Consider the following 57,671-nt stretch of genomic DNA (forward strand, 5'->3'; position numbering starts at 1 on the left):
TCTCGTGATCATGTGTCCCCGTCCCCCGCCCCGCCCCCCCGCGGCAATTTGTCGTCCAAACCGCCCCACCACCGCCTGTATGGGTGCCGGTTCAGCCACCGCAGCAACCGTCACCGCCTTCGCCGCCGAAGCTGCCACCGCCGCCGCCACCGAAACTGACTACACCCACGAAGCTGACACCGATACCGGCGCCACCTTCGCTGTGCCTGCCTCCGCACCACCTTGTGCAGGGCGTCTGCCAATGAGGTCCTCCCGCGGGGAGGGGCCGGGATTTGATCCCGGCCTCACCCGCTTTCCCGTCGGAGAGCTGGAATTTTCTCGTGCCATTTCACCCGCGTGCGCGCACACTTATTCGCAGCGCCGGTCCTTACAGAACCGGCACCGGCGCCTCATGGTTGGGGAAGCGACGTGACAACCGCACTGTCCAATTGGGACATCGTCAGCGATGCGGAGTTGGCCCGCGCGGCGGCGACGGGTGATCGAGGCGCGTTTGCCATGATTTATGACCGTTACGCCGACCGGCTCCACGACTTCTGCGTGGGCATGGTCCGCGACCGCGACGTGCTGCGGCTGCGAGGAGCCGCCTGACAGGGCGATGCCGAGCGCGGTGCCCGCACTGATCAGGCCGATCAGGCCGGCGGCCACCATTGTCTTGTTGATGGACTTCGGCTGGGGCTCGGGGGCGATCTGGTCGGGCGCAAGCGGAAACTCGTGCTCTGACGGAAGGTGTGAGGCCGAATCGGTCGGGTCGCCGAGCGGGCTCGACGCCCAGGCGTACGCCGCGGTGGGTTCTTCTCCGCGCGGTGCAAGTGCGGTTGGATCGAAGTCGTGGTCGGTTGTCATCAGGTGCTCCTTTGTGTAGGTCTCGGCCCCGGGTGGGCCGTTGTCATAGGTAGGAGGAAGCACCGGAGGGGACTCGGACCATTTTTTGAAGACGTTTTCGTAGCGGCCCGGGCGCGGATGGGGACACATGAATGAAACGGGCCTCACGGCCGGATCCGGAGTGCATATCTAGGCAGATCGTCCGCGAGACAACCTTGCGCGGATGCTCAGCCGGTCAACGTCAGCCAAATCAGCGCGATGTTGAGCGCGCTGATCATTACTCCGACCGTCCAGCCAATAGCCGTCGTGACGGGGTGGTTGGCGTCGGTACCCATCAGTGTGCGATTGCTGGTCAACCGGATGAGCGGAAGCACAGCGAACGGGATGCCGAAGGACAGCACGACCTGCGAGAGCACCAAGGTTCGCGTGGGATCGACACCGAACGCCAGGATCGCCACGGCCGGGCACAGCGTGATTAATCGCCGCGCCAGCATGGGGATCGAGCGGTGCAGCAATCCCTGCATGATCATGGCGCCGGCGTAGGCGCCCACCGATGCCGACGCCAACCCGGACGCCAGCAATCCGATGGCGAACAGCACCGCGATCGCGACGCCTAACGTGTTATGGACGGCGGAGTACGCACCCTCGATGGAGCCGGTGGTTTCGCGGCCCTGCAGGTTGATGGCGGCGACCAGCAGCATCGCCGCGTTCACCGTCCCGGCCACCGCCATGGCCAGCACGACGTCCACCCGGGTTACGCGGAGCAACCAGCGTCGGTGTTGGCCCGCCTCGGGATGCCCGTGCCGGTCCAGGGCCAGACCCGAGTGCAGGTACACCGCATGTGGCATCACGGTGGCACCCAAGATCGCCGCGGCCAACAGCACGCTTTCGGTGCCACGGAAACGAGGCACCAATCCGCTGATGACGGCTTCGGGCGGTGGCGTGGCCACGAAGAAACTGGCCGCGAATCCGACGGCGATGACGAGCAGCAAGCCCGTGATGACGCGTTCGAACAGAAGCTGCCCGCGGCGATCCCTGATCGTCAGCAGCAGCAGCGAAATGACCCCGGTGATCACCCCGCCGAGCGGTAGCGGCAAACCGAACAGGATGCGCAAGGCTATTGCGCCACCGATCACTTCGGCCACATCGGTTGCCATTGCCACGATTTCGGCTTGCGCCCAGAAAGTGAGCCGGAGCGGACGGCTCATCCGCGTGCCGATTGCCTCGGGCAGCGAATGTCCCGTCACCAGCCCGAGTTTCGCCGACAGATACTGCACCAGGCCGGCCATCACATTGGCCGCGACGATGACCCACAACAGGAGGTAGCCGAATTGGGTGCCGGCGCTGACGTTGGCCGCGACGTTTCCGGGATCGACGTAGGCGATGGCGGCGACGAATGCAGGACCGAGCAAATACCAGCTCGTCTTGAGCGAGGCCTGGGTGCCTTGCGCCAACGGATCGACCCTCACTTCACTTACCCGAATATAAAAGTGAGGTTAGCCGAACACTTACCTAATTGTTAATGCGGCTTCACCCCGGAACGTACAGGCCCCGGCCGGTGATCAGGGGCAGGTCGAGCGTCGTCACGATGCCGGGCGGCGCGGCCACCACCGCAGGGATCGCGTTGACTACCCGCATGGCGGTTGCGACCAGTCCGGCGTGGTTGTGATCGCCGTTGGGGCTGCTCAGGCAGATGTCCATGGCGTAGGACGGCTCGCCGGTGACCTCGATGCGGTAGGAACCGCCTTCCTGGGCCGGCTGTGGCCAGTCGGGGCACAAATCCTCTCGCAATCGGGTGACGTGTTCCACGACGACGACAGGGTCGCCGTTGACCATTCCGAACACCTCGAAGCGCAGCGCCGCAGCGCTGCCTTTGGGGATGTGGCCCGACGCGATGTCGAAGTCTTCGGGCGCCGGCTCGCGAATGTACGTCTGGGTGACCTCGTCGAGCGAAACACCCAGGCCCGCAGCCAATTGCCGGATTACCGATCCCCACGCCAAGCTCAGCACGCCGGGCTGCAGCAGCATAGGGATGTCGTCCATCGGCTTTCCGAACCCCATGACGTCGAACATGACCGCGGCGCTGTCGTAGGTGGCGTAGTCGACGATCTCCATGCAGCGAATCTGTTGAATGCTCTGACAGGTCCCGGCCAATGCCAGTGGCACCAGATCGTTCGCGAAACCCGGGTCGATCCCGTTGACGTACAGGCTCGAATTCCCTTCGCGCGCTGCGTCTTCCAAGGGTTTAATGAGATCCTCGGGGATCACCTGCCACGGGTATTGCAAAAACACTGGGCCGCTGCCGACGATGTTGATCCCGGCCGCCAGGACGCGCCGGTAGTCCTCCAGCGCCTCGGGCAGCCGGTTGTCGGCCAGCGCGTTGTACACCGCACATTGCGGCCCGGTGGCGAGGACGGCGTCCAGGTCGGTGCTGGCTAACACGCCGGTCGAATCCGCAAGCCCGGCAAGCTCTGCCGCGTCCTTGCCCGCCTTGGCATCCGATGAGACCCAGACACCCGTGAGCTCGAATTCGGGGTTGGTGATCAGGGCGCGCAGCGCGTGGATGCCTACGTTGCCGGTGCCCAGTTGAACGACGGGTATGGCCATCAGTGGCTCCTCACAGGTCCGGGACGGGGATGTCGAGGTTCGGGAAGGTGAGGCCGCCGTCGACCTCTAGCGTCTTGCCGGTCAGGAAGCTGCCGGCCGGGGAAGCCAAATACACTGCGGCAGCGGCAATGTCGACGGGATCGCCGAGGCGGCGCATCGGCGTTACCTTCTCCATCGGCTCGCGCAGCTCGTCGTTGGAGGCCACCACGTCCAGCGCGGAGGTCAGGATCGATCCCGGCGCGATGGCGTTGACCCGGATGCGCGGACACAGGTCCAGCGCGGCCAGCCGGGTGTAGTGCGACAGCGCCGCCTTGGCGGTGCCGTAGGCGGCGAAGCCGCGTCCGGCCAGCCGGCCCATGGTCGAGGTGATGTTGATGATGCTGCCGCCACCGGAGTGCTCCAGCATCAACGGCACCGCCGCGACCGTCAGGGCGTGGGCGGTGGCGACGTTGAAGGTGAACGCGTCCTTGAGGTCCTTGGTTGGAGTGGTCAGCAACGTGTTGGGCATGGTCCCGCCGACGTTGTTGACGACGATGTCGAGCTTCCCGAAGGCCTCGACGGCCTCACCGGCCAGCTGCGCGGTTGCCTCGGGATGGGCCAGATCGGCGGCCACTGTGTGCGCCCGCCGGCCGGTGGCACGGACCTGTTCTGCGACGGCATCTAGTTGAGATTGCGTACGCGAGGCGATGAGGACATCGGCGCCGGCTTCGGCAAAAGCCAGTGCCATGGCCGCGCCGAGGCCACGGCCGCCACCAGTGATGACGGCGACTTTGTCATCGAGACGGAACCTGTCAAGGATCATTGCGGCCTCTCTTTTTGAGTTATCGGATGAGACGGTAGCAAGCCGCGCCGTCTCGGTTAGCGGCATTTCTGAAACAGGTTCTAGTTTGACATACGGGCGCTGTGGGTGTGACGGCGGCCACGTCGGGCCTCAGCAGGCCGGCGGCTGTTGGCTTTAAATCGCTCGACCGGCGGGGCCAACGACGACGGCGAGCAAAGTTCGCCGAACGTTAACCTTGTTACTGTTAGCTTCATGGCTGCGAGGAAGACAGCAGGTCGGCTGCCCGCGGCTAAGAGGGGCGGCGACCGATACAACCGTTACTCTTCTGAAGGAACTGAATTGAAGCCCAATCGATTTGGCGCTGCGCTGAGCATCCTGACCGCCGGCGCGCTGATGTTGTCGGCGTGCGGCAGTGACAACAACGCCACCGGCGGAAGCGCAACGAGCGCCACGTCGTCGGCGAGTGTGGCCTGCGGCGGGAAGAAGACGCTGAAGGCCAGCGGGTCGACTGCCCAGGCCAATGCGATGACCCGCTTCGTCAACGCATTCGAACAAACCTGCCCGGGTCAGACGCTGAACTATACGGCCAATGGTTCGGGCGCGGGGATCAGCGAATTCACCGGCAATCAAACCGATTTCGGTGGGTCGGACTCACCGCTGGCGCCGAATGAATACGCCGCCGCGCAGCAGCGTTGTGGCTCACCGGCGTGGAACCTGCCGGTGGTGTTCGGCCCGATCGCGATCACCTACAACGTCAAGGGCCTGACTTCGCTGAGCCTGGACGGGCCGACGGCGGCGAGGATCTTCAACGGCGCGATCACCGCCTGGAACGATCCCGCGATCGCCGGTCTGAACGCCGGCGTCAACCTGCCCGCCGAGCCGATTCACGTCGTGTTCCGCAATGACCAGTCCGGGACCACCGACAACTTCCAGAAGTACCTCGATGCCGCGTCCAACGGCGCGTGGGGCAAGGGCGCCGGAAAGACGTTCAACGGCGGTATCGGCGAGGGTGCGAAGGGCAACGACGGCACCTCGGCGGCAATCAAGGCCACCGAAGGGTCGATCACGTACAACGAATGGTCCTTCGCCACGGCGCAAAAACTGAACATCGCAAAGATCGTCACGTCGGCCGGTCCAGATGCGGTAGCCATCAGCACCGACTCGGTGGGCAAGACGATCGCCGGGGCCACGATCAAAGGTCAGGGCAACGACCTGGTGCTCGACACACTCTCGTTCTACAAGCCGACGCAGCCCGGCTCCTATCCGATCGTGCTGGCGACCTATGAGATTGTCTGCTCCAAGTATCCCGACCCCCAGGTCGGTACGGCCGTAAAGGCGTTCCTGCAGAGCACCATCGGCGGCGGACAGAATGGCTTGGGGGACAACGGATATATTCCGATCCCGGACGCATTCAAGTCGAGGTTGTCGGCTTCGGTCAACGCCATCGCGTGATCGGGGATTGATGGCCCGAGAAACACTTGCCACCCCCCTCGGGGCGAAACCCGCGCTGACGGCGATCGATCCGCGCAAGGCGCGCCGCGGTGACCGGCTGTTCAAGTCCGTCGCCGCGGCCGCGGGCTCGACGATCGTCGCCGCGATCGCACTGATCGCGATATTCCTGTTGATTCGCGCCATCCCCTCGCTGCGCGCCAACCACGCGAACTTCTTCACCAGCGCAACTTTCGACACCGTCCACGCGCAGCACTTGGCGTTCGGTATCCGCGACTTGTTGATGGTCACGGTGCTTAGTTCGGTGTTCGCTCTGGTCTTGGCGGTGCCCGTCGCCGTCGGGATCGCAGTGTTTCTCACCCAATACGCGCCCAAACGGTTGTCGCGTCCGTTCGGGGCGATCGTCGACCTGCTGGCCGCGGTGCCGTCGATCATCTTCGGGTTATGGGGCATCTTCGTGCTGGCTCCCAAGCTCGAGCCCGTCGCGACCTATCTCAATCGCAACCTGGGCTGGTTGTTCCTGTTCAAGCACGGCAACGTTTCCCTGGCCGGCGGCGGCACCATTTTCACCGCCGGCATCGTGCTGTCGGTGATGATCCTGCCGATCGTCAGCTCGGTATCGCGAGAGGTGTTCCGGCAGACGCCACGGATCCAGATCGAGGCGGCGCAGGCGCTCGGGGCGACCAAGTGGGAGGTGGTACGGATGACCGTGCTGCCGTTCGGGCGTAGCGGTGTCATCGCGGCGTCGATGCTGGGCTTGGGTCGCGCCCTGGGTGAAACCGTGGCGGTGCTCATCATCTTGCGCTCGGCCGCGCGGCCGGGAAACTGGTCGCTGTTCGACGGTGGATACACGTTCGCTTCCAAGATCGCCTCCGCCGCATCCGAATTCAGCGAGCCGCTGCCGACGGGTGCCTACATCGCGGCCGGATTCGCGCTGTTCGTCCTGACGTTCGTGGTCAACGCGGCCGCCCGCGCGATCGCCGGCGGGAAGGTCAACGCATGACGGTGGAGACGCTCAACCGGCCGGTGAAGGCCGTGGTGTTTCGGCCGCTCAGCGCCAAACGGCGAATCAAAAACTATGCCGCGACAACGTTCTTCCTCGCCTCGTTCGCTATCGCGCTGGTACCGCTGGTGTGGCTGCTGTCGGTGGTGATCGCGCGGGGCTGGTACGCCGTAACACGGTCGGGCTGGTGGACGCACTCCCTGCACGGAGTGCAGCCGGAGGAGTTCACCGGAGGCGTCTACCACGCGCTGTATGGGACGTTGGCTCAGGCCGGGGTGGCGGCCGTGCTGGCCGTGCCGCTCGGCTTGATGACCGCGGTGTTTCTGGTGGAATACAGTTCCGGCTGGTTGGCACGGGTGACCACATTCATGGTCGACGTGCTTGCCGGTGTTCCCTCGATCGTGGCGGCACTGTTCATTTTCAGCCTGTGGATTGCCACGCTGGGATTCCCGCAGAGCGCGTTCGCCGTGTCGTTGGCGTTGGTGTTGTTGATGTTGCCGGTTGTGGTGCGTTCGACCGAGGAAATGCTGCGGTTGGTGCCCGATGAGCTGCGAGAAGCCAGCTACGCGTTGGGTGTTCCCAAGTGGAAAACCATTGTGCGGATTGTGTTTCCGATCGCGATGCCCGGAATTTTGTCCGGTGTTTTGCTCGCCGTCGCGCGGGTTATCGGCGAAACCGCGCCGGTGCTGGTGCTCGTCGGATACAGCCGCTCCATCAACGTGGACATCTTCAACGGCAATATGGCTTCGCTGCCGCTGTTGATCTACACCGAACTCACCAACCCGCAGCATTCCGGTTACCTGCGAATCTGGGGTGCGGCGCTGACGCTCATCATCATCGTGGCCGTCATCAACATCCTGGCCGCGGCGTTCCGCTTCGTCGCAACCTTGCGGCGCTAACGGTTCAGGACTTCGACCCCGCCTTTGAGGGGGTCTTCTTGGCGGTTGTCTTCTTCGCCGTCGTCTTTTTCGCCGGTGCCTTCTTCGCGCTCGTCTTCTTCGCCGGAGCCTTCTTGGCGGGCGCCTGGCCGTCCCCGGAACGCGCCTTCACACTGGCTTCCAGCTTGGCGAGCAGGTCGGAGACGTCTTCGGTCTCGTCCAGGTCCTTGGGCTGCTCCTCGGTGGTAAACGCCTCGCCGCCTTCGAGTTTCGCCTGGATCAGTTCGTGGAGCTGTTCCTGGTAGTCGTCATGGTAGCGGTCCGGGTTGAACTCCTCGGCCATCGACTCCACCACCTGCCCGGCCATCTTGAGTTCCGCGGGCTTGACGTCGACCTTCTTGTCCAGAACCGGGAAGTCGGGATCACGGATCTCGTCGGGCCACAGCAACGTGTGAATCACCATCACGTCGCGCTTGCCGAAGTCCTTGACGCGCAACGCCGCCAGGCGCGTCTTGTTGCGCAGCGTGAAGTGAACGATCGCCATCCGGTCAGTCTCGGCGAGCGTTTTTGCCAGCAGCACATACGATTTGGACGATTTCGAATCCGGCTCCAGGAAGTAGCTGCGGTCGAACAGCATGGGATCGACATCGCTGGCCGGGACGAACTCCAGCACTTCGATCTCGCGGCTGCGTTCTTCGGGCAAGGTGGAGAGGTCGTCGTCGGTGATGACCACCATTTGGCCGTCGTCGGACTCAAATGCTCGCGCGATGTCACGGTATTCCACGACCTCGCCGTCCAGCTCGCACACTCGTTGATACCGGATGCGGCCGTTGTCCTTTGCGTGCACTTGATGGAACTTGATGTCGTGGTCCTCGGTGGCGCTGTACACCTTCACCGGAACGTTCACCAGCCCGAACGCGATCGAACCCTTCCAGATGGAGCGCATGCAGTCAGTATGCCCATACCACCCGTAGCAAAACAGGGCGGCGGGCCCGCAGAGGCCGATTTCTAGGTGGAACGGCCAGGAGGGAAGGAGGATTGCGCCCGCAGGGCCGCCCTATCGGGCAAATCGGCGCCGGCGCGCGCGACGGTCAGCGCCGCCGACAGGGTCGCGGCCTCCAGCGCGGCGGTGAGCGCGTCAAGCCCGATCCGGTCGAGCGCGGCTCGCCGATCGGCGCCCAACAGGTTCAGCTCCCAGAGCGTGTCGAGCAGCCCCACCATGAAGGCATCGCCGGCGCCGACGGTGTCGACCACCTGAACGCGCCTGGCGGCCACTTGCGCCTGGCCCTGCGAGCAGAACGCCAGCGCACCCCGGTCGCCCATCGTCACGGCGACGATCGCGGGTCCGGACGCCAGCCAGGTCCGGGCGGTCCATTCGGGCTCGTGCTCGGGATCGACCCAGCGCAGGTCGTCCTCACTGGCCTTGACTATGTCGCTGCGTTCGACCAGATGCACGATGCGCTCGCGGGCCAGGTCCCGATCGACGATCAACGACGGACGGACATTGGGGTCGAACGTGACCGTCGCCGACACGCGATAGGTGTCGAGCAGCGCCGCGACCGCCAAGCACCCCGGCTCACGCACGGCAGCGATCGAGCCGGTGTGGACCAACAGCGGCGGCCCGACTTCGGGCGTTCCGGAAAGCTGCCATTCCAAATCGAATGCGTAGGACGCGGACCCGTCGTCGGCGATGGTCGCCACCGAGGTCGGCGTCCGGGAAGCCGAGGTGCTTCCCGAAACAAGTTGTGCACCTGAGGTTTCGACGTAGTCAACGATGCGCCGGCCGGATTCGTCGTCGCCGATGTGGGTCAGGAAATCGATGTCGCGCCCGAGCCTGGCCAAGCCGACGGCGACGTTGAGCGGGCTCCCGCCGACGTGCTCGGCAGCCCCGACGGTGTCGATCAGCGCTTCGCCGATCACCAGCCCGCGGCTCATCGCACCAACGCCTGCAGCGTGGCTCGCGCTCCGTCGCGATGCAACGAGTCCAGGGCCCAGCGATATGCGGCCACGAACCGTGGCTCCCGCGCCAAATCCGCGAAGACAGAGGTGTTTTCGATGAACGCCGTCGGGTGCTCCCGCTGCGACCGTGCCAACGGCACCAGCGATTCGGCTAGTTGGTCGACGATCTCGATCGGTTCGCCGCGCTCGTCGACCGCCTCGGCGTAGCGGGCCCAGCTTGCGACCGTCGCCGTCGCCAGCCGGATCGGCCCGTCGGTGCGCAGGTTGTCCCGGATCACCGGCAGCAGCCAGGTCGGGATTCGATCCGAGGAGTAGGCGCACAACCGCGCCACGGTGTCACGCAGTCCCGGGTTCGCGAAGCGCTCGATGAGCGTCCGGGTGTAGGCGCACAGATCGATGCCGGGCACCGGCCGCAGCGTCGGAATGGCTTCGGAATCGAAGTAGGCGAGCAGGAACTCGGCGAACAATGGGTCTCGAGCCGCGTCGTGGACCATGCGGTAGCCGCACAGCCACGCGAAGTAGCACAGACACTGGTGACCGGCGTTGAGCAGTCGCAGCTTCATCGACTCGTACGGTTCCACATCGTCGACGAGCAGGACACCCGCCACATCCAACGGCGGTCTGCCGTCGGCGAAGTCGTCCTCGAGGACCCAGGCGGCGAACTCCTCGGCCACCACCGGCCACCGGTCGGCGACGCCGTAGTCGCGTTCTACTGCGGTGATGATGTCGGGCGTCGTGACCGGCGTGATGCGGTCCACCATCGAACACGGGAACCGGGTTGTCTCGGCGATCCAATCGGCCAGGCCCGGCCGCAGCAGTTCGGCGTGGTCGATGACGGCTCGGCGCGCGACCTCGCCGTTGTTTTCGATGTTGTCGCACGACACGATCGTCGGTGCGGCGATGCCGCGGTCGCGGCGGCGCGCCAGGGCTGCGACGATCAGCCCGAAAACCGAATCGGGGTCCCTTAGCCGGTAGCCGCCCTCGGTGATGGTCATCGAGATGACGCGGGTCGTCGGTGCGGCCAGCAGCTCGATCGTCGCCTGCGGGTCGTCGGGCGCATACCGGTAGTCGACGATCGAGCCGATGACCCGCGCGTCGCGGCTGCCGTCGGGGTGCTCCAGGATCAGCGTGTACAGGCCGTCCTGGGCGCGCAGCACGTCCCTCATCCTGCGGTCCTCCGGCAGCACCCCGATTCCGCAGATGCCCCACTCCTGTGCAAGACCCCGCCGCAGCAAGCTGTCGATGTACATCGCCTGATGCGCCCGGTGAAAGCCGCCGACGCCCACATGCGCGATGCCGGCCTGCACGCCGTCACGGTCATAGGACGGCGTCGCGATCGACAGTTGTCCCAGGGTGGCGCTGCTCAGCGGAACCACAACGTCGACGGTACCGACCCGGGCCGCCGAAGACGTACGTTGAAACCATGGGTGCCCAGGCGCGGGTCAAGCTGACCAATGCCGACAAGGTGCTGTACCCGGCCACGGGAACCACGAAGGCCGACGTCTTCGACTACTACACCCGCATCACCGAGGTGATGCTGCCCCACATCGCCGGGCGCCCGGCAACCCGCAAGCGCTGGCCGAACGGCGTCGAGCAGGACTCGTTCTTCGAGAAACAGCTGGCGTCGTCGGCGCCCGACTGGTTGCCGCGCGCCAGCGTGACGCACCGGTCCGGAACAACCACGTATCCGATCATTGACAGCCCCGACGGGCTGGCGTGGATCGCGCAACAGGCGGCCCTCGAGGTGCACGTGCCGCAATGGCGGTTCGTCGCCGAGTGGACCCGAAGCAAGGCCGAAGAACTCAAGCCCGGCCCGGCGACACGACTGGTGTTCGACCTCGATCCGGGCGAGGGCGTGACGATGGCCCAGCTGTGTGAAGTGGCGCATGCGGTGCGGGATCTGATCGCCGACATCGGGCTCACCACGTTCCCGCTCACCAGCGGCAGCAAGGGACTGCACCTCTACACGCCGCTGGCCGAGCCGGTCAGCAGCAGAGGCGCCTCGGTGCTGGCCAAACGCGTTGCGCAGCAACTGGAGAAGGCGATGCCCAAGTTGGTCACGTCGACGATGACCAAGAGCCTGCGGGCCGGCAAGGTGTTCCTGGATTGGAGCCAGAACAACGGCGCGAAAACCACCATCGCGCCCTACTCGCTGCGCGGGCGCGAACATCCGACGGTCGCGGCGCCGCGCACGTGGCAGGAACTCGAGGACCCCTCCGTGGGCCAGCTGCGCTACGACGAGGTGCTCGACCGCGTGGCCCGCGACGGCGACCTGCTGGAGGCCCTCGACGCCGACGCCCCCGTCAGCGACCGGCTGAGCAAATACCGCAGCATGCGGGATGCGTCGAAGACTCCCGAGCCGGTGCCGGCTGGGAAACCCGTTACCGGCCAGGGCAATTCGTTCGTCATTCAGGAGCATCACGCGCGTCGGCTACACTACGACTTCCGGCTGGAGCGAGACGGGGTGCTGGTGTCCTGGGCGGTGCCGAAAAACCTGCCCGAGACCCCGTCGGTCAACCACCTGGCGGTGCACACCGAGGATCATCCGCTGGAATACGGCTCGTTCGAGGGCAACATCCCCAAAGGCGAATACGGCGCCGGCAAGGTGGTGATCTGGGATGCCGGAACCTACGAGGCCGAAAAGTTTCTCGACGACGAGGTCATCGTCAACCTCCACGGCAATCGGATCTCCGGGCGCTACGCGCTGATTCAAACCAACGGCGACCAATGGCTGGCGCACCGGATGAAGGACCAGAAGGTCTTCGACTTCGATGCGATCACCCCGATGCTCGCCTCGGAGGGTTCGGTGGCTGCCCGCACGGCCGGCCAGTGGGCGTTCGAAGGCAAATGGGACGGCTACCGGCTCCTGGTGGAGGTCGACCACGGCGACTTGCGGATACGGTCCCGACGCGGCCGCGAAGTCACCAAGGAATATCCCGAATTACGTTCGCTTGCAGCCGATCTAGCCGATCATCACGTGGTGCTGGACGGCGAGGCCGTCATTCTGGACGAGGCCGGGGTGCCCAGCTTCCACGGGATGCAGAACCGCGGCCGCGGTTCCCGCGTCAAGTACTGGGCGTTCGACCTGCTCTACCTCGACGGCCGCTCGTTGCTGCGGGCACGCTACCAAGACCGGCGAAAGCTGCTGGAAATCCTTGCCAGCGCGGGCAATCTGATCGTTCCCGACCTCCTGCCCGGCGACGGCGCCCAGGCCCTCGAGCACTCACGCAAGCACGGGTGGGAGGGCGTCGTCGGGAAGAAACGTGACTCCACCTATCAGCCGGGCCGGCGTTCGGCGTCGTGGATCAAGGACAAGAACTGGAACACCCAGGAAGTCGTCATCGGCGGCTGGAAGGCCGGGGAGGGCGGGCGCAGCAGCGGCATCGGCTCGCTGCTGATGGGCATCCCCGGTGACGGCGGTCTGCATTTCGCGGGCAAGGTTGGCACCGGCTTCACCGAACGCGACCTGGCGAACCTGAAGAAGACGTTGGCGCCGTTGCATACCGACGAATCGCCTTTCGACCCGCCGCTTCCCAGGAGCGAAGCGCGGGGAGTGACGTACGTCGATCCGGTGCTGGTCGGCGAGGTGCGCTACAGCGAGTGGACACCGGATAACCGGTTGCGCCAATCGAGTTGGCGTGGGCTGCGACCGGACAAGAAACCAGATGAGGTGGTGCGCGAATGAAATGGGTGACGTATCGGGGTGCCGACGGTGAGCGCGCCGGGGTCCTTTCCGGCGATACGATCCACGCGATGCCACCCGGCGTCACGCTCCTGGAGCTGATCGGGCGCGGCGCGGACGGGCTGCGGCAAGCCGGCGAGGACGTGCAGCGTTCACCGGCGGCGGTGGTGCAGCTGGGCGACGTGACCTTGGCGGCACCGATCCCGCGCCCACCCTCGATCCGCGACTCGCTGTGCTTTCTGGATCACATGCGCAACTGTCAGGCCGCGCTGGGCGCCGGCCGGGTCCTCGCCGACACCTGGTACCGAATCCCGGCGTTTTACTTCGCCTGCCCGGCAACGGTTTTGGGTCCCTACGACGACGCGCCGAGCGCTCCCGGAAGTGCTTGGCAGGACTTCGAATTGGAGATCGCCGCGGTCATCGGCACCGGCGGCAAGGACTTGACCGTCGAGCAGGCCGAACGCGCCATCATCGGCTACACGATCTTCAACGACTGGTCGGCCCGAGACCTGCAGCAGCTGGAAAGCCAACTGGCGATCGGGCAGGGCAAGGGCAAGGACAGCGGCGTCACCCTGGGCCCCTATCTTGTGACGCCCGACGAGCTCGAGGGGTACCGCCGCGGCGGCAAGCTCGATCTGCAGGTGAGTGCCCTGGTGAATGGCACCGTGATCGGCTCTGGGTCCACCGCCCAAATGGATTGGAGCTTCGGCGAAGTCATTTCCTACGTGTCCCGCGGGGTGATGCTGCGTCCCGGCGACGTCATCGGCTCCGGCACCGTGCCCACCTGCACGCTGGTCGAACACCTCAACCCGGCGGCACTGGAATCCTTCCCCGGTTGGCTGCATGACGGCGACGTCGTGACCCTAAAGGTCCAGGGGCTGGGGGAGACCCGGCAAATCGTCCGTGCCAGCCCCGCGCCGCACCCGCTGCCCGCCCGGCCCAATCCCGACGCCAAACCCGCTGCGCCCCGGGTCAACCGGGCACCCGCGCGGGTGCCCTACACCCGCGGGCTGCACGAGGTCGCCGAACGCGTCTGGGCCTGGACGCTGCCCGACGGCGGCTACGGCTGGAGCAACGCCGGCCTGGTCGGCGGCGACGGCGCCTCACTGCTCGTCGACACCCTGTTCGACCTGGCACTGACCCGCGAAATGCTCGACGCGATGCGGCCCCTCACCGACCGCGCGCCCATCTCCGACGCGTTGATCACGCATTCCAACGGCGACCACACGCACGGCAATCAGCTGCTCAACGACTCGGTGCGGATCATCGCCGCCCGGGGCACGGCCGACGAGATCGCGCACGGGATGGCACCCGAGATGCTGGCCATGGCGCAGACCGCCAACCTCGGCCCGATCGCGACGCCCTACACGCGAGACCGCTTCGGGCACTTCGATTTCAGCGGCATCAAGCTGCGCAACGCCGACCATACGTTCGAGGGCGACCTGACCATCGACGTCGGCGGCCGGCGGGTCAACCTGCTGAACCTGGGTCCGGCACACACTGCCGCGGATTCGGTGGTGCACGTGCCCGACGCCGGGGTGCTGTTCGGCGGCGATTTGCTGTTCATCGGCTGCACCCCGATCGTGTGGGCCGGCCCCATCGCCAACTGGATCAGGGCCTGCGACGTGATGATCGCGATGGACGCCCCCATCGTGGTGCCCGGCCACGGGCCGGTCACCGATCCCGACGGAATCCGCGCCGTCCGAGGCTATCTCGCACACGTCGCCAAGCAGGCCGAGGAGGCCTACTGCAAGGGCATGTCGTGGTCCGAGGCCGCCGACGCCATCGATCTCGGCGAGTACGCGACGTGGCTGGACGCCGAGCGCGTCGTCGTCAACGTCTATCAGCGCTACCGCGAGCTCGACCCCGACACCCCGCAGCTGGAGGTCATGGCGCTGTTGGTGATGCAGGCCGAGTGGCTGGCCAAGCGCGGCTGAGGACTGCTGCGCCCTTAGGCCTTGACGGCCCGCATGAAACTGAGCGTGGCCGCCGCGCCGTGCTCGGAGTCCTCTAGTTTCGGCAGGCCGGCGGCGGCGAAGAGGTCGGCGAGGGTGGCTGTGGTCGCGTCCCATCCGTCGGCGCGCAGGTGCGCGGCGACGTCGGTGTGCTCGCCCGGGTAGGTCAAGGCCGCGATGTCCATGTCGAGCCCCTGCCGTCGCCAGCCCTCGGTCGCGCGCCGTGAGTGCTCCTGCGCCTCCTCCGACGACCCGGCGACTTGCCCGTAATCGGCGGCGAACCTGCTGCCCGGGGCGCTCAGCCCATTGATGTTGTCGAGCAGCCGGACTTCGGCCTCCGGAGGGAGAAAACCGATGAGCACCCCCTCGGCGAGCCACGCGGTGGGCGCGGCGGGGTCGTGTCCGGCCTGCCGCAGCGCCGCGGGCCAATCCTCCCGGAGATCGATGCCCACCGCCCGGTGCTCGGCGGTGGGAGCGGCATTGAGCGCAGACAGCGTCGCCGCCTTGAACTCGATCACCTCCGGCTGATCGATCTCGTACACCGTCGTCCCGGCCGGCCACGCGAGCCGATAGGGCCGGGCATCCAACCCGGACGCGACGATGACGACCTGGCGTACGCCCGCCTTGCCGGCGTCGGCGAAAAAGTCGTCATAGAAGCGGGCGCGAGCGGCGAACGTGTCGACCATCCTCGGAAAACCAACGCCGCCCTCGGCCTCGATGGCATCCATCTCGCCGGCGGCGATCCGGGTGAACACGTCGATACCGACCGCGCGCACCAACGGCTCGGCGAACGGGTCATCGATTACCGGCTGGGGACGTTTGGTCGCGGCGGCCCGGGCGGCGGCGACCATGGTGGCCGTCGCTCCCACACTGTTGGCCAAGTCCCACGTGTCGCGTTCTGTTCGTGCCATGGTTGCTCCTTCGATGCGACGGCCAAACCAGGGTAGGCCTCGCCGGTAAATAACCATGTCGCATACGGTTTGGATATGTCAGCAGTCGAACTGGAAACGCTCGAGGACAATATCGCCTGCATCACCCTGAACCGGCCGGAGCGGCTGAATGCCATCGACGGATCGCTGATCGACGGCGTGGACCATGCCCTGGATGTCCTCAGCGGCGGCGAATTTCGGGTCCTGATCCTCACCGGCGCTGGACGCGGATTCTGCGCCGGCGCCGATCTGAGCGGCACCGGCCAGGCGTGGACTCAAAGCAGGCCGACCACCCCGCCGTTCAAGGTCAACTACGACGCCCAGGTCCGCTTGGCCAATCTGTTCACGCGGCTATACGAGCTCGACCTCCCGGTGATCGCCGCGGTCAACGGCGTGGCCGTCGGGGGTGGGCTGGCGTTCGCGTTGGTCAGCGATATCCGAGTCGCCTCCGAGCAGGCACGATTCGGGTCGGTGTTCATCAAGGCCGGCTTCTCGTCGATGGACATGGGCACCAGTTACCTGCTGCCGAAGATCGTCGGCGCCGGAGTCGCGCGGGAACTCATGCTGAGCGGCCGCATCATCGACGCGGCCGAGGCCTATCGCATCAAACTGGTGCAGGAGGTGGTGGCGCCGGATGACCTGATGGCAGCGGCGCTGCGCAAAGCCCGCGAGATCGCGGACAACAACGCTTATGGCGTGTGGCAGACCAAGATTGGGCTCAACGCGGCGTTGGACGCGCCCAGTTTGCGGCACGCCATCGAGCTGGAGAACCGAACCCAGATCCTGTCCGGTTTCACCAACAATCCGCTCGAGGCCGCCAAAGCGCACATGGAGAAGCGTGCCCCGAAGTGGGATCCCCTGTGACATTTGGCGGCGGCCCGCTTCGCCCGGCTTCGCCGCGCTCGCGACCGCCCCTGTGAAGGCTAGACTTTCGCGATCACGTTCTCGGCGAACATCTCCAGGTTGCGGATCTTGGTGTCCAGCGGTTCGGTGTCCTTGCCCATGATGTAGGGGATGCGGAAGCCGACGATGACGTCGGTGACGCCCTTGTCCTCGAGTCGCTTGACGCCGTCCACGGTGAAGCCGTCGACCGAGATGACGTGGATCTCGAACGGCCCCGTCTTGCCCGCTTCTTCGCGGAACTTCTTGAGCTTGGCCAGTAGATGGTCGAGTTCCTCGGGGTCGCCGCCGCCGTGCATCCAGCCGTCCAGGCGTGCCGCGCGTCGCAGCGCCGCGTCGGCGTGCCCGCCGATGAGGATCGGGATCGGCTTGGTCGGGGCCGGGGTCATCTTGGTCTTGGGGATGTCGTAGAACTCGCCGTGGAATTCGAAGTACTCGCCGGTGGTGAGGCCCTGGATGATCTCGATGCATTCGTCCATTCGCTTGCCGCGCTTGGCGAATGGGACCCCCAGCAACTCGTAGTCCTCGGGCCACGGGCTGGTGCCCACACCAAAGCCCACTCGGTTGTCGGTCATCGCGGCCAGCGACCCGATTTGCTTGGCCACCAGCGCCGGTGGCCGGATAGGCAGCTTGAGGACGAAGAAGTTGAACCGCAGCGTCGACGTCACCGCGCCCAAGGCCGATGTCAGGACGAAGGTCTCGATGAACTCCTTGCCATCCAGGAACTCGCGATTGCCGTCGGGCGTGTAGGGATACTTCGAGTCGGATTCGAACGGGTACGCGATGCTGTCGGCGATCGTCATGGCGTGGTAGCCCGCCGCCTCGGCCGCCTTGGCCAGGGGGATGTAGTACCTAAAGTCCGTCATCGCCTCTGCGTAGGTAAACCGCACGTCATCCGCCTTCCATGAGAGGACCGTCACACGACACTAGAACGTGTTCTAGTTCTACCCGCGCTCGGGTCCGCGGACAAGGCGCGACCAGGCCGCCTAGAGCTGGTTTTCGGGGCCGATGACCGCCCACACCGTCTTGCCGGTCGAGGTGGGCGTGCTGCCCCACGCGCGCGACAACGCGTCGACGATGGCCAGGCCCGACACGTCGATTCCCTGGTCCGGCGACGGCAGCCGCAGGGCCGGCGTGGTGCTGTCGTCGGACACCGCGATGGTCGCCGTCGCGCCGTCGGTCTCGATCCGCATCAGCGGGACGCTGCCGGTGTGTTCCAGCACATTCTCGACGAACACGTTGACTACCACCAACGCGACCGGGATTAGCTTGGATTGTGACCACGCGGTGAGCCACTCCCGGACCAGCCGGCGCGATTCGCGCAGGCTGGTCAGGTTCGCGGGTAGCTCGGCATCGGCGCGCCGGAGCGGGAGACGGGTGAGCCGATCGAGCGCTTTCAGTGCCGCCTTCTCGGTCGGGTACACCGGCATGAAGGACGCGACCCCGCTGCGGGTGACCGCTTCGCGCGTCGCGCGATCCGCGCACACCAGCACGACGGGGACCTCGGGCTGGGCCTCGAGCTGCCAGCGCGCGCCGATGAAGGCCGACAGGGCCGAGTCCTCGGGCACCCGAAGTGCGGTGATGTCGACGACCACGGCGGACGGCTCGTCGAGCGTGGCCTTCGTGATGCTGTCGCGCAGCGGCGCGGAGTTGCCGGCGTCGAGTACGCCTTCGACGGTCAACACGGCCACCGACTTCTCCGTTCGGGCCGCAACCGTCAGCGCGTTCGGAGGCTCAGCTACCGCACTCACCGCAGCCACTCCTTTCCACGCCCGGGTCTATTTTCACCGACTGTGATCCGTGAGCAAGTCAGGTGCGAACGGGTGTGTCCCGATCGCGCTCGGGTTCCCTGCGTTCTTGGTGTGGTTGGGCAAACATCCGTCCCAGCCCAGGGCAAGGCAGCGGGATGCGCGAGTGGGATCCGCCCCCAGACCCCACCCGTGCGAAGCATCGCCTGCCACCACGCCAAACATTCTCTTTTTCCCCGCCGCCTGCCGCAGCACGGTCCCCCGCGGAGCCGCCTACCGAGGCGGCCAAACCCCCCGTTCGGGTCAGTTCAGACTTTGCGGTTTACCCACGCGTAAAAGCTCGTAAACCCGACGATCGCAGCTAGTGCGGGTACGGCGGAGCGCCAACCCCGGCGACCGAGTGAGTGCCCCACGGTGTCCGTTCGACGATGCGAGCGGCCGCGCTGCGTTCGCCCACCGTCACCGTCACGCTTCGCGCCTTGAGCGCCTCGACCGGCAGGGGTTGCGCCGGGGAACTGAAAACCGTCCCCCGCCAGTGGTAATGGCCGTCGATCGGGTCCAGGTGGCCGGTCAGGTGGACGCGGACCGGATGGCTGGTGCCGGCGATCGTCAGCGTCGCCGCGCCGTCGTAGGTCTCGTCGTCGCCGGCGCCCGCTGACAGGTCGAATGCCGACATCACCGGGAAAGGCGGCGGGGGCGCGAGATGGACGCGCTCGTTGAACACCTGCTGGCTGCTGCGAAGCACTTCGATGCGGGTGCTGGCGGAGTGCTTCATGAGCCGTACGCACTCGGCGACGTAGCGCGCCTGCGCGGGGGCATCGGGGCCGGCGACGAAGAAGTAGTTCGGGAAGCCGTGGACGGCGACTCCTTGGAAGGGTTCCATGCCGGCGACCCAGGCCTGCCGGATGGTCAACCCGCCGGTGCCGACCAGCGCCGTGATGGTGTTCTGATCGGGGACCGCGAAACCGGTGCCGTAGATGATGGCGTCGGCGCGGTGTTCGGCACCGTCGGTCGTCCGGATGCCCGACGCGGTGATGGCGGCGACCGCCGATTTCACCAGCGCGGGCCTGGCACGGCGACGTAGCCACCGCTTGACTCGCGCTGTCGGCCACGGCATCCCGTCGACAATCCGGCGCGGCGGGTGTGCGAAAACGGTGACCGAGGCCGCCGTTGCGATCAACTCCCCGATGCGGTGACCCGCGGTGGCGTCGGTGCCGATGACCGCGACGCGCTTGCCGCGGGGATCGAACCCGGAATCCCATTGCGCCACATGAAAAGACGTTCCCCGGAATTCGTCGCGCCCGGCGAACTCGGGTATCCACGGGACGTATCCCGGTTCGTGGGCCGCGATGGCGATGCCGCCGTGAAAGATCTCGCCGCAGGTTGTTCGCAACTCCCACGTGTGGGTGTCGTCGTCGAACAGCGAACCGACGACTTCGCGACCGGAAAGCAGCAGGCCGTCCAGGGCCGCCGGCCAGTCATGCGGTGTGTCCGGTGCACAGTCGAGCATCACGATGTCGGTGATTCCCGCCGCGAGCAGTTCCGTTGCCGCGCACCGGCCGCGAACTCCGGCGCCGACGATGACGACGCGCGTTCGGCTCACAGAAACCTGGTGCGCTTCCAGGCGCGACGCGCAATCGGTCCCATCAGGCCAACCTCGGTCAAAAACGCCGCGAGCGGAGCGAACCCGGCGACCTGCATTTCGTAGCGGTGCGGGCTGCTGCGTGCGGTCGCGCGCGCACGTTTGGCATCCAGGCCCGCCCGCGCATACGGAACCGGATTGCTGAACAGGTATCGGAAGAAGTAGCCGCCGAGCCCGTTGATGTTGGCCATGAACAACTTGTTGATCCGGGGCATCTCCGGTACCCGTTTGCGTGCGCCGTCGCGCGCGAACTGGATATGCCGGGCCTCTTCGGTGACGTGAATTCGCATGAGCCGCTGGATAATCGGCTGCAGCTCCGGGTCGTCCATCATCTGCCGCTGCAGCGAGTCGAAGATTTCCTCCCCGATGAGCGCGGCCACCCACAGCATCGAGCCACGCTGGAATGCCAGCGGCAATGCGTTGATGACGATCCGGTGCACCCATCGCGGGCGTACGGGCCTGGCGCCGACGCGTTCGATGGCCTTGCCGAACATGACCATGTGACGGGTCTCGTCGCCCAGCTCCGTCAGCTTGTAGTGCGTGGACCGGCTGGTCGGGTCCTCGTGCAGGATGGTGCGCAGCAGCGCCTGGTTGAGCATGTTCTCGAACCAGATGCCGGCGGACAACGTGTTGACCAGTTCCTGGCGCGACAGCTCGATTTGTTGTTCGCGGGTCATTTCGTCCCACATCGGCGTGCCGTACAGCGACACCAGCCGAGGCGGCAGATAGAACTTGTCCGGGTCCAGCGGGGCATCCCAGTCGATGTCGACGACGGGCTCGTAGGACTTTTTGACGGAGCCCTTCAGCAGACGATCGGAGAACTCTTCCCGACTTGGCCCGGCTGGCTTCACCGCTGAGGTCATGCTGATCCCTTCGTTGGGTTTTCAGACGGTACCCATGGTACCGGGTACTCGCGGTCTCGACTAGGCCCATCGGGTTTCGATTCGGTTGACTGGCAGCGTGGGTCGGCATCTTCACGTGATCGGCATCGGCGTCGGAAACCCGGACTACCTGACCAATCAGGCGATCGAGGCGCTCAACGACACGCAGGTGTTCTTCGCGATGGACAAGGGCGAAGCGAAAAGCGACCTGGTGGCGCTGCGGCGGCTGATCTGCGCGCGCTTCATCCGCGAGCCGGGCTATCGCTTCGTCGAGTTGGTCGATCCGAAGCGCTCGAGCGACGCCGACTACCGGGACGCGGTGTCCGAGTGGCACGCGGCGCGCACCCGGATCTGGGCGACGGCAATCCGCACCGAGCTGGGGCCCGACGGCGTCGGGGCCTTCCTGGCCTGGGGGGATCCGTCGCTGTATGACAGCACGCTGCGCATCCTCGGCGCGGTCGCGGCCGAGGTGGACTTCACCTACGACGTCATTCCGGGAATCACGGCGGTGCAGGCGCTGACGGCCCGGCACCGCATCCCGCTCAACGACGTCGGCGAACCGGTTCTGATCACCACGGGCAGGCAGCTGCGCGCGCACGGTTTGTCCGGCTCGGCGGTGGTGATGCTGGACGCCGAGTGCTCGTTTCTGCAATGCCCGCCGGACACGGCCATCTGGTGGGGCGCCTACCTCGGCACCGGGGACGAACTGCTGGTCGCCGGCACTGTCGGTGAAGTCGGGGCGCGCATCGCGGAGGTGCGAGCCGAAGCCCGCGCGCGGCACGGCTGGATCATGGACACCTATTTGCTTAGGGCCTCCGGCTGGCAGACTTGACGCGTGCCCGAGCTTCCCGAGGTCGAAGCGTTAGCGGACCATCTGCGCCGCCATGCGGTCGGTTTGACGGTGGGCCGCGTCGATGTCGCGGCGTTGTCGGTGTTGAAAACCTTTGACCCGCCGACGAGCGCGCTGCACGGCCGGGCCGTTACCGGGGCCGGGCGATGGGGCAAATACCTGGGCCTGCAGGTCGACGAGTTGTTCCTGATCACCCACCTGTCGCGTGCGGGGTGGCTGCGGTGGTCCGACAAGCTGGCCGCGGCGCCGCTACGACCGGGCAAAGGGCCGATCGCGCTGCGTGTCCACCTCGGCGACCCCGGTGCCGCGCCGGGTTTCGACCTCACCGAGGCCGGGACCCAGAAGCGACTGGCCGTGTGGCTGGTCGACGATCCGCGGCAGGTGCCGGGCATCGCCGCGCTCGGCCCGGACGCGCTCGAGCTGGGCGCCGACGACCTGGCCGGGGTGTTGGCCGGCAACACCGGCCGGATCAAAACCGTCATCACCGACCAAAAGGTGATTGCCGGTATCGGCAACGCCTACAGCGACGAAATCCTGCATGTCGCCAAGATTTCGCCGTTCGCCACGGCCGGGAAGCTCACGAGCGAGCAGCTCACCGCGTTACACGACGCGATGGTGTCGGTTCTGACCGACGCGGTGGCCCGGTCCGTCGGCCAGGGGGCGGCCACCCTCAAAGGGGAGAAGCGTTCCGGATTGCGGGTGCACGCGCGAACGGGGTTGCCGTGTCCGGTGTGCGGCGACACCGTGCGCGAAGTGTCGTTCGCGGACAAGTCTTTTCAGTACTGCCCGACCTGCCAGACGGGCGGCAAGGTGCTGGCGGACCGGCGCTTGTCACGGCTGCTCAAGTAGTCGCCCGACCGCGAGCCGATCCCGCTCGATATGCTGCCCGGGTGACTCGCCAGAAGATTCTCATCACCGGCGCCAGCTCCGGCCTGGGCGCCGGGATGGCGCGTTCCTTCGCGGCCAAGGGGCGTGACCTGGCCCTGTGCGCCCGGCGCACCGACAGGCTTGACGAGCTGAAAGGCGAACTGGCCCAACAGTATCCAGGCATCAAGATCGCGGTCGCCGCGTTGGACGTCAACGACCACGAACAGGTGCCCAAGGTATTCGCCGAACTCAGCGACGAACTCGGCGGCATCGACCGCATCATCGTCAACGCCGGCATCGGCAAGGGCGCCAAGCTCGGGTCGGGCAAGCTGTGGGCGAACAAAGCGACCATCGAGACCAACCTGGTCGCCGCGCTGGTGCAGATCGAGACTGCGCTGGAGATGTTCGCCAAGAGCGGATCGGGGCATTTGGTGCTCATCTCCTCGGTGCTGGGCAACAAGGGCGTGCCCGGCGTCAAAGCCGCCTACTGCGCCAGCAAAGCCGGGCTGACCTCGCTGGGCGAATCGCTGCGCGCCGAGTACGCCAAAGGGCCCATCAAGGTGACGGCGATCGAGCCCGGCTACATCGAATCGGAGATGACGGCCAAGTCGTCCAGCACAATGCTGATGGTGGACAACGAAACTGGCGTCAAGGCACTGGTCGACGCCATCGAGCGCGAGCCCGGCCGGGCCGTCGTGCCGCGGTGGCCGTGGGCGCCGCTGGTGCAGCTCATCCGGGTGCTGCCGCCCCCACTGACCAAGCGATTCGCCTAAAGCCCGTCGAGTGTGAATCTGACGACGGTTTCACGGCGCGTCGCGTCGTGAGATTCACTCGCGCGAACGATTCTCAGCTGGTCCGGCCCCGTTCCGTGCGGTAGCGGCGGACGAGCGCGTCGGTCGAGCTGTCCGACTGCGGCTCAGGGGAACCATCGCCGGTGATCACCGGAAGCAGCGCCTTCGCCTGCGTCTTGCCCAGCTCCACGCCCCATTGGTCGAACGAGTCGATTCCCCAGACCACGCCCTCGGTGAACACCTGATGCTCGTAAAGCGCGATGAGCTGACCGAGCACCGACGGCGTGAGCCGGTCGGCCAGGATCGAGGTCGACGGCCGATTGCCGGGCATGACCTTGTGCGGCACGACGTCGGCGGGTGTGCCTTCGGCCGCGATTTCTTCCGCGGTCTTGCCGAACGCCAGCACCTGGGTCTGGGCGAAGAAGTTGCTCATCAACAGGTCGTGCATGCTGCCGGTGCCCTCGACGGTGGGTAGGTCGTCGAGCGGCTGGCTGAAGCCGATGAAGTCGGCCGGTATCAGTCGAGTGCCCTGATGCAGCAGTTGATAGAAGGCGTGCTGGCCGTTGGTTCCCGGTTCGCCCCAATAGATTTCGCCGGTGTCGGTGGTGACCGGCGTGCCGTCGGCGCGCGTCGACTTGCCGTTGGATTCCATGGTGAGCTGTTGCAGATAGGCGGCGAAACGCGCCAGGTCATTGGAATACGGCAGCACGGCACGCGATTGCGCGCCCATGAAGTTGGAGTACCACACACCGATGAGGCCGAGCAGCGCGGGAGCGTTGGACTCCAGCGGCGCGGTCTTGAAATGCCGGTCAACGATATGGAATCCGGACAGAAAATCAGCGAAAGCTTGCCGGCCGATGGTGGCCATCAGCGACAGGCCGATCGCCGAATCGACCGAATAGCGGCCACCGACCCAGTCCCAGAACCCGAACATGTTGTCGGTGTTGATGCCGAAGTCGTCGACCAAGCGCTTGTTGGTGGAGACGGCCACGAAATGCTTTGACACCGCGGCGTCGCCGAGTGCGCCCGTCAGCCAGCGGCGGGCGGCGGTCGCATTGGTCAGCGTCTCCAGTGTGGAGAACGTCTTGGAGGCGACGATGAAAAGCGTTGTGGCAGGGTCTAAATCGGCCAATTTCGCGATCAGGTCCGCGGGATCGACGTTGGACACGAAGCGCGCCGAAATACCGGCATCAACGTAGTGGCGCAACGCCTGATACACCATCACCGGGCCCAGGTCCGACCCCCCGATGCCGATGTTGACGACCGTCCTGATCCGTTTCCCGGTGGCCCCGGTCCATTCGCCGCTGCGCAGCCGATCGGTGAAGTCGCCCATGGCATCCAGCACGGAGTGCACGTCCTCGACGACGTTTTGGCCATCCACCACCAGCTCGGCGTCGCGGGGCAGCCGCAGCGCGGTGTGCAATACCGCGCGATCCTCCGAGGTGTTGATGTGTGCACCGGAAAACATCTGGTCGCGATGCTCCTCGAGGCCGGCCGCGCGGGCCAGATCGAGCAGCAGCCGCAGCGTTTCCCGGGTGATGCGGTGCTTGCTGTAGTCGATGTAGAGGTCGCCCACCGCGACGGTGAGGTCGCGGCCGCGATCGGGATCTTCGGCGAAGAACTGGCGAAGATGCGTCTGTCCGATTTGATCGTGATGCCTGCGCAGGGCTTCCCACGCCGGGCTGGCGGTGATGTCGGGGATCGTTCGCAGGGAGGTCATGGCTCGACCCTAATGCGGCGTTGGGGCACCAGCCAGGTCCCGCGTGTCCGGCCGCTAGTGGCCGAGCCGGCCCCTGCCCAGTCGCAGCAACAGCATTGCCAGATCCTTGCCGTCCGGACCGAGCTCGCTGTAGCGCTCGATGACCTTCATCTCGCGGCTGTGCACCAGCCGGGTGCCGCCGGACGCCATCCGGACCTTGCCAATCGCCTGTGATACTTCGGCTCGTCGCTTCACCGCGGCGAGGATCTCGGCGTCCAACCGGTCGATCTCTTCGCGCAACGCGTCGATGTCGGCGGGTTGTTCCGTTTCGAGCATTTCCATGTTCATCTCTGCAAACTCCGCATTCTCGTGATGTGGGGGTTCTGGTCTCATCCGGTATCAGGCCTCACACAAGAGACGAGCCCCGAATCCGGAAGCGGACCACGGGGCTCTGCGACGGCAGCTAGACCACGGGCACCGCTAGCGGGTACCCATAGAAAAATCGACGACGCGCGTTGAGCACGAGACCGAGTCTAGCCAATCAGGGGCGGATCCGTTGCAAAAACGCATGTAAAAGCCCTCCGCGACCCCGCAGAACGCGGGAAGACACCCGTCAGAGGCGGCTCGCTGACAAAGATGGTTCGGACCGGCCGGACCGGGCCGTTCGCGTCGGCGGTCAGCGGTAAGTTTGGACAGACATGAGTGTGCACGCGACCGATACCAAGCCCGCCCCCGAAGCGGACCGTCTGCTCGACGACCTCAACCCACAACAGCGCCAAGCGGTGGTGCACCAAGGCGCACCGCTGCTGATCGTCGCCGGTGCGGGTTCGGGCAAGACTGCGGTATTGACGCGGCGCATCGCGTACCTGATCGCCGCACGCGGCGTCGGGGTGGGCCAGGTCCTGGCCATCACGTTCACCAACAAGGCGGCCGCCGAGATGCGCGAACGCGTGGTGCGGCTGGTCGGCAACAGGGCGCGGGCGATGTGGGTGTCGACATTCCACTCGACGTGCGTTCGCATCCTGCGCAATCAGGCGTCCCTGATCAAAGGCCTCAACTCCAACTTCTCGATCTACGACGCCGACGATTCCCGGCGCCTACTGCAGATGATCGGCCGCGACATGGGGCTCGACATCAAGAGGTATTCGCCGCGGCTGCTGGCCAACGCCATCTCCAACCTGAAGAACGAATTGATCGACCCCGATCAGGCGCTGGCGAACCTGTCGGAAGAATCCGATGACCTGGCCCGCACCGTCGCATCCGTCTACGCCGAGTATCAGCGCCGCCTGCGCACGGCCAACGCGCTCGACTTCGACGATTTGATCGGGGAGACGGTGGCGGTGTTGCAGACCTTCCCGGAGATCGCGCAGTACTACCGGCGCCGGTTCCGCCATGTGCTGGTCGACGAATACCAGGACACCAACCATGCGCAGTACGTGCTGGTTCGGGAGCTGGTCGGTCGCGGGGGTCCGCCGGATTCGCCCGATGACGTGCCGCCCGCGGAACTGTGCGTGGTCGGCGACGCCGATCAGTCGATCTACGCGTTCCGCGGCGCCACGATCCGCAACATCGAGGACTTCGAACGCGACTACCCCGATGCGAAAACCATTCTGCTGGAACAGAATTACCGCTCGACGCAGAACATTCTGTCGGCGGCCAACTCGGTAATCGCCCGCAACTCCGGGCGCCGGGAGAAGCGGTTGTGGACCGACGCCGGGGAAGGCGAGCTGATCGTCGGCTACGTCGCCGACAACGAACACGACGAGGCCAGGTTCGTCGCCGAAGAAATCGACGCACTCGCCGAGCGCGGCGAGATCACCTATAACGACGTCGCCGTCTTCTACCGCACCAACAACTCGTCGCGGTCGCTGGAAGAGGTGTTCATCCGCGCCGGGATTCCATACAAAGTCGTTGGGGGAGTGCGCTTTTACGAGCGCAAGGAGATCCGCGACATCGTGGCCTACCTGCGGGTGCTGGACAATCCCGGCGATGCGGTCAGCATGCGGCGCATCCTCAACACCCCGCGCCGGGGCATCGGCGATCGCGCCGAGGCGTGCGTGGCCGTGTATGCCGAGAACACCGGGGCAAGCTTCGCCGATGCGCTCGTCGCCGCGGCCGAGGGTAGGGTGCCGATGCTCAATACCCGTGCCGAGAAGGCGATCTCGGGATTCGTCGAGATGCTCGACGATCTGCGGGGACGCCTCGACGACGACCTCGGCGATCTGGTCGAGTTGGTGCTGGAGCGCACCGGATACCGCAGGGAGCTGGAATCCTCGAGCGATCCGCAGGAATTGGCCCGGCTGGACAACCTGAACGAACTGGTAAGCGTCGCACACGAATTCAGCATCGATCAGGCCAATGCTGCCGCGCTCGACGAGTCTCTGCAGACCGAGGACGAAGACGTGCCGGACACCGGTGTGCTGGCGGCGTTCCTGGAAAGGGTGTCACTGGTCTCCGACAGCGACGAGATCCCCGAAGAGGGCGCCGGCATGGTCACGATGATGACGCTGCATACCGCGAAGGGTCTGGAATTCCCGGTGGTGTTCGTCACCGGTTGGGAGGACGGGATGTTCCCGCACATGCGGGCGCTCGACGATCCAACGGAGCTCTCCGAGGAGCGGCGGCTGGCCTACGTCGGCATCACCCGGGCCCGCCAGCGGCTGTACGTGAGCCGGGCCATCGTCCGGTCCTCGTGGGGACAGCCCATGCTCAATCCGGAGTCCCGGTTCCTTCGCGAGATCCCGCAGGAGCTCATCGACTGGCGGCGCAGCGCGCCCACCCCGTCGTTCAGCGCTCCGGTCAGCGGGGCCGGCCGGTTCGGTGCACCGCGCGCGGCGCCGACCCGCTCGGGGGCGGGCAAACGGCCGCTGCTGGTGCTGCAGCCCGGTGACCGGGTTACCCACGACAAGTACGGGCTGGGCCGGGTCGAGGAGGTCTCCGGCGTCGGCGAATCGGCCATGTCGCTGATCGATTTCGGCAGCTCAGGACGGGTGAAGCTGATGCACAACCACGCGCCGGTCAGCAAACTCTGACCGCGCCGCGCGCGGGCCGGCGCGGGGACGTTAGTCCTCGAGCCAGCGCTTCGTCCGCGGGTGCATCACCAAAACCGCGCTGGCGATCGGCAGCAGCGGGAGCGCGTGCACGATCCACGCGACGCGCGCGCCCGCGATGAACACGCCGCCGTAGGTCAGCACCGCGACCACCGCGCCGGCCACGATGAGATAGCGCCCCAAGGACCGGCCCTGCAGCAGCACGATCACGCCTGCGATGGTCGTCGACGCGAACACCAGGGCGAGAAACGCGACCGCGATGCAGAACAACCGGTCGGTCTTCCACCAGCCGGCGATCAAATCAGTGGCCACCACCGACGTGGCCCATCCGCTGACGATGGCGACGGCGCAGCCTGCGGCCGCCGTCCGGCCGCTGGGCTCGCCGGCCTGCGGGCCGAGGCCGCCGCGCGGGCCGGCAGGGGCGGCACCCCGGTAAGGCGGTTGTGGCGGAATCTGGGTGGTCGGCGACTCCGGGACGGTCGGAATCGGTCCCGTGGGTGCGCGCCGGATGATGCGGGTGCGTGATTCGGAGGGTGGCTCCGGTGGTTCGGACAGGTGCGCGGCGGGAGGCGGATCGTTCGGCGCGGTCACCTCATCCAGCGTAGTTGCCGACGAAGATGCCCCGCTTGGCCAGCCACGGCACCGGGTCGATCCGTTCGCTGCCCCCCTGCAGCACCTCGAAATGCAGATGCGGCCCGGTGGAATTGCCGCGATTGCCCATGGTGGCGATCTGGTCACCGGCCATCACGCGCTCGCCGGCGCTCACGGTCGTGGTGTTGACGTGGCCGTAGAGCGTGACGGTGCCGTCGGCATGGCGCACCTTGACCAGCGCCCCGTAGCCGGCGGCCGGCCCGGCCTCGATGACCACGCCGTCGGATACCGCATAGATCGGCGTCCCAATCGAATTGGCGAGGTCGATGCCGGCGTGCAGAACCCCCCAGCGGTAGCCGAAGTTCGACGTGAATATCCCGTGCGTGGGCATGACGTAGAGCGGCTGTTGCAGTCGGGCTTCGCGCTGCGCGCGATCGTTGGCGTACGCGACACCGTGGGCCAGTTCCGCGTTGTGCACGACGGTGTTCGCCGCCGGCTGGACCGCGATCACCTGGGCGCCGCGGGTGGCGTTGCTGCTCGACCCGCCGGTGAGGGCCGACGCGTTGGCGGTGAGCACGGCGTCGGTCTTGGGGACTTCGGCGTGGCTGGTCGCGGTATGGGCCGCCGCGGCCGCCGCGCCGGCCGCCATCGCCGAGATCAGCAGCCGGCCCTTGGCCGCGCTCGTCGGCTCTTTGCGGTGCTGCCCGCCGCGGCGAACCACGGAGATGACGTCGGTGATGTCCGACTGATAGGGGCGAGGCACATCTGGGTCGGGCTGGAATCGCACCGAGACCGGCACCGCGGCGGGAGCGGCAAGCAGGAGCGGGGCCAGGTCGTCCACGTCGTGCAGGTCGTCCAGCTCGGGGGCCAGCAGAACCTGGGCTGCGTTGTCGAACGTCGAGTCGTTGCTGAAGTCGAGGTCGTGCAGTTCGCCGCAATCGTCGGCGAATTCGAGGCTGTCGAAGTCGAACCCGTCGAGCGGAAGAATCTCGGTGACTTCGTTGCCGTGCGGCTCTGTCCAATGGGCTCCCGCTGCACGACTCACTCTCACCACGCCGGATGTTTCGGCAGCAGAACGAGTCAAACGGTGCTGGGACAAGCTGGAATGTCCTCGTATCGTGACCATAACGTTATCTGGACCTAAGGAAGGTATCGGTTTACGGACGGGGCTTGCAACCTCGGGCGAAATTCCGGACGGATATTGTGATCCGCATCACGTTTCGGGCTTCGCGCTGTCTCGTGAGCTGTGCCACATCGGTGGGATGCGGCGATGGCAACCGTTCGACGGGTGGATACAGTTCGTCCGTGCGTGTTGCCGGATGCGGCGCCGCCTACGTACAGGACTTGCAGTAAGCCGAGCGAAGACAGTGAGCCCATGGACCTTTTCGAGTATCAAGCCAAAGAATTATTCGCCAAGCACAACGTACCGAGTACGCCCGGCCGGGTGACGGACACCGCCGAGGGCGCTCAGGCCATCGCCGAGGAGATCGGCGCGCCGGTGATGGTCAAAGCGCAGGTCAAGATCGGCGGCCGGGGCAAGGCGGGTGGCGTCAAGTACGCAGCGACACCCCAAGACGCCTACGAACACGCCAAGAACATCCTCGGCCTGGACATCAAGGGTCACGTCGTCAAGAAGCTGTTGGTCGCCGAGGCCAGTGACATCGCCGAGGAGTACTACATCTCCTTCTTGCTCGACCGCGCCAACCGCACCTACCTGGCGATGTGCTCGGTCGAGGGCGGCATGGAGATCGAAGAAGTCGCCGCCACCAAGCCCGACCGGCTGGCCAAGGTCCCGGTCGACGCCGTCAAGGGCGTGGACCTGGCCACCGCGCGTTCCATCGCCGAGCAGGGCCACCTGCCGGCCGAGGTGCTCGACGCCGCCGCGGTCACCATCTCCAAGCTGTGGGAGCTCTTCGTCGGTGAGGACGCCACGCTGGTCGAGGTGAACCCGTTGGTGCGCACCCCCGACGACCGGATTCTGGCGCTGGACGGCAAGGTCACCCTGGACGCCAACGCCGACTTCCGGCAGCCCGGCCACGTCGAGTTCGAGGACCGCGACGCGACCGACCCGCTGGAGCTCAAGGCCAAGGAGCACGACCTCAACTACGTCAAGCTCGACGGCGAGGTCGGCATCATCGGCAACGGCGCGGGCTTGGTGATGTCGACCCTCGACGTGGTCGCCTATGCCGGGGAAAAGCACGGCGGGGTCAAGCCGGCCAACTTCCTGGACATCGGCGGCGGCGCGTCGGCCGAGGTGATGGCCGCGGGCCTGGACGTGGTGCTGGGCGACAAGCAGGTCAAGAGTGTGTTCGTCAACGTGTTCGGCGGCATCACGGCCTGCGACGCCGTGGCGACCGGGATCGTGAAGGCCCTGGAAATCCTGGGCGCCGAGGCCAACAAGCCCCTGGTGGTTCGGTTGGACGGCAACAACGTCGACGAAGGCCGGCGCATCCTTGCCGAGGCCAACCACCCGCTCGTGACGCTGGTGCCGACGATGGACGAGGCCGCCGACAAGGCCGCCGAGCTGGCGAGCGCCTGAAAGGAAGCATGACCCCATGGCTATATTTCTGACCGCCGAAAACAAGGTCGTCGTGCAGGGCATCACCGGCGCCGAGGCCACCAAGCACACCGCGCGCATGCTCAAGGCCGGCACGCACATCGTCGGCGGAGTCAACGCCCGCAAGGCCGGCACCACGGTCGCGCACAAAGACGTCAACGACAAGCCCGTCGAGCTGCCGGTGTTCGGCAGCGTGGTCGAGGCCATCGAGAAGACCGGCGCCGACGTCTCGATCGTGTTCGTCCCACCGGTGTACGCCAAGGACGCCATCATCGAGGCCATCGACGCCGAGATCCCGCTGCTGGTGGTCATCACCGAGGGAATCCCGGTGCAGGACAGCGCATATGCGTGGGCTTACAACCAGCACAAGGGAAGCAAGACCCGCATCATCGGCCCGAACTGTCCCGGCATCATCACCCCGGGCCAGGCGCTGGTGGGCATCACTCCCGCCAACATCACCGGGCCGGGTCCCGTCGGGCTGGTATCCAAGTCCGGCACGCTGACCTACCAAATGATGTACGAGCTACGCGATTTCGGCTTCTCCACGTCCATCGGGATCGGCGGTGACCCGGTCATCGGCACCACCCACATCGACGCGATCGAGGCGTTCGAAAAGGATCCCGACACTAAGGTCATCGTGATGATCGGTGAGATCGGCGGTGACGCCGAGGAGCGCGCGGCCGACTACATCAAGGCGCACGTGTCCAAGCCGGTCGTCGGCTACGTCGCGGGATTCACTGCGCCAGAAGGCAAGACGATGGGCCACGCGGGCGCGATCGTGTCCGGCTCCTCGGGCACCGCGGCCGCCAAGAAAGAAGCCTTGGAGGCGGCCGGGGTCAAGGTCGGCAAGACCCCGTCGGAGACGGCGGCGCTGGCCCGGGAGATTCTGCAGAGCCTGTAGCGACAGGTTCGCACGTGACACTGGATCCGCGTACGCCCGTCGTCGTCGGAGTCGGGCAGTCGGCGGAACGCATCGACGACGCCTACTACCGCGCGATGTCGGGCGTGGAATTGGCCGCCGCGGCGGCGCGCGCCGCGCTGGACGACTGCGGCGCCGATGTCGCCAAGGTTGCGGCGACGATCGACACCGTCGCCGGCGTAAGGCAATTCGAGATTTCCGGGCCGGCCCAACCGGTGCTGGGCAAGTCGAACAACTATCCGCGCTCGGTGGCCAACCGGATCGGTGCGGACCCCGCCCGCGCCATCCTCGAGGTTGTGGGGGGTCAGGGCCCGCAGCACCTGATCACCGAGCTGGCCGGCGAGATCGCTTGTGGTCGTTCGGAAGTCGCGCTGATCTTTGGCTCCGATGCCACTTCGACCACGCGCTACTTCGCCGGGGCCGACAACCGCCCGGACTTCTCCGAGACCGTCGACGGTTCACTCGAAGACCGGGGCTACGGCCTGGACCGACTCGTCACGCGCTACACGGTGATCCATGGCCTGGTCGACGCGCCGACGCAGTATGCGTTGCTGGAGAATGCCCGTCGCGCCGAAACCGGGCTGGGCCCAACGGAATACCTGCGTCGGATGGGCGAGCTGTTCGCGCCGTTCACCAAGGTCGCCGCGGGCAATCCGTTTGCCGCCGCGCCGGTGGAACGGACCGTCGACGAGCTGATCACCGTGACCGAGAGCAACCGGATGATCTCGGATCCGTACCCGCGGTTGCTGGTCGCTCGCGATCAGGTCAACCAGGGTGCGGCCGCACTGGTGATGTCGGTCGAGTCCGCGCGGCGGCTGGGAGTGCCGGAGGAGAACTGGGTTTACCTGCACGGCCACGCCGACCTGGAGGAACAGCCGCTGCTGGAACGCCCGGACCTGGGGCATGCGCCGTCGGCCGTCATGGCGGTGCGCGAGGCGCTGGACGTGGCCGGCATCGGTCTCGACGACGTCGCCACCTTCGACCTGTACAGCTGCTTTCCGGTTCCGGTGTTCAACGTTTGCGACGGCATGGGCCTCGCGCCCGACGATCCACGCGGACTGACTCTGACAGGTGGGCTGCCGTTTTTCGGCGGTGCCGGCAACAATTATTCGATGCACGGTGTCGCCGAGACGGTGGCCCGAATGCGAAGCGCGCCAGGGCAATTCGGCCTCGTCGGCGCCAACGGCGGCATCTTGAGCAAGTACTCGGTCGGCGTCTACTCCACCACCCCGACGGAATGGAAGCCGGATCGCAGCGCCGCGCTGCAGGCGCAGATCGGCAGCTCGCCGACGGTGGCGGTGACCGAGGCGGCCGACGGCGCCGCCACCATCGAGACCTACACCGTGCGGCGCGATTCCGGTCGGCTGACCGGAATCATCGTCGGGCGGCTGGACGCCGACGGCACCCGATTCCTGTCGACCACCGAGGACGCCGAATTGATCGCGCTGCTGACCGACGGCGACCCGCTGGGGAGTCCGGTTCGGGTGCGCTCCTTCGACTACGGCAACCGCTGCACGCCCGGCTGACCTCTTCCCAACGAGCAGTCCCCCGCAAGCGGGAGGTACCCCCAGCAGAATCGCATTCCCCGACGAGGCTTGGTGCGATTCTGCGTCTGCTCGCGGTTTCTAGACGAGGGCGGCGAGCTTGCCGGCCAATCGCTCGACGTAGGCGGCGATTTCGTCGTCGGGCCGGTCCGGGAGGCCGAACAGCACCTCGGTCACCCCGAGCTCGGCCCAGTGGGCCAGCTTCTCGGGCACCGGCTTGAAGTCCAGCGCGACGATCTGTGGGGCGCCGTCGCGGCCGGCGGCCGCCCAGGTGTCCTGCAAAAGCTTCACCGGCTCGTCGATGTCGAAGTCGCGCGGGGTGGTGATCCATCCGTCGGCGCTACGAGCGATCCACTTGAAGTTCTTCTCGTTGCCAGCGGCGCCCACCAGCACCGGAATGTGGGACTGCACCGGCTTGGGCCAGGCCCAGCTGGGACCGAACTTGACGAATTCTCCGTCGTACGCGGCTTCCTCTTCCGTCCACAGGGAGCGCATCGCTTCGATGTATTCGCGCAGCATGGTGCGGCGACGCCCGGGTGGCACGTTGTGGTCGGCGAGTTCGTCGGTGTTCCAGCCGAAACCGACGCCGAGGCTGACCCGGCCGCCGGACAGATGGTCCAGGGTGGCGATGCTTTTCGCCAGCGTGATCGGGTCGTGTTCGACGGGCAGCGCCACCGCCGTGGACAACCGCACCCGCGAGGTGACCGCGCACGCCGCGCCCAAGCTGACCCATGGGTCTAGCGTGCGCATGTACCGATCGTCCGGCAGCGACGCGTCACCGGTCGTCGGGTGCGCCGCCTCGCGCTTGATGGGGATATGGGTGTGTTCTGGCACGTAGAACGTCTGAAAGCCATGGTCGTCGGCGAGCTTGGCGGCCGCCGCCGGAGTGATGCCACGGTCGCTGGTAAAAAGCACAAGGCCGTAATCCATGCACAGAATTAGAACGTGTTCTACCTACCGTGGGCAAGCGGCGGTGAATCGGCGCTGCTCGCGCCGACGGCCGGTGGCATCGGCACCGGCACCGGAATGTGCGCTAGCGTGGTTGATCGATCGCGTCGCACCGCAAGCGCAGCAAGTCCCGGCGACTATGGATCCGCGCGCGCGAGCACAGCGTCGCACTGCAACGGTGGCGTGGCGCCGCTGAAGCAAAGGCACTGCAAGCAACAGGAGGAGCCATGACCTACTCGCCCGGTAGTCCCGGATACCCACCTACGCAACCCGGGGGCTCCTACCCAGGCGCCACACCGTCGTTCGCCAAGGACGAAACCGGTGAAAGCAACCTTCCGCTTTACCTGAACATCGCGGTGGTGGTGCTCGGCCTGGGGGTGTACCTGCTGAACTTCGGGCCGACCTTCACGCTCGGCGCCGACCTCGGGCCGGGCGCCGGCGGACGCGCCGGTGACGCGGGCACCGCGGTCCTCGTCGCCGTGCTGGCCGCGTTGCTCGCCGGGCTGAGCCTGCTGCCCAAGGCAAAGAGCTACGCGGGCGTCGTCGCTGTAATCGCTTCACTGGGCGCACTACTCGCGATCTCGGAGACGATCAACACGCCGGCCGGTTTCGCGATCGGCTGGGCGATGTGGCCCCTGGTGGCATGCAGCGTCTTCCAGGCGATCGCGGCCGTCGTGGTCATCCTTTTGGATGCGGGTGTCATCACCCCGCCGGCCCCACGGCCCAAATACGACCCCTACGCGCAGTACGGCCAGTACGGGCAATACGGGTACGGCGCTCAGCAGCCCGGCGGGTACTACGGTCAGCAGGGCGCCCAGCAGCACGTTGCGCCGCAGTCGCACAACCCGCAGGCTTCCCCCTATGGATCGCAGTACGGCGGTTATCAGCCGAGCCAGGCTCCGACCCAGAGCGCGGTCCCGACCAACCCGCCGAGCGGCGGATTCGGCGCCCAGCCGCAGGGGTCGTCCACCCCGCCCACCGGCTTCCCGAGCTTCAGCCCGCCACCCGGCGCGCCGAACCAGGCAGGCGACCAGCAGCCTTCCGGCCAGGGCCAGGAGCAGTCGCCCTCATCACCGGCTGGACCGGCGCCGAGCTAACCGCGCGCCTACGCGCCTAGTCGGGCACGTTCGCCAAGAGTGACAGGAGTGGAGGACAACCGGGCGGCGGGCGCTCGTCAAGCGCGTGACCTCGTCAGGGTCGCGTTCGGCCCGGCCGTGGTGGCGTTGGTCATCATCGCCGCGGTCGTGCTGCTGCAGCTGCTGATCGCCAACAGCGACATGACCGGAGCGCTGGGCGCCATCGCCAGCATGTGGCTCGGTGTGCACCAGGTGCCGATCTCCATCGGCGGCCGCGAACTGGGCGTCATGCCGCTGCTGCCGGTCATATTGATGGTGTGGGCCACCGCGCGCAGCACCGCGCGGGCCACCGCCCCGTCCTCGTCGTGGCTCGTCGTCCGCTGGGTTGTCGCGTCGGCGCTGGGCGGGCCGTTGCTGATGGCGGCGATCGCGCTGGCGGTGATTCACGACGCGTCGTCGGTGATCACGGAGTTGCAGACACCAAGCGCCCTGCGCGCTTTCGCCAGCGTGCTGGTGGTGCACACCATCGGTGCCGCGATCGGTGTGTCGTCCCGGGTGGGCCGACGGGCGCTGAGCGCTTCTCCGCTGCCCAACTGGTTGGCGGATTCGGCGCGTGCCGCGGCGGCGGGCGTGTTGGCGTTGGTCGGGCTGTCCGGCATGGTGACGGCCGGGTCGCTGGTCGTGCACTGGGCGACGATGCAAGAGCTCTACGGGATCACCGATTCGATCTGGGGTCAGTTCAATCTCACCGTGTTGTCGGTGTTGTACGCACCCAACGTCATCGTCGGCACCGCGGCGGTCGCGGTCGGTTCCAGCGCGCATCTTGGCTTCGCGACGTTCAGTTCGTTCACGGTGTTCGGCGGCGACATCCCCGCGCTGCCGGTGCTGGCCGCCGCACCCACGCCGCCCCTCGGGCCGGTCTGGGTCGCGCTGCTCATCATCGGCGCGGCGTCGGGGGTAGCGGTCGGGCAACAATGCGCGCGGCGTCCGCTCCCACCGGTTCCGGCGATGGCCAAGCTGCTGGTCGCGTCCGTCGCCGGGGCGCTGGCCATGTCCTTGGTCGCGTACGGCGGGAGCGGACGGCTGGGCAACTTCGGCGATGTCGGCGTAGACCAGGGAGCCCTGGTCGTCGGCGTGTTTTTCTGGTTCGCGGTCGTCGGCGGGGTCACGGTGGTGATGGCCGGGGGGATCCGGCGTCGGCCGAGGCGGCCCAGGCGACCCGAACCCGTCCCCGCGGCCGATGAACCCGCGGACTTCGCCGGCGCTTTCGCCGAGTCGGGAGTCGACGAGCCGGAAGTCGCCGAGTCGGACGTCGACGAGCCGGAAGCCGCGCAGCCGGACGCCGATGAGCCGCTCCCGCCGCCCGCCGAGGGCAACCGCGAAGAGTAGGCGCCCCTCCTCGAATGTGACGGTGGCGTCACGCTCGGCGGCTGGTTCGAAGACAGTAGGCTCGCCGGTGTGCAGCAACCGCTCCACGTGCCCCCGAGCGCACCGGCTCGGCTCGTGGTGCTCGCATCGGGGACCGGTTCGCTACTGAACTCGCTACTCGCCGCCGCGGTCGGCGACTATCCGGCTCGGGTGGTCGCCGTCGGTGCCGATCGCGACTGCCTGGCGCTGGAGATCGCTCAGGCGGCGTCCGTGCCCACCTTCACCGTCCGGCTCGGCGATCACTCAGACCGCGACGCCTGGGACGCCGCCATCACCGAGGCCGCCGCGGCGCACGCGCCGGATTTGATCGTGTCCGCCGGATTCATGAAACTACTTGGACCACAGTTTCTTTCGCGGTACCTCGGTCGCATACTCAATACCCATCCGGCGCTGCTGCCGGCGTTTCCCGGGGCGCACGCGGTGCCCGAAGCGCTGGCCTATGGCGTACGGGTCACAGGCTGTACGGTGCACCTGGTGGACGCCGGCACCGACACCGGGCCGATATTGGCGCAGCAATCAGTTCCGGTGCTGGACGGCGACACCGAAGAGACACTGCACGAACGCATCAAGGTCACCGAACGGCAGCTGCTGGTGGATGTGGTGGCCGCGATCGCGACGCGCGGCGTGACCTGGATCGGACGAAAGGCGACCCTGGGATGAGCACAGCAAGCACCGATGAGTCAAGAAGGCCGATTCGCCGCGCGCTGATCAGCGTCTACGACAAGACCGGGTTGGCCGACCTGGCCCGGGGGCTGAGTGCGGCGGGCGTCGAAATCGTCTCGACCGGATCAACGGCCAAAACCATTGCCGGCGAAGGTATTCCGGTCACACCCGTCGAGGAACTGACCGGCTTCCCGGAGGTGCTCGACGGCCGGGTCAAGACGCTGCACCCGCGGGTGCACGCCGGCCTGCTGGCCGACTTGCGCAAACCCGAACACGCCGCGGCGCTCGAGCAGCTGGGGATCGCGGCCTTCGAACTGGTGGTCGTCAACCTGTACCCGTTCAGCCAGACCGTCGACTCCGGTGCCGGCATCGATGAATGCGTCGAGCAGATCGACATCGGCGGGCCGTCGATGGTCCGGGCGGCCGCGAAAAACCATCCCAGCGTGGCCGTCGTCACCGACCCACTCGGATACGACGGGGTGCTCGCCGCGGTGCGGAACGGCGGATTCAGCCTTGCCGAGCGTAAAAAGCTGGCGTCGCTGGCGTTTCAGCACACCGCGGAGTACGACATCGCCGTCGCGAGCTGGATGGAGTCGACGCTGGCGCCCGAACATCCACCGACGGCGTTTCCCGAATGGTTCGCTCGCGGCTGGCGCCGTTCGGCGATGCTGCGCTACGGCGAGAACCCCCACCAACAGGCCGCGCTCTACAGCGACCCCGGCGCCTGGCCGGGCCTGGCGCAGGCGGAGCAGCTGCACGGAAAAGAGATGTCCTACAACAACTTCACCGACGCCGACGCGGCGTGGCGGGCGGCCTTCGACCACGAACAGACGTGTGTGGCAATCATCAAGCACGCCAACCCATGTGGGATCGCCATCTCGTCGGTGTCGGTCGCGGATGCGCATCGCAAGGCGCACGAGTGCGATCCGCTGAGCGCCTTCGGGGGAGTCATCGCGTCGAACTCCGAAGTCAGCGTCGAGATGGCGGAATACGTGAGCACCATCTTCACCGAGGTGATCGTCGCGCCCGCGTACGCGCCGGGCGCCCTGGACGTGCTGACACGGAAGAAGAACATTCGGGTGCTGGTGGCCTCCGAGCCGCTGACCGGGGGGACCGAGCTGCGGCCCGTCAGCGGGGGGCTGCTGATGCAGCAGCGCGACGAGCTGGATGCACACGGTGACAATCCCGCGAACTGGACTTTGGCGACCGGCTCACCGGCCGGCCCGGAGACGTTGACCGACTTGGTCTTTGCGTGGCGCACCTGCCGCGCGGTCAAGTCGAACGCGATCGTGATCGCGGCGGACGGCGCCACCATCGGCGTCGGGATGGGTCAAGTAAACCGCGTCGACGCCGCGCGGCTGGCCGTTGCCCGCGGCGGCGACCGGGTCCGGGGCGCGGTCGCGGCGTCCGACGCCTTCTTTCCGTTCCCCGACGGACTCGAGACGCTGGCCGCCGCCGGGGTCAAGGCGATAGTGCATCCGGGGGGATCGGTGCGCGACGACGAGGTGACCGAGGCCGCCGCCAAGGCCGGCGTCACCGTGTACCTCACCGGCGCCCGGCACTTCGCTCACTGAACGCCCGCACTGTGATGCGGGTGGCCAACGCGTAGCTTGGAGAGGTGGCATCACCGAATAACCTGCCCCGCACGGTCGGCGAACTGCGCGCAAGCGGCCATCGTGAACGCGGAGTCAAGCAGGAAATCCGAGAGAACCTGCTGACCGCGTTGGCCGAGGGCGATGAGGTCTGGCCAGGCATCCTGGGTTTCGACGACACCGTCTTGCCGCAGGTGGAGCGGGCGCTGATCGCCGGCCACGACTTCGTCCTGCTGGGCGAACGCGGCCAGGGCAAGACCCGGTTGTTGCGGGCGCTGGCCGGGCTGCTCGACGAGTGGACACCGGTGATCGGCGGTGCCGAATTGGGTGAGCATCCCTACACGCCGATCACACCCGAGTCGATCCGGCGGGCCGCCACGCTCGGCGACGACCTGCCGGTGGCCTGGAAGCACCGCAGCGAACGCTATACCGAGAAGCTCGCTACGCCCGACACCAGCGTGGCCGACCTGGTCGGTGACATCGACCCGATCAAGGTGGCCGAGGGCCGCAGCCTCGGCGACCCGGAGACCATCGCCTACGGGCTGATCCCGCGGGCCCACCGCGGCATCGTGGCGGTCAACGAACTGCCCGATCTCGCCGAGCGCATCCAGGTGTCGATGCTCAACGTCATGGAGGAGCGCGACATCCAGGTCCGCGGCTACACGCTGCGCCTGCCGCTGGACGTGTTGGTGGTGGCCAGTGCGAACCCCGAGGACTACACCAACCGAGGCCGCATCATCACGCCGCTCAAGGACCGCTTCGGCGCGGAGATCCGGACGCATTACCCGCTGGAGCTCGAGGCCGAGGTGGGCGTGATCACCCAGGAGGCACACCTGAGCGCGCAGGTCCCCGACTACCTGGTCCAGGTGATGGCCCGGTTCGCCCGCTACCTGCGCGAGTCCAGTTCGGTCGACCAGCGCTCGGGGGTGTCGGCGCGGTTCGCGATCGCCGCTGCCGAGACCGTCGCGGCCGCCGCGCGGCATCGCGGGGCGGTGCTGGGGGAGACCGATCCCGTGGCCCGCGTGGTCGACCTCGGCACAGTGATCGACGTGCTGCGCGGCAAGCTGGAATTCGAGTCCGGCGAGGAAGGTCGCGAACAGGCGGTGCTCGAACACCTGTTGCGCCGCGCGACCGCCGATACCGCGTCGCGGGTCCTCGGCGGCATCGACGTCGGCTCGCTGGTGGCCGCGGTCGAGGCCGGTTCGGCGGTGACGACGGGTGAGCGGGTGTCGGCCAAGGACGTGCTGGCGGCGGTGCCGGGGCTGCCGGTGGTCGACAAGATCGCGAAAAAGCTGGGCGCCGAATCCGAAGGCGAGCGTGCCGCGGCACTGGAACTCGCGCTGGAGGCGCTGTACTTGGCCAAGCGGATCGACAAGGTGTCCGGGGAGGGCCAAACCGTTTATGGCTAAAGGGCACTCGTCGCGCTACTCGGCGTACACCGGCGGGCCCGACCCGCTGGCCCCGCCGGTGGATCTGCGCGAGGCGCTCGAGCAGATCGGGCAGGATGTCATGGCCGGCACATCGCCGCGCCGCGCGCTGTCCGAGCTGCTTCGCCGCGGCACCAAGAACATGCCCGGCGCCGACCGGCTCGCGGCCGAGGCCAACCGCAGACGACGGGACCTGTTGCGCCGCAACAACTTGGACGGCACGCTGCAGGAGATCAAAAAGCTGCTCGACGAGGCCGTGCTAGCCGAACGCAAGGAGCTGGCCCGCGCCCTCGACGACGACGCCCGCTTCGGCGAACTGCAGCTGGACTCGCTGCCGGCCTCGCCGGCCAAAGCTGTTCAGGAGCTTTCCGACTACAACTGGCGCAGCGCCGAGGCGCGCGAAAAGTACGAGCAGATCAAGGATTTGCTCGGCCGCGAGATGCTGGACCAGCGCTTCGCGGGTATGAAACAGGCGCTGGAGGGCGCCACCGAAGAGGATCGCCAGCGCGTCAGCGAGATGCTGGATGACCTCAACGAGCTGCTGGACAAGCACGCCCGCGGTGAGGACACGCAACAGGACTTCCAAGACTTCATGGGCAAGCACGGCGAATTCTTCCCGGAGAACCCGCGCAATGTCGAGGAGCTGCTGGACTCGCTGGCCAAGCGCGCCGCCGCCGCGCAGCGTTTCCGCAACAGCCTGAGCCCCGAGCAGCGGGCCGAACTGGATGCCTTGGCGCAGCAGGCATTTGGTTCACCGTCGTTGATGAACGCGCTGAATCGGCTCGACGCGCACCTGCAGGCCGCTCGGCCGGGGGAGGACTGGACCGGCTCCGAGCAGTTCTCCGGTGACAACCCGTTCGGCATGGGTGAGGGGACTCAGGCGCTGTCCGACATCGCCGAGCTGGAGCAGCTGGCCGAGCAGCTTTCGCAGAGCTATCCGGGCGCCACGATGGACGACGTCGATCTCGACGCGCTGGCCCGTCAGCTTGGCGACGACGCCGCCGTCGACGCCCGAACGCTCGCCGAACTGGAACGCGCGCTGGTGAACCAGGGTTTCCTGGATCGTGGTTCCGATGGCCAGTGGCGGCTTTCCCCGAAGGCCATGCGCAGGCTCGGCGAGACGGCGTTACGCGATGTGGCGCAACAGCTTTCCGGTCGGCATGGTGAGCGTGATCATCGTCGGGCGGGGGCCGCCGGCGAGCTGACCGGCGCCACCCGGCCCTGGCAATTCGGTGACACCGAGCCGTGGAACATCTCGCGCACGCTGACCAATGCGGTGCTGCGGCAGGCGGGAACCGCGACGCTGGAGGACGGGGCCGGACCGATCCGGATAACCGTCGACGACGTGGAGGTCTCCGAGACCGAAACGCGCACCCAGGCGGCGGTGGCGCTGTTGGTGGACACTTCGTTTTCGATGGTGATGGAGAACCGCTGGCTGCCGATGAAGCAGACGGCGCTCGCGCTCAATCATCTGGTATGCACGCGGTTTCGGTCGGATGCGTTGCAGATCATCGCGTTTGGCCGGTACGCCCGGACGGTGACCGCGGCGGAGCTGACCGGCCTGGAAGGCGTCTACGAGCAGGGCACCAACCTGCATCACGCACTCGCGCTGGCCGGGCGTCACCTGCGCCGGCACCCCAACGCGCAGCCCGTCGTGCTGGTGGTGACCGACGGCGAGCCGACCGCGCATCTGGAGGACTTCGACGGTGACGGGTCTTCCGCGGTGTTTTTCGACTATCCGCCGCATCCGCGGACCATTGCGCACACCGTGCGCGGGTTCGACGAGATGGCCCGGCTCGGCGCGCAAGTCACAATCTTCCGGCTGGGCAGCGACCCCGGCCTGGCCCGGTTTATCGACCAGGTCGCGCGGCGCGTGGAGGGACGTGTCGTGATGCCCGATCTCGACGGGCTGGGCGCCGCGGTGGTGGGCGACTACCTGCGATCCCGGCGCCGTCGCTAAGGGCGGCTGTCGTGACTACCCGCGGGACCGGCGGGCCTTACGCCTAATGCCGACGCCGCCCCAGAACGACCAGCCGCGAATCTTGACCTTCGGCGCTCCCGGCGTGCCCTGGCCCAGGACGGCGCGGTCGAAGCCACCCATCACGCCGCGTCCGTGGATTTCGACGTTGACTTCGGGGGGCAGCAGGAAGTTCTGCACGCCCATGATCGAGATCGCGTGAATGTCGACCTCGGTGGAGGTGAAGTCGGCGTAACGCAAGTCCACGACCCCGCTGCCCCAGAGGGTGAAGGTGGTCAGCTTCTTCGGGACATTCCATCGGCCGCGACGCTCGAATCCGCTCATCAACGCCAGCAGCAGGGTGGAGGGCGCCGGATTGAGCTTGCTGCCCCGGCGCGGGATCATCGTCGAACCCGGCAGGTCGGCCCGCAGCTGGTCCAGCTCCTCATACGTGGTCGCGGCGTATGCCTTGGTCAGGCGGTCTTCGTAGTCCTTGAGCTGCAGGCGGCCCTGTTCGGCGGCGTAAGCGAGCAACTGCGCGATCTGGATGCGATCGGTGTCGCCCGCCCGCGACGATTGGTCGCGTGTGTCGTTTGCTTCGGGCTGCGCTGGGTTGCTCATCATCCACGAGCGTACGACGTAGAAGTTTTGCTGCAAGTGGGTTGGCTAAACTGCAACCTTCCTCCCAGGCCGCGCTCGATCGTCAGGCCCGTTCCCCCATCCCCGCTGGTAGTTAGACGTTTGCCCAACGAGGCGGACGTTTCTGCAGGAACGCGAGCATGCCTTCCCGCGCTTCGTCCGAGACGAACAGCCGCGCCGACTCCTCGCAGAGCCGCTCAGCGTCGCGATCGAACCCTTCCAGCACGGCGGCCGTCGTCAACGCCTTCGATGCCGCGAGGCCCTGTGGAGAGCCGCGGCTCACGTCGGCGACCAAGTTCGCTACCGCGGCGTCCACGTCCTCGGCCGCCATCGTGATCAACCCGATCTCCGCGGCCGCGGCGGCGTCGAACGTCTCGCCGGTGAGGTAGTAGCGGGCGGCGGCTCTCGAAGACATCTTCGGCAGCAGCGTCAGCGAGATGATCGCCGGCGCCACCCCGATGCGCGCCTCGGTCAGCGCGAAGGTACTGCGCGGACCCGTCACCGCGATGTCGCACGCGCCGACGAGCCCGAACCCGCCGGCCCGGACGTGCCCGTTGATCGCGGCGATCACCGGCAGCGGCGATTCGACGATGGCGCGCATCAGCGCGGTCATTTCGCGGGCCCGGCCCACGGCCAACTCGAACGGATCCCCGTCGCCGGCCTCGCTCAGGTCTGCCCCGGCGCAGAAGGTGCCACCGGTGTGGCCCAGCACGACCACCCGCACTTGCGGGTCCGCGGCAGCGTCGCGGAATCCCCGATGCAGTTGATCGACCAGAGCCGTCGACAGCGCGTTGCGGTTGTGCGGCGAGTTCAGCGTCAGCCGGGCGACGTGCCCGTCGACCGAATATTCGACGACGGCATCCATCAGTACGACCGAGGCAGGCCCAGCGATGTCTGCGCGACGAAGTTCAACACCATCTCGCGACTGATCGGGGCGATTCGGCCCAGCCGGGCGGATGTCAGCATCGCGGCGACGCCGTATTCCTGCGTCAGCCCGTTGCCGCCCATCGACTGCACCGCCTGGTCGACCGAGCGCGTAGCCGCCTCGGCCGCAGCGTATTTGGCCATATTGGCGGCCTCGGCCGCGCCCATGTCGTCGCCGCTGTCGTAGAGCGTCGCCGCCTTCTGCATCATCAGCTTGGCGAGCTGGACCTCAATGTGGCACTGCGCCAACGGATGTGACAGCCCCTGGTGCGCACCGATCGGGGTGGACCAGACCTGCCTGGTCTTGACGTAGTCGACGGCCCTCTCCAGCGCGAACCGCCCCATGCCCACCGAGCTGGCCGCGCCCATGATCCGCTCGGGGTTCAGGCCCGCGAAAAGCTGTGCGATAGCGGCGTCCTCGGCCCCGACGAGCGCATCCGACGGCAGCCGGACGTCGTCGAGGAAGACCTGGAACTGCCGTTCGGGGCTGATCAGCTCCATGTCGATGGGGGTATAGGTGAAGCCGGCAGCATCCGTGGGCAGCACGAACAGCGCCGGGCGCAGCTTGCCGGTTTTGGCCTCCTCGGTGCGAGCCACCACCAGCACCGCCTGCGCCTGGTCGATGCCGGAGATGAAGACCTTCTGGCCCTTGAGAATCCAGTCGCTACCGTCGCGACGGGCGGTGGTGATGATCTTGTGCGAGTTGGATCCGGCATCCGGTTCGGTGATGGCGAAGGCCATCGTCAACGAGCCGTCCGCGATGGCGGGAATCCAGCGCTTCTTCTGCTCCTCGGTACCGAACTTGCTGATGATCGTGCCGTTGATGGCCGGCGACACCACCATCAGCAGCAGTGCGCTCCCCGCGGCGGCCATCTCCTCCATCACCAGCGACAGCTCGTACATACCGGCGCCGCCACCGCCGTACGCCTCAGGCAGGTTCACCCCGAGAAAGCCGAGTTTGCCTGCCTCGGACCATAACTCGTCGGTGTGCTCGTGAGCGCGCGCCTTCTTCAGGTAGTACTCGGCGCCGTAGCCAGACGCCCACGCGGCCACCGACTTGCGCAGCGCCTGGCGCTCCTCGCTCTCGATGAAGCTGGTATCGGTCATTTCGGATCTCCTTCTTGGAACGGCGCCTCGACTCGCGCGAGGACTGCGCCGACTTCGACTTGCTGACCGGCCGTGACGTCGAGCTGGGTGAGCACGCCGTCGGTCGGTGCGGTGATGGTGTGCTCCATCTTCATCGCCTCCAGCCAGATCAGCGGCTGACCCGCGGTGACGGCCTCGCCGACCGCGGCACCGAGGCGGATGACGTTGCCGGGCATGGGCGCCACCAGGGATCCCTGCTCGACGGCCGAACCGGGTTCGGGGAACCGTGGCAGCGCGATTAAGTGAACGGGCCCGCGCGCGGAATCGACGTGGATGTCGTGGCCGTAGCGCGCAACCGCGAAACTGCAGGCGACACCCGCGGCGTCGGATAGCACGACTTCATCTTGCGTCGCCGACACCAACCCCACGGACTCGTCTCCCGCGAGCACCAATCCGGTTCTGGTGAACCGGTATTCGACCCGGTGCTCGGTGTCAGCGTCGTCGCGGTAGCTCTTGACCTGGAAGCCGGAGGCCAGATTGCGCCAGCCGCTCGGGACCGCGGCGAACACGTCGGCCGTCGCGCGATTGTGTGCGGCGTCGGCGAGCGCGGCGGCGATCGCGGACAACCGGACCGTCGCGTCGTCGGCCAGCGGGGCGGACAGCGCGGCCAGGCCGTGCGTGTCGAAAAACGCCGTATCGGTGGCGCCGTCGAGAAAAGCCGGGTGGCGAAGCACGTTTACCAGCAGCTCGCGATTGGTCCGCAGGCCGTGCAGGCGGGTGCGGGCCAGCGCATCGGCAAGCACCAACGCGGACTGTCGGCGCGTCGGCGCATAGGAGATGACTTTGGCCAGCATCGGGTCGTAGTAGATCGACACCGTCGAGCCGGCGACGATGCCGGAGTCCAGCCGGATCCCGGTCTGTCGTCGCAGCGAGCCGAACTCGGCTGCGACCGAGGGCACGTCGATGGTGTGCACCAGCCCGGCCTGCGGCTGCCAGCCGTGCGCGGGATCCTCGGCGTAGAGCCGGGCCTCGATCGAATACCCTTTGCCGGCCGGGGGTTCGGCATCGAGGCGGTCGCCGTCGGCCACCGCGAGCTGCAGCTCGACCAGATCGAGCCCGGTGGTCTCTTCGGTGACCGGGTGCTCGACCTGCAGCCGGGTGTTCATCTCCAGGAAGTAGAACTCGCCCTCGTCGTCGGCGAGGAACTCCACCGTCCCGGCGCCCGTGTAACCGATGGCGCCGGCCGCCAGCCGGGCCGCGTCGAACAGCTTGGCGCGCATCCCCGGTGTGCGCTCGACCAACGGCGACGGCGCCTCCTCGATGATCTTTTGGTGGCGGCGCTGGATCGAGCACTCCCGTTCCCCGACGGCCCACACGGTGCCGTGGGTGTCGGCGATGACTTGAACCTCCACGTGGTGTCCGGTGGGCAGGTAGCGCTCGCAGAAGACGGTGGGGTCGCCGAACGCGGATTGCGCCTCACGCTGCGCCGCGGCGACTTCGCCTGGCAGCGACGATAATTCGCGAACCACGCGCATGCCGCGACCGCCGCCACCCGCGGACGCCTTGACCAGCACCGGCAGCTGGTCCTCGGTGACGGTGTCGGGGTCGAGTTCGTCGAGCACCGGGACGCCGGCGGCGGCCATCAGCTTCTTGGCCTCGATCTTGGAGCCCATCGCGCGCACCGCGTCCACCGGCGGCCCGACCCACGTCAGGCCGGCCTCTTGCACCGCGGCCGCGAATTCGGCGTTCTCGGAAAGGAATCCGTACCCCGGGTGTACGGCGTCGGCGCCGGCGGCGCGGGCCGCGGCGATGATCGCTTCGGCGTTGAGGTAGTCATTGGTCTTGGACAGCCGTACCCGCGCGTCGGCCTCGGCGACGTGCGGGGCGGCGGCGTCGGGATCGGTGTAGACGGCGACGGTGCCCAGGCCGAGGCGCCGGCAGGTGGCGAAGACCCGCCGGGCGATCTCGCCGCGGTTGGCAACCAGGACTCGAGTGATTCCCATGAGCCTCACATCCGGAAGACGCCGAAGTTCGACGTCCCTTTGATCGGGCCATTGGCGATGGCGGACAAACACATTCCCAGTACCGTGCGGGTGTCCCGCGGGTCGATGACGCCGTCGTCGTAGAGCATCCCGGACAGCACCAACGGCAGCGACTCGGCCTCGATCTGCCCCTCGACGGCGGCCCGCATGGCCGCATCGGCTTCCTCGTCGACCTGATCCCCGCGGGCCTGGGCGGCCGCGCGCGCCACGATCGACAGCACGCCCGAGAGCTGGGCGCCGCCCATCACCGCGGCCTTGGCGCTGGGCCAGGCGAACAGGAACCGGGGATCGTAGGCCCGCCCGCACATGCCGTAGTGCCCGGCGCCGTAGGACGCGCCGATCAGCAGCGAGATGTGCGGGACGGTCGAATTCGACACGGCGTTGATCATCATCGATCCGTGTTTGATCATGCCGCCTTCTTCGTAGTCCTTGCCCACCATGTAGCCGGTGGTGTTGTGCAGGAACAACAGTGGCGTGTCCGAGCGGTTGGCGAGCTGGATGAACTGGGTGGCCTTCTGCGACTCCTCACTGAACAACACGCCGCGCGCATTGGCCAGGATGCCCAGCGGATAGCCGTGCAGCCTCGCCCAGCCGGTCACCAGCGACGAGCCGTACATGGACTTGAATTCGTCGAATTCGGAGCCGTCGACGATGCGGGCGATCACCTCGCGGGGATCGAAGGGGATGCGCAGATCCGGCGGCACGATGCCGATCAGCTCCTCGGCGTCGAACAGCGGCTCCGTCACGGGACTGGGCGCCGGGCCCTGCTTGACCCAATTGAGCCTGGCAACGATGCGGCGCCCGATCCGCAGCGCGTCCAGCTCGTCGACGGCGAAGTAGTCCGCCAAACCCGATGTGCGGGCATGCATTTCGGCACCGCCCAGGGATTCGTCGTCGGACTCCTCGCCGGTGGCCATCTTCACCAGCGGCGGACCGGCCAGGAAGACCTTCGAACGCTCCTTGATCATGACCACGTGGTCGGACATGCCGGGGACGTAGGCGCCGCCCGCGGTGGAGTTGCCGAACACCAGCGCGATGGTGGGGATGCCGGCCGCCGACAGCCGGGTGAGATCCCGGAACATCCGCCCGCCGGGGATGAAGATTTCCTTCTGCGTGGGCAGGTCCGCGCCGCCGGATTCGACGAGCGAGATGACGGGAAGCCGGTTCTCGAAGGCAATCTGGTTGGCCCGCAGGATCTTCTTCAGCGTCCACGGATTGCTGGTGCCGCCTTTGACCGTCGGGTCGTTGGCGACGATCATGCACTCCACGCCGGACACCGCGCCGATGCCGGTGACCGTGCTGGCGCCGATCTGAAAGGCGCTGCCGTAGGCGGCCAGTGGGCTCAGTTCCAGGAACGGGGAGTCCGGGTCGACGAGCAGCTCGATGCGTTCCCGGGCGGTCAGCTTGCCGCGGGCGTGATGACGCTCGACGTACTTGGGCCCGCCGCCCCCAAGCGCTTTGGCGAGCTCGGCCTCGATTTCGACGAGCTTTGTGTTCGCCGCCGCCGCCGCCTCGGCGTAGGTGTCGGCCTTCGGATCGAGGGTGGACTTCAACACCGTCATGATTGGAATCCCAGGGTCTTGGCGGCCAGTGCGGTGAGGATTTCGGTGGTTCCGCCGCCGATGCCCAGGATCCTCATGTCCCGGTATTGGCGTTCGACTTCGGATTCGGCCATGTAGCCCATGCCTCCGAACAGCTGAACGGCTTGGTTGGCAACCCATTCCCCGGCTTCGACGGCCGTGTTCTTGGCGAAGCACACGGATGCAATCAGGGTGGTCTCGCCGGCCAACTGGCGCTCGACCACGTGGCGTGAGTAGACGCGGGCGACGTCGATGCGCCGGGCCATCTCGGCCAGCGTGTTCTGCACCGACTGGCGCGATATCAGCGGGCGACCGAACGTCTCCCGATCGCGGCACCACTGCACGGTCAGGTCAAGGCACCGCTGCGCGCTCGAATATGCCTGCGCGGCAAGGCCGATCCGCTCGGCGACGAACGCTTGGGCGATCTGCGCGAATCCGCTGTGCTGGGCGCCGACCAGGTTGGCCCGGGGCACCCGCACGTCGGTGTAGGACAGCTCGGCGGTGTCGGAGGACCGCCAGCCCATCTTGTCCAGCTTGCGGGTTACCTCGAAACCGGGTGTGCCCTTCTCGACCAGGAGCAGCGAGACCCCGGCCGCGCCCGGACCGCCGGTGCGCACCGCGGTGACGACGTAGTCGGCGCGCACTCCGGAGGTGATGTAGGTCTTGGCGCCGTTGACCACGTAGTGGTCGCCGTCCAACACGGCGCTGGTTCGCAGGTGCCCCACGTCCGAACCGCCGCCGGGCTCGGTGATGGCCAGCGATCCGATCTTCTCGCCGGCCAGGGTAGGCCGGACAAACTCGTCGATCAGCCGCTCGTCGCCGGATGCGATCATGTGCGGCACCGCGATTCCGCACGTGAACAGCGACGCGTAGACGCCGCCGGGCGTGCCGGCCTGATGCATTTCTTCGCAGATGACCACCGCGTCGGCGCCGTCCCCGCCTCCGCCCCCGACCGTCTCGGGAAAGCCGGCGCCCAGCAGGCCGGCCGCACCGGCGCGACGGTGTAGCTCGCGCGGCAGGTCGCCAGTGCGCTCCCACTCGTCGACGTTGGGCAGGATCTCGCGTTCTGCGAAGGAGCGCACCGTCTTTCGCAACTGTTCGCGCTCCGGCGTGGTCCAGATATTCACAACAGCCTTTCGGGGATGTCGACGTAGCGGCTGCGCAGCCATTCGCCCAGTCCTTTGGCCTGAGGATCGAAGCGCGCTTGGTAGGCGACCCCCTGGCCCAGGATGCCGTCGACGACGAAGTTGACCGCGCGCAGGTTGGGCAACACATGGCGGGTGACGTCGAAGTCGGCCGCCTCGGGCAGCAGGTCCTTGAACAGTTCGACGGTCAGCGTGTTGGCCAGCCAGCGCCACTGTTCGTCGGTGCGCACCCAGACGCCGACGTTCGCCGAGCCGCCCTTGTCGCCGCTGCGCGCCCCCGCGATGCGGCCCAGCGGCACCCGTCGCGTCGGGCCGGCCGGCAACCGGTCGGGCAGCTGGGGGGTATCCGCGGGTGCCAGCTCCAAAGTCTCAGTGGCGCAGGCGATGTCGGTGCGACTGCCGTCGGCGTGCACCGCGATGTGCGGCACCTGGGCCGCGTCGACATAGCCGGGCGTGAAGACGCCGTAGACCTGGCCGTCTCCCGGCGGTGCGGTCACGGTGAATCCCGGATAGCTGGCGAGCGCCAATTCCACTGCGGCCGAAGAGAACTGACGTCCGACGTTGGCGGGATCGGGGTCGCGGACGACGCAGCGCAGCAACGCGCTGGCGGCTTCCTCCGTGTCGGCGTCGGCGTGGTCGGTGCGGGCCAGGGTCCATTCCAGTTCGGCGGGTTTGACCGTGAGCGCGGCCTCGAGCTGGCGACGCACCAAGTCGGCCTTGGCCTCGATGTCCAGTCCGGTCAGCACGAACGTCATGGTGTTGCGGAACCCGCCGATGCTGTTCAGCGATACCTTCAGCGTGGGCGGCGGTGGCTCGCCGAGCACGCCGCTGATCCGCACCCGGTCGGGATCGTCGGCGGACAGTTCGACGCTGTCCATCCGGGCCGTCACGTCGGGGTTGGCGTAGCGGGCGCCGGTGATCTCGTAGAGCAGCTGGGCGGTGACGGTGTCGACGCTCACCAGGCCCCCGGTCCCCGGATGTTTGGTGATCACCGACGACCCGTCGGCGCTGACCTCGGCCAGGGGGAAGCCCGCGTAGGTCAGGTCGGGTACTTCGGTGAAGAACGCGTAATTGCCGCCGGTGGCCTGGATGCCGCATTCGATGACGTGGCCCGCCACCACGGCGCCGGCGAGTTCGTTGTAGTCGGTGCGGCCCCAGCCGAAATGCGCGGCGGCGGCCCCGACGATCACCGAGGCGTCGGTGACCCGCCCGGTGACCACGACGTCGGCCCCGTCGGCGAGGCAGTCGGCGATGCCCCACGCGCCCAGGTAGGCGTTGGCGGTCAGCGGCGTGCCCAGCCCCAGCTCGGCCGCGCGCGGCTGCAGGTCGTCGCCCTCGACGTGGGCGACCCGGGCCGCGATGCCGAGGCCCTCGGCCAGCGCGCGGACCGCGTCGGCGAGCCCCGCAGGGTTGAGGCCGCCGGCGTTGGCGACGATGCGCACCCCGCGGTCGCAGGCCTCACCGAGGCAGTCCTCGAGTTGGGTCAGGAAGGTCTTCGCGTAGCCGCGTTCGGGGTGTTTCATCCGGTCGCGGCCCAGGATCAGCATGGTGAGCTCGGCCAGATAATCGCCGGTCAGGTAGTCGACGTCGCCGCCGGTGAGCATTTCGCGCATCGCCGAAAGCCGGTCGCCGTAGAAGCCCGAGCAGTTCGCGATCCGGACGGGGCCGGCGCGAGAGACCATGCACACACTCCCTTCGATGGGATCGAGCCAACCAACCGGTAGGTCAGCATAGCCGGACGCCGACAGCAGCGTGAATACCAGCATGCTCCGGCCGCCTCGGCTCCCGAAAGACAGGAAGCTCCGGCGGCCGCCGTTTTGGCGCCCAGCAGGCCAGCGACTATTCTGATGGGCAATCGTCGCCATTCGGCCGACCGACCCGAACCCCGATCAAGGAGTAAGGCCCGACCATGGCCACACCCAAGCGCAGGATGTCGCGCGCGAACACCCGAAGCCGCCGCGCCCAGTGGAAGGCCACCAAGACCGAGCTCGTGAGCGTGACGGTGGCAGGTCAGCAGCACAAATTGCCCCGCCGGCTGCTCAAGGCGGCCCGGCTCGGTCTGATCGACCTCGACCGGCGCTAGGGGTTTTCGCGACCGCCAACGCCGCGCCGTCACAGCTGCCACATGCGTATCTGGCCCGGCAGCCACACGATTTGCCCGCCTCGCAGCGACAAATCATGCGTCTAGCGCAGTTGTCGCTCTGAGGCGGGCAAAAAGGGCATCCCCTCCCGGGCAGATGCCGGTGTGACCTCTGTGACGAGATCGGGCTAAACCGGCGCGCCTCTCAGCCCGCTCTCAGACGCTAGGACGAAACTAGTTGCCGTGCGGATTCTTGTCGTAGACGACGATCGCGCGGTGCGTGAGTCGCTGCGCAGGTCACTGTCGTTCAACGGATACTCGGTCGAGTTGGCCCATGACGGGGTCGAGGCCCTGCACATGATTGCCAGCGACCGGCCCGATGCGCTCGTTCTGGATGTGATGATGCCGCGGCTGGACGGTCTCGAGGTCTGCCGTCAACTCCGCAGCACCGGTGACGACCTGCCGATCCTCGTGCTCACCGCGCGCGATTCGGTCTCCGAGCGGGTGGCCGGCCTGGACGCCGGCGCCGACGACTATCTGCCCAAGCCGTTCGCCCTCGAGGAACTGTTGGCGCGCATGCGGGCGCTGCTGCGCCGCACCAAGCCCGACGACGCCGCAGAGTCGGTCGCCATGACGTTCTCCGATCTGACCCTGGACCCGCTGACCCGCGAGGTCACCCGCGGACAACGCCGAATCAGCCTGACCCGCACCGAATTCGCCTTGCTGGAAATGCTGATCGCCAATCCGCGCCGGGTGCTCACTCGCAGCCGCATCCTCGAGGAGGTGTGGGGATTCGACTTCCCCACGTCGGGCAATGCGCTGGAGGTCTACGTGGGCTATCTGCGCCGCAAAACCGAAGCCGACGGTGAGCCGCGACTGATCCACACGGTGCGCGGGGTTGGCTACGTCCTTCGGGAGACGCCGCCCTGATGGTCCGGTTCCACCACCGCAGGGGCGCACCGCTACGAGCGACCAGCTCGTTGTCCTTGCGTTGGCGGGTGATGCTGCTGGCGATGGCGATGGTGGCGATGGTCGTCGTGCTGATGGCATGCGCCGTGTACGCGGTGATCTCGGCGGCGCTCTACAGCGACATCGACAACCAATTGGAGAGTCGCGCGCAGCTGCTGATCACCAGCGGATCGCTGGCCGCCGACCCCGGCAAGGCCATCGAGGGCACCGCCTATTCCGATGTCAACGCGATGCTGGTGAACCCGGGCCACTCGATCTACACCGCCAACCAGCCCGGCCAGACGCTGCCGGTCGGCACGGCCGAGAAGGCCGTCATCCGCGGTGATTTGTTCATGTCGCGGCGCACCGCCTCCGACCAACGGATCCTGGCCATCCACCTGCCCAACGGCAGCTCGCTACTGATCTCCAAGAGCCTCAAGCCGACCGAAGCGGTCATGACCAAATTGCGATGGGTGCTGCTGATCGTCGGGGGGATCGGTGTCGCCGTCGCCGCGGTGGCCGGGGGAATGGTCACCCGCGCCGGGCTGCGCCCGGTGGCCCGGCTGACCGAGGCGGCCGAGCGGGTGGCACGCACCGACGACCTGCGTCCTATCCCGGTGTTCGGCAGCGACGAATTAGCAAGGCTCACTGAGGCATTCAACTTGATGCTGCGGGCGTTAGCCGAGTCGCGGGAACGCCAGGCGCGGTTGGTCACCGACGCCGGCCACGAATTGCGCACCCCGCTGACCTCGCTGCGCACCAACGTCGAGCTGCTGATGGCCTCGATGGAACCGGGGGCGCCGCGGCTGCCGGAGCAGGAGATGGTCGATCTGCGGGCCGATGTGCTCGCGCAGATCGAGGAATTGTCCACGCTGGTGGGCGATTTGGTGGATCTGACCCGGGACGACGCCGGCCAGGTGGTGCACGAGACCGTCGACATGTCCGAGGTCATCGATCGCAGCCTCGAGCGAGTCAGGCGGCGGCGCAACGACATTCACTTCGACGTCGACGTGATCGGGTGGCAGGTGTACGGCGATGCCGCCGGGCTGTCACGGGCGGCGTTGAACCTCATGGACAACGCGGCCAAGTGGAGCCCGCCCGGCGGTCATGTCGGTGTCACGATGCGCCAACTGGACCCGTCGCACGCCGAGCTGGTGGTCTCCGATCATGGGCCGGGGATCCCGCCGCACGAGCGTCGCCTGGTCTTCGAGCGGTTCTACCGGTCGACGACGGCAAGGGCGATGCCCGGTTCGGGGTTGGGGCTGGCGATCGTCAAGAAGGTGGTTCTCAACCACGGCGGGTTACTGCGTGTCGAAGACACGGTTTCGGGAGGACAGCCGCCGGGAACATCGATTTACGTGCTGCTGCCTGGCCGGCCGATGCCGGTTTCGACGGAACCCACGCCCGCTTCCGACGCCACGACCGACTCCGCCGTGACGGTGCCCGGCAACGGCGCGAACTCTCGGGGTTCGGCGAACGTTATCTCAGTGGACTCTCAGTCGGCGCAGGCAAGGTAGTTGCAGTTACTGTTGGAAATCGAGCCAAGTCGAGCCGACACACGCCCAATTAGAGGAAGAGCGACTTAGCGACATGACGAATGACCCGAGGTATTCGCCACCGCCGCAGCAGCCGGGATACCGCGCGCCTAATCAGCCTGTGCCCCCCGCTTATGCCCAGGGGCAGCAGCCGCCGTACAACCAGCAGTTGGATTGGCGCTATCAGCCCTCGCAGCCTTCGCAGCCGACGCAGACCACGCAGTTCCGTCAGCCCTACGAACCGTTCGGCGGAACCGGGCCGGGCCCCATCCCCGGCGGCACCGGGCCGGGTCGGATACCCGGCGGGACGGGTGCGGGTCCGATTCCCGGCGCTACCGGCCCGATCGGGATGCTGCCCCCGATGCCACCCCCACCCCAGAAGCGTTCGCGCGCGGGCCTATTGACGGTCGGGGCGGTCGCGATCGCGGTGGTGTCGGCGGGTATCGGCGGCGCCGCCGCCACGGTCGTCGAGCTGGGCACGCACTCCGCGAGCGGCGGCAGCACCGGGCTGATCCCGGGGGCCGCGCCCAGCATCCCGGCCGCGAACATGCCGCCCGGCACCGTCGAACAGGTCGCCGCCAAGGTGGTGCCCAGCGTCGTCATGTTGGAGACGGACATGGGCCGCGCCTCCGAAGAGGGCTCCGGCATCGTCCTGTCGGCCGATGGGTTGATCCTGACGAACAACCACGTCGTCGCCGCGGCCGCCCAGCCGCCGAACGCCCCCGGCGGGCCCGGCGGACCGGCCGGTCCGCCGCCCAAGACGACGGTGACCTTCTCCGACGGCCGCACCGCACCGTTCACAGTGCTCGGCGCCGATCCCACCAGCGACATCGCCGTGATCCGGGTGCAGGGCACGTCGGGGCTCACGCCGATCTCGATGGGCTCCTCGTCGGACCTGAGGGTAGGTCAGCCGGTGGTGGCGATCGGGTCGCCGCTGGGCCTATCGGGCACGGTGACCACCGGAATCATCAGCGCGATGAACCGGCCGGTATCGACGACCGGCGAGTCGGGCAACCAGAACACGGTGCTGGACGCGATTCAGACCGACGCCGCGATCAACCCGGGTAACTCCGGCGGCGCGCTGGTCAACATGCAGGGTCAACTGGTCGGGGTCAACTCGGCGATCGCCACCCTGGGCGCCGATTCGCCCGACGCCCAGAGCGGATCGATCGGCCTGGGCTTCGCGATTCCGGTCGACCAGGCCAAGCGCATCGCCGACGAGTTGATCAGCACCGGCAAGGCCACCCATGCCTCGCTCGGCGTCCAGGTGACCAGTGACAAGAGCACCCCCGGCGCCAAGGTGGTCGATGTCGTGCAGGGCGGCGCCGCCGCGACCGCCGGGGTGCCCAAGGGCGTGACCGTGACCAAGGTGGACGATCGTCCGATCAACAATGCCGACGCCCTCGTTGCCGCCGTGCGGTCCAAGGCACCCGGCGACAAGGTGTCGCTGACCTTCCAGGATCCCGGCGGTGGCAGCCGCACCGTGCCGGTCACGCTCGGCAAGGCGGATCAGTGATGAGAGTCGATGAACCGCTGTCGGAGCTCGGATATACGGTGGCACCCATGGAAACGGGTGCGGAGTTGGTAGTCGGCCGGGCTCTGGTCGTGGTGGTCGACGATCGCACCGCCCACGGGGACGAGGACCACAGCGGGCCGCTGGTCACCGAGCTGCTGACCGAGGCGGGATTCGTCGTCGACGGTGTGGTGGCGGTCGCGGCCGACGAGGTCGAGATCCGCAACGCGCTGAACACGGCGGTGATCGGCGGGGTGGACCTGGTGGTTTCGGTCGGCGGCACGGGTGTCACGCCGCGCGACGTCGCGCCGGAGGCCACCCGCGACATCCTGGACCGCGAGATCCTGGGCATCGCCGAGGCAATCCGCGCCTCGGGGCTCGCCGCGGGAATCATCGACGCCGGGTTGTCACGCGGGCTCGCCGGCGTGTCGGGAAGCACGCTGGTGGTCAATCTCGCCGGTTCCCGTTACGCGGTGCGCGACGGAATGGCGACGCTGAATCCGCTTGCCGCGCAGATCATCGGGCAGCTGTCGAGCCTGGAGATCTAACCGGTTGCCTCGAGGTTCCGCTGCGAGCAGGCCCTCCGGTCACGACGGGCACGGGGACGGCTCGATGTTCGGCGCCGAATCGGCTGAGAGGTCAACGGACCGGCCTGACTCGGACATCGACGAGCATGAGCAGTGGTTGCGTGAGAACGTGCCCCCACACCACGGTTGAGCAGAAGATTCGACCGAGGGTTTACGTTTGCCGGCGTCACGGCGCGGTCAACCTTTGATGACCAATCGTCGGGGCACTGTGTGATAGCGCACAAATGAACGTACCGTCTTCTCGGGCGGCGTCATGTTGCCCCGCAATGGGCAGTACGGGAGGTGTGCACGTGTTCAAGGGGTTCAAGAGTTTTGTGATGCGCGGTGACGTGATCACCGTGGCCATCGGTCTGGTTGTGGCCCTGGCCTTCTCGAATTTGGTCAAGGCCTTCACCGA

The 57,671-nt window shown here is 67.1% G+C and carries 48 protein-coding genes and 3 pseudogenes (1 of these 51 running past the window's edge); 28 read left to right on the forward strand and 23 right to left on the reverse strand.

Annotation, left to right across the window (positions count from 1 at the left end; genetic code table 11):
* The first annotated feature begins 408 nt into the window (after nt 1-408).
* On the forward strand, nt 409-588 hold the full coding sequence (locus A5745_RS24490) for a hypothetical protein (RefSeq protein ID WP_175879859.1): 180 nt from the start codon (nt 409-411) through the stop codon (nt 586-588).
* A 461-nt stretch (nt 589-1,049) separates the two neighbouring features.
* On the opposite strand, the gene A5745_RS19930 is transcribed toward A5745_RS24490, so the two are convergent.
* From A5745_RS19930 to A5745_RS19940, 3 genes are read right to left on the reverse strand one after another with little or no spacing between them, the layout of a single operon-like run.
* Nucleotides 1,050-2,306 (reverse strand): Nramp family divalent metal transporter, encoded by a 1,257-nt coding sequence (locus tag A5745_RS19930; RefSeq protein WP_371337077.1) that lies wholly within the window; start codon nt 2,304-2,306, stop codon nt 1,050-1,052.
* A gap of 46 nt (nt 2,307-2,352) precedes the next feature.
* Nucleotides 2,353-3,429 (reverse strand): diacylglycerol kinase, encoded by a 1,077-nt coding sequence (locus A5745_RS19935; protein ID WP_076057626.1) that lies wholly within the window; start codon nt 3,427-3,429, stop codon nt 2,353-2,355.
* Nucleotides 3,430-3,439: 10 nt separating this feature from the next.
* Nucleotides 3,440-4,231 (reverse strand): SDR family oxidoreductase, encoded by a 792-nt coding sequence (locus A5745_RS19940; RefSeq protein WP_076118347.1) that lies wholly within the window; start codon nt 4,229-4,231, stop codon nt 3,440-3,442.
* A gap of 318 nt (nt 4,232-4,549) precedes the next feature.
* Here A5745_RS19940 and pstS point away from each other — a divergent pair, with 318 nt between their 5' ends.
* From pstS to pstA, 3 genes are read left to right on the forward strand one after another with little or no spacing between them, the layout of a single operon-like run.
* On the forward strand, nt 4,550-5,662 hold the full coding sequence (gene pstS / locus A5745_RS19945; protein ID WP_076118349.1) for a phosphate ABC transporter substrate-binding protein PstS: 1,113 nt from the start codon (nt 4,550-4,552) through the stop codon (nt 5,660-5,662).
* A gap of 10 nt (nt 5,663-5,672) precedes the next feature.
* On the forward strand, nt 5,673-6,662 hold the full coding sequence (gene pstC / locus A5745_RS19950) for a phosphate ABC transporter permease subunit PstC (protein WP_076118351.1): 990 nt from the start codon (nt 5,673-5,675) through the stop codon (nt 6,660-6,662).
* Nucleotides 6,659-7,561: a phosphate ABC transporter permease PstA gene (pstA, locus tag A5745_RS19955; protein ID WP_076118353.1), complete on the forward strand. Its 903-nt coding sequence runs from the start codon at nt 6,659-6,661 to the stop codon at nt 7,559-7,561. Before pstC ends, pstA begins: the two co-directional genes overlap by 4 nt.
* 4 nt (nt 7,562-7,565) lie before the next feature.
* On the opposite strand, the gene A5745_RS19960 is transcribed toward pstA, so the two are convergent.
* The 3 genes from A5745_RS19960 to A5745_RS19970 all read right to left on the reverse strand — a co-directional run bounded on the left by A5745_RS19960 (nt 7,566) and on the right by A5745_RS19970 (nt 10,875).
* Complete coding sequence (locus A5745_RS19960; protein ID WP_076118356.1) at nt 7,566-8,486, reverse strand: Ku protein; 921 nt, start codon at nt 8,484-8,486, stop codon at nt 7,566-7,568.
* A 62-nt stretch (nt 8,487-8,548) separates the two neighbouring features.
* A complete protein-coding gene (locus A5745_RS19965) occupies nt 8,549-9,475 on the reverse strand; it encodes a carbohydrate kinase (RefSeq protein WP_076118358.1) in 927 nt (308 codons plus the stop codon).
* The gene (locus A5745_RS19970; protein WP_076118360.1) at nt 9,472-10,875 is read right to left on the reverse strand and encodes a mannitol dehydrogenase family protein; all 1,404 of its coding nucleotides are present in this window, start codon (nt 10,873-10,875) and stop codon (nt 9,472-9,474) included. The genes A5745_RS19965 and A5745_RS19970 overlap by 4 nt, the downstream gene beginning before the upstream one ends.
* A gap of 47 nt (nt 10,876-10,922) precedes the next feature.
* Here A5745_RS19970 and A5745_RS19975 point away from each other — a divergent pair, with 47 nt between their 5' ends.
* Nucleotides 10,923-13,184, forward strand: coding sequence for an ATP-dependent DNA ligase (locus tag A5745_RS19975; RefSeq protein ID WP_076118362.1), 2,262 nt, complete (start codon nt 10,923-10,925; stop codon nt 13,182-13,184).
* On the forward strand, nt 13,181-15,118 hold the full coding sequence (locus tag A5745_RS19980) for a fumarylacetoacetate hydrolase family protein (protein ID WP_076118364.1): 1,938 nt from the start codon (nt 13,181-13,183) through the stop codon (nt 15,116-15,118). Before A5745_RS19975 ends, A5745_RS19980 begins: the two co-directional genes overlap by 4 nt.
* Nucleotides 15,119-15,132: 14 nt before the next feature.
* Here the strand turns inward: A5745_RS19980 and A5745_RS19985 are convergent, their stop codons facing one another.
* Complete coding sequence (locus tag A5745_RS19985) at nt 15,133-16,047, reverse strand: SAM-dependent methyltransferase (RefSeq protein ID WP_076118366.1); 915 nt, start codon at nt 16,045-16,047, stop codon at nt 15,133-15,135.
* A gap of 75 nt (nt 16,048-16,122) precedes the next feature.
* Between A5745_RS19985 and A5745_RS19990 the strand changes: the two genes are divergently transcribed.
* Nucleotides 16,123-16,929: an enoyl-CoA hydratase/isomerase family protein gene (locus tag A5745_RS19990; RefSeq protein ID WP_076118368.1), complete on the forward strand. Its 807-nt coding sequence runs from the start codon at nt 16,123-16,125 to the stop codon at nt 16,927-16,929.
* 59 nt (nt 16,930-16,988) lie between these two features.
* Here the strand turns inward: A5745_RS19990 and A5745_RS19995 are convergent, their stop codons facing one another.
* The 3 genes from A5745_RS19995 to A5745_RS20005 all read right to left on the reverse strand — a co-directional run bounded on the left by A5745_RS19995 (nt 16,989) and on the right by A5745_RS20005 (nt 20,316).
* The gene (locus A5745_RS19995; protein WP_076057614.1) at nt 16,989-17,855 is read right to left on the reverse strand and encodes an LLM class flavin-dependent oxidoreductase; all 867 of its coding nucleotides are present in this window, start codon (nt 17,853-17,855) and stop codon (nt 16,989-16,991) included.
* 96 nt (nt 17,856-17,951) lie between these two features.
* Nucleotides 17,952-18,725, reverse strand: a complete 774-nt coding sequence (locus A5745_RS20000) for an STAS domain-containing protein (RefSeq protein ID WP_139329703.1) — start codon at nt 18,723-18,725, stop codon at nt 17,952-17,954.
* Nucleotides 18,726-19,074: 349 nt separating this feature from the next.
* Nucleotides 19,075-20,316: a DUF4873 domain-containing protein gene (locus tag A5745_RS20005; protein WP_254848623.1), complete on the reverse strand. Its 1,242-nt coding sequence runs from the start codon at nt 20,314-20,316 to the stop codon at nt 19,075-19,077.
* Here A5745_RS20005 and A5745_RS25375 point away from each other — a divergent pair.
* A pseudogene (locus tag A5745_RS25375) lies at nt 20,305-20,373 on the forward strand (hypothetical protein); the annotation flags it as partial. The gene A5745_RS20005 and the pseudogene A5745_RS25375 overlap by 12 nt on opposite strands.
* 50 nt (nt 20,374-20,423) lie before the next feature.
* Here A5745_RS25375 and A5745_RS20010 read toward each other — a convergent pair.
* Nucleotides 20,424-21,218 (reverse strand): annotated as a pseudogene (locus A5745_RS20010) (diiron oxygenase); the annotation flags it as partial.
* A 97-nt stretch (nt 21,219-21,315) separates the two neighbouring features.
* On the opposite strand from A5745_RS20010, the gene cobF reads away from it, so the two are divergent.
* From cobF to A5745_RS20025, 4 genes and pseudogenes are all read left to right on the forward strand, one after another.
* A complete protein-coding gene (cobF, locus tag A5745_RS20015) occupies nt 21,316-22,068 on the forward strand; it encodes a precorrin-6A synthase (deacetylating) (protein WP_076118372.1) in 753 nt (250 codons plus the stop codon).
* Nucleotides 22,069-22,071: 3 nt separating this feature from the next.
* Nucleotides 22,072-22,314: pseudogene (locus A5745_RS25130) on the forward strand (DNA-formamidopyrimidine glycosylase family protein); the annotation flags it as partial.
* 153 nt (nt 22,315-22,467) lie between these two features.
* On the forward strand, nt 22,468-22,935 hold the full coding sequence (locus tag A5745_RS25135) for a zinc finger domain-containing protein (RefSeq protein WP_240562919.1): 468 nt from the start codon (nt 22,468-22,470) through the stop codon (nt 22,933-22,935).
* Nucleotides 22,936-22,976: 41 nt separating this feature from the next.
* Nucleotides 22,977-23,726: an SDR family oxidoreductase gene (locus A5745_RS20025; RefSeq protein ID WP_076118376.1), complete on the forward strand. Its 750-nt coding sequence runs from the start codon at nt 22,977-22,979 to the stop codon at nt 23,724-23,726.
* Nucleotides 23,727-23,799: 73 nt separating this feature from the next.
* Here the strand turns inward: A5745_RS20025 and pgi are convergent, their stop codons facing one another.
* Nucleotides 23,800-25,464 carry a glucose-6-phosphate isomerase gene (pgi, locus tag A5745_RS20030; RefSeq protein WP_076118378.1) on the reverse strand — a complete coding sequence of 555 codons (1,665 nt, stop codon included), beginning with the start codon at nt 25,462-25,464 and terminating at the stop codon, nt 23,800-23,802.
* 54 nt (nt 25,465-25,518) lie between these two features.
* Entirely contained in the window at nt 25,519-25,836 is a 318-nt protein-coding gene (locus tag A5745_RS20035; RefSeq protein ID WP_076057608.1) for a chorismate mutase, read from the reverse strand.
* A 305-nt stretch (nt 25,837-26,141) separates the two neighbouring features.
* Between A5745_RS20035 and pcrA the strand changes: the two genes are divergently transcribed.
* A complete protein-coding gene (gene pcrA, locus A5745_RS20040; protein WP_076118380.1) occupies nt 26,142-28,475 on the forward strand; it encodes a DNA helicase PcrA in 2,334 nt (777 codons plus the stop codon).
* 30 nt (nt 28,476-28,505) lie between these two features.
* Here pcrA and A5745_RS20045 read toward each other — a convergent pair whose 3' ends face one another.
* Nucleotides 28,506-29,084, reverse strand: a complete 579-nt coding sequence (locus A5745_RS20045) for a hypothetical protein (RefSeq protein WP_076057606.1) — start codon at nt 29,082-29,084, stop codon at nt 28,506-28,508.
* Nucleotide 29,085: 1 nt separating this feature from the next.
* Nucleotides 29,086-30,129, reverse strand: a complete 1,044-nt coding sequence (locus A5745_RS20050) for a M23 family metallopeptidase (RefSeq protein ID WP_254848624.1) — start codon at nt 30,127-30,129, stop codon at nt 29,086-29,088.
* Nucleotides 30,130-30,459: 330 nt separating this feature from the next.
* On the opposite strand from A5745_RS20050, the gene sucC reads away from it, so the two are divergent.
* The 3 genes from sucC to A5745_RS20065 are packed head-to-tail and all read left to right on the forward strand — an operon-like array spanning nt 30,460 to nt 34,086.
* Complete coding sequence (gene sucC, locus A5745_RS20055; protein ID WP_076057605.1) at nt 30,460-31,623, forward strand: ADP-forming succinate--CoA ligase subunit beta; 1,164 nt, start codon at nt 30,460-30,462, stop codon at nt 31,621-31,623.
* Between the two features lie 16 nt (nt 31,624-31,639).
* The gene (gene sucD, locus A5745_RS20060; RefSeq protein WP_076057604.1) at nt 31,640-32,542 is read left to right on the forward strand and encodes a succinate--CoA ligase subunit alpha; all 903 of its coding nucleotides are present in this window, start codon (nt 31,640-31,642) and stop codon (nt 32,540-32,542) included.
* A 14-nt stretch (nt 32,543-32,556) separates the two neighbouring features.
* Nucleotides 32,557-34,086 carry an acetyl-CoA acetyltransferase gene (locus tag A5745_RS20065; RefSeq protein ID WP_076118382.1) on the forward strand — a complete coding sequence of 510 codons (1,530 nt, stop codon included), beginning with the start codon at nt 32,557-32,559 and terminating at the stop codon, nt 34,084-34,086.
* Nucleotides 34,087-34,185: 99 nt separating this feature from the next.
* Here A5745_RS20065 and A5745_RS20070 read toward each other — a convergent pair whose 3' ends face one another.
* Nucleotides 34,186-35,034, reverse strand: coding sequence for an LLM class F420-dependent oxidoreductase (locus A5745_RS20070; RefSeq protein WP_076118384.1), 849 nt, complete (start codon nt 35,032-35,034; stop codon nt 34,186-34,188).
* Between the two features lie 245 nt (nt 35,035-35,279).
* Here A5745_RS20070 and A5745_RS20075 point away from each other — a divergent pair, with 245 nt between their 5' ends.
* The 6 genes from A5745_RS20075 (at nt 35,280) to A5745_RS20100 (ending at nt 43,198) form a co-directional block, all read left to right on the forward strand.
* Nucleotides 35,280-36,149, forward strand: coding sequence for a DUF5336 domain-containing protein (locus A5745_RS20075; protein WP_076057601.1), 870 nt, complete (start codon nt 35,280-35,282; stop codon nt 36,147-36,149).
* Between the two features lie 48 nt (nt 36,150-36,197).
* Nucleotides 36,198-37,517, forward strand: coding sequence for a DUF6350 family protein (locus A5745_RS20080; RefSeq protein WP_076118386.1), 1,320 nt, complete (start codon nt 36,198-36,200; stop codon nt 37,515-37,517).
* Nucleotides 37,518-37,586: 69 nt separating this feature from the next.
* Entirely contained in the window at nt 37,587-38,216 is a 630-nt protein-coding gene (gene purN, locus A5745_RS20085; RefSeq protein WP_076057599.1) for a phosphoribosylglycinamide formyltransferase, read from the forward strand.
* Entirely contained in the window at nt 38,213-39,793 is a 1,581-nt protein-coding gene (gene purH / locus A5745_RS20090; protein ID WP_076118387.1) for a bifunctional phosphoribosylaminoimidazolecarboxamide formyltransferase/IMP cyclohydrolase, read from the forward strand. The genes purN and purH overlap by 4 nt, the downstream gene beginning before the upstream one ends.
* A gap of 44 nt (nt 39,794-39,837) precedes the next feature.
* Nucleotides 39,838-41,220 carry a sigma 54-interacting transcriptional regulator gene (locus A5745_RS20095; RefSeq protein ID WP_076057597.1) on the forward strand — a complete coding sequence of 461 codons (1,383 nt, stop codon included), beginning with the start codon at nt 39,838-39,840 and terminating at the stop codon, nt 41,218-41,220.
* Nucleotides 41,213-43,198 (forward strand): VWA domain-containing protein, encoded by a 1,986-nt coding sequence (locus A5745_RS20100; RefSeq protein WP_076118389.1) that lies wholly within the window; start codon nt 41,213-41,215, stop codon nt 43,196-43,198. The genes A5745_RS20095 and A5745_RS20100 overlap by 8 nt, the downstream gene beginning before the upstream one ends.
* Before the next feature lie 15 nt (nt 43,199-43,213).
* Here the strand turns inward: A5745_RS20100 and A5745_RS20105 are convergent, their stop codons facing one another.
* The 7 genes from A5745_RS20105 to A5745_RS20135 form a co-directional block, all read right to left on the reverse strand.
* Nucleotides 43,214-43,816, reverse strand: a complete 603-nt coding sequence (locus tag A5745_RS20105) for a DUF1707 domain-containing protein (protein WP_170874387.1) — start codon at nt 43,814-43,816, stop codon at nt 43,214-43,216.
* A 112-nt stretch (nt 43,817-43,928) separates the two neighbouring features.
* Nucleotides 43,929-44,699 carry an enoyl-CoA hydratase family protein gene (locus tag A5745_RS20110; RefSeq protein ID WP_076118391.1) on the reverse strand — a complete coding sequence of 257 codons (771 nt, stop codon included), beginning with the start codon at nt 44,697-44,699 and terminating at the stop codon, nt 43,929-43,931.
* Nucleotides 44,699-45,865, reverse strand: coding sequence for an acyl-CoA dehydrogenase family protein (locus A5745_RS20115; protein WP_076118393.1), 1,167 nt, complete (start codon nt 45,863-45,865; stop codon nt 44,699-44,701). Before A5745_RS20115 ends, A5745_RS20110 begins: the two co-directional genes overlap by 1 nt.
* The gene (locus A5745_RS20120) at nt 45,862-47,847 is read right to left on the reverse strand and encodes a biotin carboxylase N-terminal domain-containing protein (protein WP_076118395.1); all 1,986 of its coding nucleotides are present in this window, start codon (nt 47,845-47,847) and stop codon (nt 45,862-45,864) included. The genes A5745_RS20115 and A5745_RS20120 overlap by 4 nt, the downstream gene beginning before the upstream one ends.
* Before the next feature lie 5 nt (nt 47,848-47,852).
* Complete coding sequence (locus tag A5745_RS20125; protein ID WP_139329708.1) at nt 47,853-49,442, reverse strand: acyl-CoA carboxylase subunit beta; 1,590 nt, start codon at nt 49,440-49,442, stop codon at nt 47,853-47,855.
* A gap of 2 nt (nt 49,443-49,444) precedes the next feature.
* Entirely contained in the window at nt 49,445-50,593 is a 1,149-nt protein-coding gene (locus A5745_RS20130) for an acyl-CoA dehydrogenase family protein (protein WP_076118399.1), read from the reverse strand.
* Complete coding sequence (locus tag A5745_RS20135) at nt 50,590-52,293, reverse strand: acyclic terpene utilization AtuA family protein (protein WP_076118468.1); 1,704 nt, start codon at nt 52,291-52,293, stop codon at nt 50,590-50,592. The genes A5745_RS20130 and A5745_RS20135 overlap by 4 nt, the downstream gene beginning before the upstream one ends.
* Before the next feature lie 227 nt (nt 52,294-52,520).
* On the opposite strand from A5745_RS20135, the gene rpmF reads away from it, so the two are divergent.
* The 6 genes from rpmF to A5745_RS20165 all read left to right on the forward strand — a co-directional run.
* A complete protein-coding gene (rpmF, locus tag A5745_RS20140) occupies nt 52,521-52,694 on the forward strand; it encodes a 50S ribosomal protein L32 (protein WP_076057591.1) in 174 nt (57 codons plus the stop codon).
* Between the two features lie 240 nt (nt 52,695-52,934).
* Nucleotides 52,935-53,621 carry a two-component system response regulator MprA gene (gene mprA / locus A5745_RS20145; RefSeq protein ID WP_076057590.1) on the forward strand — a complete coding sequence of 229 codons (687 nt, stop codon included), beginning with the start codon at nt 52,935-52,937 and terminating at the stop codon, nt 53,619-53,621.
* Entirely contained in the window at nt 53,621-55,156 is a 1,536-nt protein-coding gene (locus A5745_RS20150) for a HAMP domain-containing sensor histidine kinase (protein ID WP_076057589.1), read from the forward strand. The genes mprA and A5745_RS20150 overlap by 1 nt, the downstream gene beginning before the upstream one ends.
* 73 nt (nt 55,157-55,229) lie before the next feature.
* Nucleotides 55,230-56,690, forward strand: a complete 1,461-nt coding sequence (locus A5745_RS20155) for a S1C family serine protease (RefSeq protein WP_076118401.1) — start codon at nt 55,230-55,232, stop codon at nt 56,688-56,690.
* Nucleotides 56,690-57,235 carry a molybdenum cofactor biosynthesis protein B gene (locus A5745_RS20160; RefSeq protein WP_076057587.1) on the forward strand — a complete coding sequence of 182 codons (546 nt, stop codon included), beginning with the start codon at nt 56,690-56,692 and terminating at the stop codon, nt 57,233-57,235. The genes A5745_RS20155 and A5745_RS20160 overlap by 1 nt, the downstream gene beginning before the upstream one ends.
* 329 nt (nt 57,236-57,564) lie before the next feature.
* Nucleotides 57,565-57,671, forward strand: partial view of an MscL family protein gene (locus A5745_RS20165; RefSeq protein ID WP_076057632.1) — the 5' portion only. Its footprint extends 319 nt past the window's final position; the window shows 107 of its 426 coding nt (coding positions 1-107); the start codon lies at nt 57,565-57,567; its stop codon lies off the right edge, out of view.

The organism is Mycobacterium sp. IS-2888 (genome assembly GCF_001954215.1).
Classification (GTDB): Bacteria; Actinomycetota; Actinomycetes; order Mycobacteriales; family Mycobacteriaceae; genus Mycobacterium.

Excerpts from the sequence above, each read along its gene's own strand:
- A5745_RS19935 (WP_076057626.1), bottom strand. The coding sequence starts at position 3,429 with ATGGCCATACCCGTCGTTCAACTGGGCACCGGCAACGTAGGCATCCAC.
- A5745_RS19940 (WP_076118347.1), bottom strand. The coding sequence starts at position 4,231 with ATGATCCTTGACAGGTTCCGTCTCGATGACAAAGTCGCCGTCATCACT.
- pstC (WP_076118351.1), top strand. The coding sequence starts at position 5,673 with ATGGCCCGAGAAACACTTGCCACCCCCCTCGGGGCGAAACCCGCGCTG.
- pstA (WP_076118353.1), top strand. The coding sequence starts at position 6,659 with ATGACGGTGGAGACGCTCAACCGGCCGGTGAAGGCCGTGGTGTTTCGG.
- A5745_RS19960 (WP_076118356.1), bottom strand. The coding sequence starts at position 8,486 with ATGCGCTCCATCTGGAAGGGTTCGATCGCGTTCGGGCTGGTGAACGTT.
- A5745_RS19965 (WP_076118358.1), bottom strand. The coding sequence starts at position 9,475 with ATGAGCCGCGGGCTGGTGATCGGCGAAGCGCTGATCGACACCGTCGGG.
- A5745_RS19975 (WP_076118362.1), top strand. The coding sequence starts at position 10,923 with ATGGGTGCCCAGGCGCGGGTCAAGCTGACCAATGCCGACAAGGTGCTG.
- A5745_RS19980 (WP_076118364.1), top strand. The coding sequence starts at position 13,181 with ATGAAATGGGTGACGTATCGGGGTGCCGACGGTGAGCGCGCCGGGGTC.
- A5745_RS19985 (WP_076118366.1), bottom strand. The coding sequence starts at position 16,047 with ATGGCACGAACAGAACGCGACACGTGGGACTTGGCCAACAGTGTGGGA.
- A5745_RS19990 (WP_076118368.1), top strand. The coding sequence starts at position 16,123 with ATGTCAGCAGTCGAACTGGAAACGCTCGAGGACAATATCGCCTGCATC.
- pgi (WP_076118378.1), bottom strand. The coding sequence starts at position 25,464 with ATGACCTCCCTGCGAACGATCCCCGACATCACCGCCAGCCCGGCGTGG.
- A5745_RS20035 (WP_076057608.1), bottom strand. The coding sequence starts at position 25,836 with ATGAGACCAGAACCCCCACATCACGAGAATGCGGAGTTTGCAGAGATG.
- pcrA (WP_076118380.1), top strand. The coding sequence starts at position 26,142 with ATGAGTGTGCACGCGACCGATACCAAGCCCGCCCCCGAAGCGGACCGT.
- sucC (WP_076057605.1), top strand. The coding sequence starts at position 30,460 with ATGGACCTTTTCGAGTATCAAGCCAAAGAATTATTCGCCAAGCACAAC.
- sucD (WP_076057604.1), top strand. The coding sequence starts at position 31,640 with ATGGCTATATTTCTGACCGCCGAAAACAAGGTCGTCGTGCAGGGCATC.
- A5745_RS20070 (WP_076118384.1), bottom strand. The coding sequence starts at position 35,034 with ATGGATTACGGCCTTGTGCTTTTTACCAGCGACCGTGGCATCACTCCG.
- A5745_RS20075 (WP_076057601.1), top strand. The coding sequence starts at position 35,280 with ATGACCTACTCGCCCGGTAGTCCCGGATACCCACCTACGCAACCCGGG.
- purH (WP_076118387.1), top strand. The coding sequence starts at position 38,213 with ATGAGCACAGCAAGCACCGATGAGTCAAGAAGGCCGATTCGCCGCGCG.
- A5745_RS20100 (WP_076118389.1), top strand. The coding sequence starts at position 41,213 with ATGGCTAAAGGGCACTCGTCGCGCTACTCGGCGTACACCGGCGGGCCC.
- A5745_RS20105 (WP_170874387.1), bottom strand. The coding sequence starts at position 43,816 with ATGAGCAACCCAGCGCAGCCCGAAGCAAACGACACACGCGACCAATCG.
- A5745_RS20110 (WP_076118391.1), bottom strand. The coding sequence starts at position 44,699 with ATGGATGCCGTCGTCGAATATTCGGTCGACGGGCACGTCGCCCGGCTG.
- A5745_RS20115 (WP_076118393.1), bottom strand. The coding sequence starts at position 45,865 with ATGACCGATACCAGCTTCATCGAGAGCGAGGAGCGCCAGGCGCTGCGC.
- A5745_RS20120 (WP_076118395.1), bottom strand. The coding sequence starts at position 47,847 with ATGGGAATCACTCGAGTCCTGGTTGCCAACCGCGGCGAGATCGCCCGG.
- A5745_RS20135 (WP_076118468.1), bottom strand. The coding sequence starts at position 52,293 with ATGGTCTCTCGCGCCGGCCCCGTCCGGATCGCGAACTGCTCGGGCTTC.
- rpmF (WP_076057591.1), top strand. The coding sequence starts at position 52,521 with ATGGCCACACCCAAGCGCAGGATGTCGCGCGCGAACACCCGAAGCCGC.
- A5745_RS20150 (WP_076057589.1), top strand. The coding sequence starts at position 53,621 with ATGGTCCGGTTCCACCACCGCAGGGGCGCACCGCTACGAGCGACCAGC.
- A5745_RS20155 (WP_076118401.1), top strand. The coding sequence starts at position 55,230 with ATGACGAATGACCCGAGGTATTCGCCACCGCCGCAGCAGCCGGGATAC.
- A5745_RS20160 (WP_076057587.1), top strand. The coding sequence starts at position 56,690 with ATGAGAGTCGATGAACCGCTGTCGGAGCTCGGATATACGGTGGCACCC.